Source organism: Vibrio lentus, assembly GCF_002875945.1.
Lineage (GTDB): Bacteria > Pseudomonadota > Gammaproteobacteria > Enterobacterales > Vibrionaceae > Vibrio > Vibrio apostichopi.
In genome coordinates, this window is sequence record NZ_MCZK01000172.1 from 1 (window position 1) to 57671 (window position 57671).

At 45.5% G+C, this 57671-nt stretch carries 44 protein-coding genes and 2 pseudogenes (1 of these 46 running past the window's edge); 17 read left to right on the plus strand and 29 right to left on the minus strand.

Annotated features, from left to right (window positions below; genetic code table 11):
• Positions 1 to 281: 281 nt before the first annotated feature.
• The 8 genes from secE to rpoC all read left to right on the plus strand — a co-directional run bounded on the left by secE (position 282) and on the right by rpoC (position 12297).
• On the plus strand, positions 282 to 659 hold the full coding sequence (gene secE, locus BCT49_RS22745; protein ID WP_017096511.1) for a preprotein translocase subunit SecE: 378 nt from the start codon (positions 282 to 284) through the stop codon (positions 657 to 659).
• Between the two features lie 13 nt (positions 660 to 672).
• A complete protein-coding gene (nusG, locus tag BCT49_RS22750; protein ID WP_012605006.1) occupies positions 673 to 1221 on the plus strand; it encodes a transcription termination/antitermination protein NusG in 549 nt (182 codons plus the stop codon).
• A gap of 213 nt (positions 1222 to 1434) precedes the next feature.
• The gene (gene rplK, locus BCT49_RS22755; RefSeq protein WP_010435555.1) at positions 1435 to 1863 is read left to right on the plus strand and encodes a 50S ribosomal protein L11; all 429 of its coding nucleotides are present in this window, start codon (positions 1435 to 1437) and stop codon (positions 1861 to 1863) included.
• A gap of 4 nt (positions 1864 to 1867) precedes the next feature.
• Complete coding sequence (gene rplA, locus BCT49_RS22760; RefSeq protein ID WP_017104577.1) at positions 1868 to 2572, plus strand: 50S ribosomal protein L1; 705 nt, start codon at positions 1868 to 1870, stop codon at positions 2570 to 2572.
• Positions 2573 to 2823: 251 nt separating this feature from the next.
• A complete protein-coding gene (rplJ, locus tag BCT49_RS22765) occupies positions 2824 to 3318 on the plus strand; it encodes a 50S ribosomal protein L10 (RefSeq protein WP_010435550.1) in 495 nt (164 codons plus the stop codon).
• Between the two features lie 57 nt (positions 3319 to 3375).
• A complete protein-coding gene (gene rplL, locus BCT49_RS22770; protein ID WP_004729770.1) occupies positions 3376 to 3741 on the plus strand; it encodes a 50S ribosomal protein L7/L12 in 366 nt (121 codons plus the stop codon).
• 234 nt (positions 3742 to 3975) lie between these two features.
• Positions 3976 to 8004 (plus strand): DNA-directed RNA polymerase subunit beta, encoded by a 4029-nt coding sequence (gene rpoB / locus BCT49_RS22775; protein WP_017104578.1) that lies wholly within the window; start codon positions 3976 to 3978, stop codon positions 8002 to 8004.
• A gap of 90 nt (positions 8005 to 8094) precedes the next feature.
• Positions 8095 to 12297: a DNA-directed RNA polymerase subunit beta' gene (gene rpoC / locus BCT49_RS22780; protein WP_102438409.1), complete on the plus strand. Its 4203-nt coding sequence runs from the start codon at positions 8095 to 8097 to the stop codon at positions 12295 to 12297.
• Between the two features lie 362 nt (positions 12298 to 12659).
• Here the strand turns inward: rpoC and BCT49_RS22785 are convergent, their stop codons facing one another.
• Entirely contained in the window at positions 12660 to 13157 is a 498-nt protein-coding gene (locus BCT49_RS22785) for an Rsd/AlgQ family anti-sigma factor (protein WP_017104580.1), read from the minus strand.
• A gap of 165 nt (positions 13158 to 13322) precedes the next feature.
• Between BCT49_RS22785 and nudC the strand changes: the two genes are divergently transcribed.
• Together nudC and hemE are read left to right on the plus strand one after the other, a co-directional pair.
• Positions 13323 to 14132, plus strand: coding sequence for an NAD(+) diphosphatase (gene nudC, locus BCT49_RS22790; RefSeq protein ID WP_102438411.1), 810 nt, complete (start codon positions 13323 to 13325; stop codon positions 14130 to 14132).
• Between the two features lie 299 nt (positions 14133 to 14431).
• Positions 14432 to 15499 carry a uroporphyrinogen decarboxylase gene (hemE, locus tag BCT49_RS22795; protein ID WP_102438413.1) on the plus strand — a complete coding sequence of 356 codons (1068 nt, stop codon included), beginning with the start codon at positions 14432 to 14434 and terminating at the stop codon, positions 15497 to 15499.
• A 108-nt stretch (positions 15500 to 15607) separates the two neighbouring features.
• Here the strand turns inward: hemE and BCT49_RS22800 are convergent, their stop codons facing one another.
• On the minus strand, positions 15608 to 16201 hold the full coding sequence (locus BCT49_RS22800) for a uracil-DNA glycosylase family protein (protein ID WP_102438415.1): 594 nt from the start codon (positions 16199 to 16201) through the stop codon (positions 15608 to 15610).
• The gene (locus BCT49_RS22805) at positions 16201 to 17127 is read right to left on the minus strand and encodes a D-2-hydroxyacid dehydrogenase (RefSeq protein WP_102438417.1); all 927 of its coding nucleotides are present in this window, start codon (positions 17125 to 17127) and stop codon (positions 16201 to 16203) included. Before BCT49_RS22805 ends, BCT49_RS22800 begins: the two co-directional genes overlap by 1 nt.
• A gap of 71 nt (positions 17128 to 17198) precedes the next feature.
• On the opposite strand from BCT49_RS22805, the gene BCT49_RS22810 reads away from it, so the two are divergent.
• Complete coding sequence (locus BCT49_RS22810) at positions 17199 to 17786, plus strand: YjaG family protein (protein WP_029223215.1); 588 nt, start codon at positions 17199 to 17201, stop codon at positions 17784 to 17786.
• 116 nt (positions 17787 to 17902) lie between these two features.
• Here the strand turns inward: BCT49_RS22810 and BCT49_RS22815 are convergent, their stop codons facing one another.
• Complete coding sequence (locus BCT49_RS22815) at positions 17903 to 19066, minus strand: CNNM domain-containing protein (RefSeq protein ID WP_102438419.1); 1164 nt, start codon at positions 19064 to 19066, stop codon at positions 17903 to 17905.
• A 270-nt stretch (positions 19067 to 19336) separates the two neighbouring features.
• On the opposite strand from BCT49_RS22815, the gene hupA reads away from it, so the two are divergent.
• Positions 19337 to 19609 (plus strand): nucleoid-associated protein HU-alpha, encoded by a 273-nt coding sequence (gene hupA, locus BCT49_RS22820; RefSeq protein ID WP_017108607.1) that lies wholly within the window; start codon positions 19337 to 19339, stop codon positions 19607 to 19609.
• Between the two features lie 47 nt (positions 19610 to 19656).
• Positions 19657 to 20355 (plus strand): DUF1481 domain-containing protein, encoded by a 699-nt coding sequence (locus tag BCT49_RS22825; protein ID WP_102438421.1) that lies wholly within the window; start codon positions 19657 to 19659, stop codon positions 20353 to 20355.
• A gap of 135 nt (positions 20356 to 20490) precedes the next feature.
• Here the strand turns inward: BCT49_RS22825 and purD are convergent, their stop codons facing one another.
• The gene (gene purD, locus BCT49_RS22830; protein ID WP_012604991.1) at positions 20491 to 21780 is read right to left on the minus strand and encodes a phosphoribosylamine--glycine ligase; all 1290 of its coding nucleotides are present in this window, start codon (positions 21778 to 21780) and stop codon (positions 20491 to 20493) included.
• A gap of 182 nt (positions 21781 to 21962) precedes the next feature.
• Complete coding sequence (gene purH, locus BCT49_RS22840) at positions 21963 to 23555, minus strand: bifunctional phosphoribosylaminoimidazolecarboxamide formyltransferase/IMP cyclohydrolase (protein ID WP_065104159.1); 1593 nt, start codon at positions 23553 to 23555, stop codon at positions 21963 to 21965.
• Between the two features lie 323 nt (positions 23556 to 23878).
• On the opposite strand from purH, the gene zntR reads away from it, so the two are divergent.
• Complete coding sequence (gene zntR / locus BCT49_RS22845; RefSeq protein WP_029223214.1) at positions 23879 to 24310, plus strand: Zn(2+)-responsive transcriptional regulator; 432 nt, start codon at positions 23879 to 23881, stop codon at positions 24308 to 24310.
• 190 nt (positions 24311 to 24500) lie between these two features.
• Here the strand turns inward: zntR and fis are convergent, their stop codons facing one another.
• From fis to BCT49_RS22890, 9 genes are all read right to left on the minus strand, one after another.
• Positions 24501 to 24797: a DNA-binding transcriptional regulator Fis gene (gene fis / locus BCT49_RS22850; protein WP_004729744.1), complete on the minus strand. Its 297-nt coding sequence runs from the start codon at positions 24795 to 24797 to the stop codon at positions 24501 to 24503.
• 23 nt (positions 24798 to 24820) lie between these two features.
• Entirely contained in the window at positions 24821 to 25789 is a 969-nt protein-coding gene (gene dusB, locus BCT49_RS22855; RefSeq protein WP_017104592.1) for a tRNA dihydrouridine synthase DusB, read from the minus strand.
• A gap of 141 nt (positions 25790 to 25930) precedes the next feature.
• Positions 25931 to 26818, minus strand: a complete 888-nt coding sequence (gene prmA, locus BCT49_RS22860) for a 50S ribosomal protein L11 methyltransferase (RefSeq protein WP_102438425.1) — start codon at positions 26816 to 26818, stop codon at positions 25931 to 25933.
• Positions 26819 to 27024: 206 nt separating this feature from the next.
• Positions 27025 to 28368, minus strand: a complete 1344-nt coding sequence (gene accC / locus BCT49_RS22865) for an acetyl-CoA carboxylase biotin carboxylase subunit (RefSeq protein ID WP_065104157.1) — start codon at positions 28366 to 28368, stop codon at positions 27025 to 27027.
• A gap of 15 nt (positions 28369 to 28383) precedes the next feature.
• Positions 28384 to 28836 (minus strand): acetyl-CoA carboxylase biotin carboxyl carrier protein, encoded by a 453-nt coding sequence (gene accB, locus BCT49_RS22870; protein ID WP_004729736.1) that lies wholly within the window; start codon positions 28834 to 28836, stop codon positions 28384 to 28386.
• A 74-nt stretch (positions 28837 to 28910) separates the two neighbouring features.
• Positions 28911 to 29360 (minus strand): type II 3-dehydroquinate dehydratase, encoded by a 450-nt coding sequence (gene aroQ, locus BCT49_RS22875; protein WP_004729735.1) that lies wholly within the window; start codon positions 29358 to 29360, stop codon positions 28911 to 28913.
• 322 nt (positions 29361 to 29682) lie between these two features.
• Positions 29683 to 31632, minus strand: a complete 1950-nt coding sequence (gene acs, locus BCT49_RS22880; RefSeq protein ID WP_102438427.1) for an acetate--CoA ligase — start codon at positions 31630 to 31632, stop codon at positions 29683 to 29685.
• A 218-nt stretch (positions 31633 to 31850) separates the two neighbouring features.
• Positions 31851 to 32483, minus strand: a complete 633-nt coding sequence (locus tag BCT49_RS22885; RefSeq protein WP_102438429.1) for a 3'-5' exonuclease — start codon at positions 32481 to 32483, stop codon at positions 31851 to 31853.
• An 11-nt stretch (positions 32484 to 32494) separates the two neighbouring features.
• Positions 32495 to 34327, minus strand: coding sequence for a DUF294 nucleotidyltransferase-like domain-containing protein (locus BCT49_RS22890; protein WP_102438431.1), 1833 nt, complete (start codon positions 34325 to 34327; stop codon positions 32495 to 32497).
• Positions 34328 to 34557: 230 nt separating this feature from the next.
• Here BCT49_RS22890 and BCT49_RS22895 point away from each other — a divergent pair, with 230 nt between their 5' ends.
• A complete protein-coding gene (locus BCT49_RS22895; protein ID WP_102438433.1) occupies positions 34558 to 35748 on the plus strand; it encodes a 3-phenylpropionate MFS transporter in 1191 nt (396 codons plus the stop codon).
• 111 nt (positions 35749 to 35859) lie between these two features.
• Positions 35860 to 39291, plus strand: a complete 3432-nt coding sequence (locus BCT49_RS22900; RefSeq protein WP_102438517.1) for a hybrid sensor histidine kinase/response regulator — start codon at positions 35860 to 35862, stop codon at positions 39289 to 39291.
• 115 nt (positions 39292 to 39406) lie between these two features.
• On the opposite strand, the gene BCT49_RS22905 is transcribed toward BCT49_RS22900, so the two are convergent.
• The 4 genes from BCT49_RS22905 to BCT49_RS22920 form a co-directional block, all read right to left on the minus strand.
• Positions 39407 to 40792 (minus strand): class II fumarate hydratase, encoded by a 1386-nt coding sequence (locus tag BCT49_RS22905; protein ID WP_102438435.1) that lies wholly within the window; start codon positions 40790 to 40792, stop codon positions 39407 to 39409.
• 12 nt (positions 40793 to 40804) lie between these two features.
• Positions 40805 to 41188, minus strand: a complete 384-nt coding sequence (locus BCT49_RS22910; RefSeq protein ID WP_102438436.1) for a hypothetical protein — start codon at positions 41186 to 41188, stop codon at positions 40805 to 40807.
• A 211-nt stretch (positions 41189 to 41399) separates the two neighbouring features.
• Positions 41400 to 43103, minus strand: a complete 1704-nt coding sequence (locus BCT49_RS22915) for a sodium:solute symporter family protein (protein WP_102438438.1) — start codon at positions 43101 to 43103, stop codon at positions 41400 to 41402.
• A gap of 10 nt (positions 43104 to 43113) precedes the next feature.
• Positions 43114 to 43380 (minus strand): DUF4212 domain-containing protein, encoded by a 267-nt coding sequence (locus BCT49_RS22920; protein ID WP_004729726.1) that lies wholly within the window; start codon positions 43378 to 43380, stop codon positions 43114 to 43116.
• A gap of 448 nt (positions 43381 to 43828) precedes the next feature.
• Between BCT49_RS22920 and BCT49_RS22925 the strand changes: the two are divergent.
• A pseudogene (locus BCT49_RS22925) lies at positions 43829 to 45589 on the plus strand (potassium/proton antiporter).
• On the opposite strand, the gene BCT49_RS22930 reads toward BCT49_RS22925, so the two are convergent.
• From BCT49_RS22930 to BCT49_RS22985, 10 genes and pseudogenes are all read right to left on the minus strand, one after another.
• Positions 45586 to 46215 carry a response regulator transcription factor gene (locus BCT49_RS22930; protein ID WP_012604978.1) on the minus strand — a complete coding sequence of 210 codons (630 nt, stop codon included), beginning with the start codon at positions 46213 to 46215 and terminating at the stop codon, positions 45586 to 45588. The pseudogene BCT49_RS22925 and the gene BCT49_RS22930 overlap by 4 nt on opposite strands.
• 212 nt (positions 46216 to 46427) lie before the next feature.
• Positions 46428 to 48287, minus strand: coding sequence for a protein-disulfide reductase DsbD (locus tag BCT49_RS22935; RefSeq protein ID WP_102438440.1), 1860 nt, complete (start codon positions 48285 to 48287; stop codon positions 46428 to 46430).
• Positions 48288 to 48462: 175 nt separating this feature from the next.
• A complete protein-coding gene (locus BCT49_RS22940; protein ID WP_102438442.1) occupies positions 48463 to 48951 on the minus strand; it encodes an arginine repressor in 489 nt (162 codons plus the stop codon).
• 327 nt (positions 48952 to 49278) lie between these two features.
• On the minus strand, positions 49279 to 49743 hold the full coding sequence (gene pyrI, locus BCT49_RS22950) for an aspartate carbamoyltransferase regulatory subunit (protein WP_004729721.1): 465 nt from the start codon (positions 49741 to 49743) through the stop codon (positions 49279 to 49281).
• 15 nt (positions 49744 to 49758) lie between these two features.
• Positions 49759 to 50688 carry an aspartate carbamoyltransferase gene (gene pyrB, locus BCT49_RS22955; protein ID WP_017062721.1) on the minus strand — a complete coding sequence of 310 codons (930 nt, stop codon included), beginning with the start codon at positions 50686 to 50688 and terminating at the stop codon, positions 49759 to 49761.
• Between the two features lie 496 nt (positions 50689 to 51184).
• The gene (locus BCT49_RS22965; RefSeq protein ID WP_004729719.1) at positions 51185 to 52195 is read right to left on the minus strand and encodes an ornithine carbamoyltransferase; all 1011 of its coding nucleotides are present in this window, start codon (positions 52193 to 52195) and stop codon (positions 51185 to 51187) included.
• 152 nt (positions 52196 to 52347) lie between these two features.
• The gene (gene arcC / locus BCT49_RS22970; RefSeq protein WP_102438446.1) at positions 52348 to 53259 is read right to left on the minus strand and encodes a carbamate kinase; all 912 of its coding nucleotides are present in this window, start codon (positions 53257 to 53259) and stop codon (positions 52348 to 52350) included.
• 72 nt (positions 53260 to 53331) lie between these two features.
• Positions 53332 to 54555, minus strand: a complete 1224-nt coding sequence (arcA, locus tag BCT49_RS22975; RefSeq protein WP_102363468.1) for an arginine deiminase — start codon at positions 54553 to 54555, stop codon at positions 53332 to 53334.
• 811 nt (positions 54556 to 55366) lie between these two features.
• Entirely contained in the window at positions 55367 to 56815 is a 1449-nt protein-coding gene (locus BCT49_RS22980; RefSeq protein WP_004729715.1) for a YfcC family protein, read from the minus strand.
• Positions 56816 to 57323: 508 nt separating this feature from the next.
• Positions 57324 to 57671 (minus strand): annotated as a pseudogene (locus BCT49_RS22985) (anaerobic C4-dicarboxylate transporter); it runs 959 nt beyond the window's last position.

A 57671-nucleotide genomic window follows, 5' to 3' on the forward strand; every position in this document is an offset into this window, starting at 1 on the left:
AATCCGCGAAGGTGGCCGTACTGTTGGTGCTGGTGTTGTAGCTAAAATCTTTGCATAAGATTTGACGAACCACTAGTAAAAAGGGCATCATTTGATGCCCTTTTTCTGCGCTGAAAAAAGAGTTGGGTGTTTTGGCATCAATTTTAGCTCTTAGCAAAGAATTAAACGGTCTTTTTGACTAAAATGACTGTTAGATGTGTTGTTTTGCAACGCAAAGGAATGTGCCCTGCAACAGCGGGGTTATTGTCGTCTATATTTAAGACTTATCACAGGTTGGTTTTATGAAAGCAAACGCTGAAACTCCTGATAGCTCAGGTGCAGCAGATACAATGAAGTGGGTAGTCGCTTTTGTACTGTTGGCTGCTGCTGTTGTGGGTAATTACCTGTATGGTGAATTGTCTGTTGTAATTCGCGCTGCAGGTGTAGTTGTGCTGATTGCTGCCGCACTAGGCGTTGCAGCAACAACAACTAAAGGTAAAGCTGCGATCGATTTTGCAAAAGAATCTCGTATGGAGATTCGTAAAGTTGTTTGGCCTACTCGCCAAGAAACTATGCAAACTACATTGATCGTTTTAGCTGTATGTATTGTTATGTCTCTAGTGCTTTGGGGAATTGACGGCATTATGGTCCGTTTAGTTTCTCTAGCGACTGGGGTGTAGAGGGTTCTGATTCATGAGTGAAGCTCCAAAAAAACGTTGGTATGTAGTTCAAGCCTTTTCAGGCTATGAAGGTCGTGTATCTCAATCGTTACGCGAACATATTAAAATGCACGACATGGAAGAATTCTTTGGTGACGTTTTAGTACCTACTGAAGAAGTAGTGGAAATGCGTGCAGGTCAACGCCGTAAAAGCGAACGTAAGTTCTTCCCTGGCTACGTATTAGTGCAAATGATCATGAATGATGAATCATGGCACTTAGTACGCAGCATTCCTCGTGTTATGGGCTTCATTGGTGGTACCTCTGATCGTCCTGCACCAATCACTGACAAAGAAGCTGATGCTATCTTGAACCGTCTAGAGAAAGCGAGCGAGTCTCCACGTCCTAAGACAATGTTCGAAGCGGGTGAAGTGGTTCGTGTGAACGATGGTCCATTTGCTGACTTTAACGGTACCGTTGAAGAAGTGGATTACGAGAAGAGCCGCATTAAGGTATCTGTATCGATCTTTGGTCGTGCAACGCCTGTTGAGCTTGAATTCGGTCAGGTTGAAAAACTAGACTAAGACTCGGTTAGTTTGAGTAAGCTGTTGATAACTATTTAACAAGCTGTTCAAAATGAAAGAGTATAAAAAATCACCTTTTTAGGGTTGTTAAAGGCGCGAATTATGATTATAATTTCGCGCCTTTTTACTTCTTAGGAAGTGAAAAGTAATTAATGAAATTAAGGGGAGCTCGCCTAAAGGCTAGCGCACGTACCCAAATATTTAGGAAATATCATGGCTAAGAAAGTTGAAGCTTATATCAAACTGCAAGTTGCAGCTGGTATGGCAAACCCAAGTCCACCGGTTGGTCCTGCTCTAGGTCAACACGGCGTGAACATCATGGAATTCTGTAAAGCGTTCAACGCAAAAACAGAATCTGTTGAGAAAGGTCTACCTACTCCAGTAGTTATTACTGTATACAACGACCGTTCTTTCACGTTCGTAACTAAGACTCCACCTGCTGCTGTTCTTCTTAAGAAAGCTGCTGGCGTTAAGTCTGGTTCTGGTCGTCCAAACACTGAAAAAGTGGGCACAGTAACTGACGCTCAAGTACAGGAAATCGCAGAAACTAAAGCTGCTGATATGACTGGTGCTGACATCGAAGCAATGAAGCGTTCTATTGCTGGTACTGCTCGTTCAATGGGCCTAGTGGTAGAGGGATAAGATCATGGCAAAACTTACTAAGCGTATGCGCGTAATCCGCGACAAAGTTGAAGTAACTAAAGAATACGAAATCAACGAAGCTATTGCTCTTCTTAAAGAACTAGCAACTGCTAAATTCGTTGAGTCTGTAGATGTTGCTGTTAACTTAGGCATCGATGCTCGTAAATCTGACCAAAACGTACGTGGCGCAACTGTGCTACCTCACGGTACTGGCCGTGAAATCCGCGTTGCTGTGTTCACTCAAGGTGCAAACGCAGAAGCAGCTAAAGAAGCTGGCGCAGATATCGTTGGTATGGAAGATCTTGCTGAGCAAGTGAAAAAAGGCGTAATGGACTTTGACGTTGTTGTTGCTTCTCCAGATGCAATGCGCGTTGTTGGTCAACTAGGTACAATCCTAGGTCCACGCGGTCTAATGCCAAACCCTAAAGTTGGTACTGTAACTCCTAACGTTGCTGAAGCAGTTAAAAATGCTAAAGCTGGTCAGGTTCGTTACCGTAACGACAAGAACGGCATCATCCACACTACTATCGGTAAAGCAACTTTCGAAGCTAACCAGCTTCAAGAGAACCTAGAAGCACTTCTAGTTGCTCTTAAGAAAGCTAAGCCTTCTTCAGCGAAAGGTACTTTCCTGAAGAAAGTAAGCATCTCTACTACGATGGGTGCTGGTGTTGCTGTTGATCAAGCTAGTCTTGACACACAAGCAAACTAATTTGCTTGGGCGCAGATTTAGTGTATACTTCTGCGCCTAATATTTGTGGTTGGGTGATTTTTGAAGCAATTCATAATCGTCTATCCCAAGACCGTAGGCGCTGTCGATTTTCTTTAGATTATTGATGGCTTAATAAAACCTACGTAGGCGATGTTGTGGTTTGAAGTGAATTTATTCATTTTTAAATAACATCGTAAACGCTCAATACATTTTGTATTGAGTGCTGTAATCACAACCAGAGGTTAATCCAAATGGCTTTAAATCTTCAAGACAAAAAAGCAATTGTTGCTGAAGTCAACGAAGCTGCCAGTGGTGCACTTTCTGCAGTTGTAGCTGATTCTCGTGGCGTTGAAGTTGGCGCAATGACTTCTCTACGTAAACAAGCTCGCGAAGCGGGTGTTTACATGAAAGTTGTTCGTAACACACTAGCACGCCGTGCGGTTCAGGGTACAGACTACGAGTGTCTAGTAGACACTTTCACTGGTCCAACTCTGATCGCATTCTCTAATGAGCACCCTGGTGCTGCTGCGCGTCTTTTCAAAGACTTCGCTAAAGAGAATAAAGATTTCGAGATCAAAGCTGCTGCATTTGAAGGCGCAGTTACTGATGCTGAAGTACTAGCGACACTACCAACTTACGACGAAGCTATCGCACGCCTAATGATGTGCATGAAAGAAGCTTCTGCTGGCAAGCTGGTTCGTACTATCGCTGCTGTTCGCGACCAAAAAGAAGAAGCTGCGGCATAAGCCTTGCTTTTCACTGGTTGCTATTTAAACTTATTGTTGACTTAAAAGAGAATTGTTATGTCTATTACTAACGAGCAAATCCTAGACGCAGTTGCAGAAATGTCTGTAATGCAAGTTGTTGAGCTTATCGAAGCTATGGAAGAAAAATTCGGTGTTACTGCTGCTGCTGCAGTTGTAGCTGGTGGTGCTTCTGCTGAAGCTGCTGCTGAGCAAACTGAATTCGACGTTATCCTTACTGGCGCTGGCGCAAACAAAGTACAAGTTATCAAAGCTGTACGTGGCGCAACTGGCCTAGGTCTTAAAGAAGCTAAAGGTCTTGTAGACTCAGCTCCTGCAGCGCTTAAAGAAGGCGTTGACAAAGCTGAAGCTGAAGCTCTTAAAGCACAGCTAGAAGAAGTTGGCGCTTCTGTTGAAATCAAGTAATTATTACTTAATTTCCTAGCCGCAAGGCTATTGGCTGGTGGTTTATTAACCACCGGCCTTTTTGCGCTGTAGGGCTATGATGAATTTCCCGCTGTTTAAGCGTCATCGTCCGAGCAAAAAAACAGTTATTTCTTCGAAATAATTGTTAACCACAATAAACAGCTGTTAGTCACTGTCCCACTCTAATGAGCGTTTGGACAGTTTGGGTCACTTATCAGCGAGCTGAGGAACCCCATGGTTTACTCTTATACCGAGAAAAAGCGCATCCGTAAGGATTTTGGTACTCGTCCACAAGTTTTGGACATTCCATACCTGTTATCGATCCAGCTTGATTCTTTCGATAAATTCATCGAACAGGATCCAGAAGGTCAATACGGTCTTGAGGCTGCTTTTCGTTCTGTATTTCCAATTCAGAGCTACAACGGCAATTCAGAGCTGCAATACGTTAGCTACCGTCTTGGTGAGCCAGTATTTGATGTTAAAGAATGTCAAATTCGTGGTGTAACTTACTCAAAGCCACTACGCGTTAAACTGCGTCTAGTTATCTTTGATAGAGATGCGCCTGCAGGTACTGTAAAAGACATTAAAGAACAAGAAGTCTACATGGGCGAAATTCCGCTTATGACAGACAATGGTACTTTCGTAATTAATGGTACCGAGAGGGTTATCGTATCCCAGCTGCACCGAAGCCCAGGCGTGTTCTTCGACAGTGATAAGGGTAAGACCCACTCATCTGGTAAAGTTCTTTATAACGCACGTGTAATTCCTTACCGTGGCTCATGGTTAGACTTTGAGTTCGATCCTAAGGATAACTTATTCGTACGTATCGACCGTCGTCGTAAGCTACCAGCATCGATTATCCTTCGTGCACTTGGTAAATCGACAGAAGAGATCCTAGATCTGTTCTTCGACAAAGTGAACTTCGAAGTGAAAGACCAAACTCTACTTATGGAGTTGGTTCCTGATCGTCTACGTGGTGAAACTGCGTCATTCGACATCGAATCAAATGGTAAGACTTACGTTGAGACTGGTCGTCGTGTAACTGCTCGCCATATCCGTCAACTTGAAAAAGATGGCGTTGAGCACATCGAAGTACCTGTAGAGTACATCGTTGAAAAGATTGCTGCGAAAGATTACATCAACGAAGCAACTGGCGAGATCATCGTTGGCGCGAACCAAGAGATCAGCCTAGAGGCACTTGCTAACTTATCTCAAGCAGGTCACAAATCTCTAGAAACTCTGTTCACGAATGACCTAGACCATGGTCCATTCATGTCAGACACTCTACGTGCAGATAGCACAGTAGATCGCATCTCTGCATTGGTAGAAATCTACCGCATGATGCGTCCTGGCGAGCCACCAACAAAAGAAGCTGCAGAATCATTATTCGAAAGCCTATTCTTCTCTGAAGATCGTTACGACCTATCAACTGTAGGCCGTATGAAATTCAACAGCTCTATCGAGCGTGAAGAAGAAGAAGAGCGCGGTACTCTGGACGAATCAGACATCATTGAAGTGATGAAGAAACTGATTGGCATCCGTAACGGTAAAGGCGAAGTGGACGATATCGACCACCTTGGCAACCGTCGTATCCGTTCTGTAGGTGAAATGGCAGAAAACCAATTCCGTGTTGGTCTAGTTCGTGTAGAACGTGCCGTTAAAGAACGTCTAAGCCTTGGTGACCTTGATGCAATCATGCCTCAAGATCTTATCAACGCTAAGCCGATCTCTGCTGCAGTTAAAGAATTCTTTGGCTCTTCACAGCTTTCACAGTTTATGGACCAAAACAACCCATTGTCAGAAGTTACGCACAAACGTCGTATCTCTGCTTTAGGTCCAGGCGGTCTAACTCGTGAACGCGCAGGCTTTGAAGTACGTGATGTTCACGTAACTCACTACGGTCGTCTATGTCCGATCGAAACGCCTGAAGGTCCAAACATCGGTCTGATTAACTCGCTATCTGCGTTTGCGCGTTGTAACGATTACGGTTTCCTAGAAACTCCGTACCGTCGCGTTGTAGATGGTGTAGTAACAGAAGAAGTTGATTACCTGTCTGCAATCCAGGAAGGTCAATTCGTTATCGCACAGGCAAACACGGTTCTTACTGAAGAAGCGACGTTTGCTGATGAGCTAATCACTGCTCGTCAAAAAGGTGAATCTGGTCTTCACCCACGCGATCACGTTGACTACATGGACGTTGCGACAAACCAAGTAGTATCTATCGCTGCTTCGCTTATCCCGTTCCTAGAACACGATGATGCGAACCGTGCATTGATGGGTGCGAACATGCAACGTCAAGCTGTACCAACACTGAGAGCTGATAAGCCTCTAGTAGGTACTGGTATTGAACGTAACATCGCAGTTGACTCTGGTGTTACAGCGGTTGCTAAACGTGGTGGTCAAGTTCAGTCTGTTGACGCTTCTCGTATCGTAGTTAAGGTTAACGAAGATGAATTGGTACCTGGCGAAGCTGGTATCGATATCTACAACCTAACTAAGTACACGCGTTCGAACCAAAACACATGTATTAACCAACGTCCAACTGTACTTCCTGGTGAACCAGTTGCACGCGGCGATGTTCTTGCTGATGGTCCTTCAACTGACCTTGGTGAACTTGCTCTTGGCCAAAACATGCGTATCGCGTTCATGCCTTGGAATGGTTACAACTTCGAAGACTCGATCTTAGTATCTGAGCGCGTAGTTCAAGAAGACCGTTTCACGACAATCCACATCCAAGAACTATCTTGTGTGGCTCGTGATACTAAGCTGGGCTCTGAAGAGATCACAGCTGATATTCCAAACGTAGGTGAGTCTGCTCTGTCTAAACTAGACGAGTCAGGTATCGTTTACATTGGTGCTGAAGTTAAGGGTGGCGACATCCTAGTTGGTAAAGTGACACCTAAAGGTGAAACTCAACTGACTCCTGAAGAGAAGCTACTACGTGCTATCTTCGGTGAGAAAGCATCTGATGTTAAAGATACTTCTCTACGTGTACCAAACTCTGTTTCGGGTACTATCATCGATGTACAAGTCTTCACTCGCGATGGCGTAGAGAAAGACAAACGTGCACTTGAAATCGAACAGATGCAGCTTAAAGAAGCTAAGAAAGACCTTACTGAAGAGTTCCAAATTCTTGAGGGTGGCCTTCTTAACCGCGTTAAAGCTGTACTTCTGTCTGGTGGTTACTCTGAAGCTAAGCTTGATACGATCGGTCGTAAGCAATGGCTAGAGCAAGTTCTAGAAGACGATGCGCTACAAACACAGCTTGAGCAACTTGCTGAGCAGTGGGATGAGCTAAAAGCAGACTTCGATAAGAAGTTTGAAACTAAGCGTCGTAAAATCACTCAAGGTGATGATCTAGCGCCTGGCGTTCTTAAGATTGTTAAAGTTTACCTAGCGGTTAAACGTCGTATCCAGCCTGGCGATAAGATGGCGGGTCGTCACGGTAACAAAGGTGTAATCTCTAAGATTAACCCTGTTGAAGACATGCCATACGATGAAAAAGGTCAGCCTGTAGACATCGTACTTAACCCACTGGGTGTACCATCGCGTATGAACATCGGTCAAATCCTAGAAGTACACTTAGGTTTGGCTGCTAAAGGTATCGGTGACAAGATCAACCAAATGGTTAAGGAACAACAAGAACTGCATAAGTTCCGTGAGTTCCTACAGAAGGTTTATGATCTTGGTGATACTCGTCAGAAAGTTGATATTGCTGAACTGTCTGATGATCAAGTTCGTACACTGATCAAGAACCTACGTGGCGGTCTACCGATTGCTACTCCTGTGTTCGACGGTGCGTCAGAAGCGTTAATCAAAGAACTACTTAAACTGGGTGATCTGCCAGAATCTGGTCAGCTTAAACTGTTTGATGGTCGTACTGGTGATTCGTTTGAGCGTCCTGTAACTGTTGGTTACATGTACATGCTGAAACTGAACCACTTGGTTGATGACAAGATGCATGCTCGTTCAACTGGTTCTTACAGCCTAGTAACTCAGCAACCACTTGGTGGTAAAGCTCAGTTCGGTGGTCAGCGTTTCGGTGAGATGGAAGTATGGGCACTAGAAGCATACGGTGCTGCATATACTCTACAAGAAATGCTAACAGTTAAGTCAGATGACGTTAACGGCCGTACTAAGATGTATAAGAACATCGTAGATGGTAACCATAGCATGGAACCTGGCATGCCAGAGTCGTTCAACGTACTGTTGAAAGAGATTCGCTCGCTAGGTATCAACATCGAGCTAGAAGACGAAGAGTAATCCCTCTTTTTTTAAAAGAAGATTGGATTACTTGGTAAAGGGGGCTCACTTTAGTCGGTGAGCTCCTTTAACTCCTTACAGGAGCTGAACGTGAAAGACTTATTAAACTTTCTAAAAGCACAGCATAAGACCGAAGAATTTGATGCAATCAAAATCGGTCTATCTTCACCAGACACGATCCGTTCGTGGTCTTTTGGTGAAGTTAAAAAGCCAGAAACAATTAACTATCGTACGTTCAAACCTGAACGTGATGGTCTGTTCTGTGCACGTATTTTTGGTCCAGTTAAAGACTACGAATGTCTTTGTGGCAAATACAAGCGCCTGAAGCACCGTGGTGTTATCTGTGAGAAGTGTGGCGTTGAAGTTACACAGACTAAAGTTCGTCGTGACCGTATGGGCCACATCGAGCTAGCTTCACCAGTTGCTCACATCTGGTTCCTAAAATCACTACCGTCTCGTATCGGTCTACTAATGGATATCCCTCTACGTGATATCGAACGTGTTCTTTACTTCGAAATGTACGTAGTAACTGAACCGGGTATGACTGATCTAGAAAAATCTCAGATGCTTACTGAAGAAGAGTATCTGGATCGTCTAGAAGAGTGGGGTGACGAATTCACTGCTAAGATGGGTGCTGAAGCGATCAAAGATCTGCTTTCAACAATGGACCTTCATCAAGAAGTGGAAGAAATGCGCGAAGAGTTAGAAACAACTAACTCAGAAACTAAGCGTAAGAAAGTTACTAAGCGTTTGAAGCTAGTTGAAGCATTCATCTCTTCAGGCAACAAGCCTGAGTGGATGATCTTAACTGTACTTCCAGTGCTACCGCCAGATCTACGTCCTCTAGTTCCACTAGATGGCGGTCGTTTTGCGACTTCAGATCTGAACGACCTTTACCGTCGTGTGATCAACCGTAACAACCGTTTGAAGCGTCTTCTAGAGCTAGCTGCTCCGGACATCATCGTACGTAACGAAAAGCGTATGCTGCAAGAGTCTGTTGATGCACTTCTAGATAACGGTCGTCGCGGTCGTGCGATCACTGGCTCTAACAAGCGTCCTCTGAAATCTCTTGCTGATATGATCAAGGGTAAACAAGGTCGTTTCCGTCAGAACCTTCTAGGTAAACGTGTAGACTACTCTGGCCGTTCTGTAATCACAGTTGGTCCATACCTTCGTCTACATCAGTGTGGTCTTCCTAAGAAGATGGCACTTGAGCTATTTAAACCATTCATCTACAGCAAGTTAGAAACTCGTGGCATGGCTACGACAATCAAAGCTGCTAAGAAAATGGTAGAACGCGAAGAAGCGATCGTTTGGGATATCCTAGACGAAGTTATCCGCGAACACCCAGTACTGCTTAACCGTGCACCTACACTTCACCGTCTAGGTATCCAAGCGTTTGAACCAGTACTAATCGAAGGTAAAGCGATTCAGCTTCACCCACTAGTGTGTGCGGCATACAACGCCGACTTCGATGGTGACCAAATGGCTGTACACGTGCCTCTAACTTTAGAAGCACAACTAGAAGCTCGTACCCTAATGATGTCGACGAATAACATTCTGTCGCCAGCATCAGGTGATCCGATCATCGTTCCTTCGCAGGATGTTGTATTGGGTCTTTACTACATGACACGTGACAAGATCAACGTGAAAGGTGAAGGTATGTACCTTGCTGGCCCTGAAGAGGCTGAAAAGGCATACCGTACTAAGACTGCTGAGCTACACGCTCGCGTTAAAGTACGTATCACTGAAACTGTAGTAGACGAAGACGGCAACAGCACAACGAACACTGGCCTAGTTGATACGACTGTAGGTCGTGCAATGCTTTGGCAGATCGTTCCTAGAGGCCTTCCGTACAGCATCGTTAACCAAAAGTTAGGTAAGAAGCAGATCTCTACTCTTCTTAACGAGTGTTACCGTAAGCTTGGTCTAAAAGACACAGTAGTCTTTGCTGACCAAATCATGTACGCAGGTTTTGCATACGCAGCACTTTCAGGTGTTTCTGTTGGTATCGACGATATGGTTGTTCCAGCGGCTAAGTACACTGAAATTTCTGATGCAGAAGAAGAAGTTCGCGAAATCCAAGAGCAATTCCAATCTGGTCTTGTTACTGCGGGTGAGCGTTACAACAAAGTTATCGATATCTGGGCGTCTACGAACGACCGTGTTGCGAAAGCAATGATGGATAACCTTTCTTCTGAAACAGTTATTAACCGTGACGGCGAAGAAGAACAGCAAGAATCGTTCAACAGCATCTACATGATGGCCGATTCAGGCGCACGTGGTTCTGCAGCTCAGATTCGTCAGCTAGCAGGTATGCGTGGTCTGATGGCGCGTCCAGATGGTTCTATCATCGAAACGCCGATCACTGCGAACTTTAAAGAAGGTCTAAACGTCCTTCAGTACTTTATCTCAACGCACGGTGCTCGTAAGGGTCTTGCGGATACAGCACTGAAAACAGCTAACTCGGGTTACCTAACTCGTCGTCTAGTAGACGTAGCACAAGACGTTGTAGTACACGAACATGACTGTGGCACGCATGAAGGTATCGACATGATGCCTCATATCGAAGGTGGTGACGTTAAAGTTGCACTTTCTGAGCTTGCTCTTGGTCGTGTAGTTGCTGAAGATGTTCTTAAGCCTGGTACTGAAGATGTACTGATTCCACGTAATACTCTGATTGATGAGAAGTGGTGTCAAATCATGGAAGACAACTCTGTAGATAGCATGAAAGTGCGCTCAGTTGTTACCTGTGATGCAGACTTCGGTTGTTGTGCACAGTGTTACGGTCGTGACCTAGCACGTGGCCACCTAGTAAACCAAGGTGAAGCAGTTGGTGTTATCGCTGCACAATCTATCGGTGAACCGGGTACACAGCTTACAATGCGTACGTTCCACATCGGTGGTGCGGCATCTACTGCAGCAGCAGAGAACAGCATCCAAGCTAAGACAACTGGTACTGTGAAACTTCACAATGCTAAGTTTGTAATCAACAAAGATAAGAAACTGGTTATCACTTCTCGTGCATCTGAGATGACGATTATTGATGAATTCGGCCGTACGAAAGAGAAGCACAAACTTCCTTACGGTTCGATGCTAACCAAAGGCGACAACGCAGCAGTAACTGCTGGTGAAGTTGTAGCTAACTGGGAAGCGCATACCATGCCAATCATCACTGAAGTGGCAGGTCGTATCCAATTCGTAGATATGATCGATGGTATTACAGTTTCTCGTCAAACTGACGATCTAACTGGTCTTTCTTCAAGTGAAGTCACAGACGCAGCAGCTCGCCCAGCAGCAGGTAAAGATATGCGTCCAGCTATCAAACTTGTTGATGAGCAAGGTAACGACGTAATGATCCCTGGTACTGATATGCCAGCTCACTACTTCCTACCTGGCAAAGCGATTGTAAACATCGAAGATGGCGCTGAAGTTGGCATTGGTGACACACTATCTCGTATCCCTCAAAAATCGAGCGGAAACAAAGATATCACCGGTGGTCTACCACGCGTAGCTGACCTATTCGAAGCTCGTAAGCCTAAAGAGCCTGCGATCCTTGCTGAGCACACAGGTACTGTGTCGTTTGGTAAAGAAACGAAAGGTAAGCGTCGTCTAGTAATCACTCGTGAAGGCGGTGACGCTTACGAAGAGATGATTCCTAAGCACCGTCAATTGAACGTGTTCGAAGGTGAGAAGATTGAACGTGGTGATGTAATCGCCGACGGTCCTGAAACTCCACACGATATCCTGCGTCTACGTGGTATCCACGCTGTGACTCAGTACATCGCGAACGAAGTTCAAGAAGTTTACCGCTTACAAGGCGTAAAGATTAACGATAAGCACATCGAGACTATCGTTCGTCAAATGCTACGTAAGTGTACAATCACTCATTCTGGTGACTCTCCGTTCCTACCTGGCGAACAAGTTGAGTACCACAATGTTAAGATTGCTAACCGTAAGCTAGAAGCTGAAGGTAAAGAACTAGTACGTTTCGAACGTGATCTACTAGGTATTACTAAAGCATCTCTTGCAACTGAGTCATTCATCTCAGCTGCATCGTTCCAAGAAACGACTCGCGTACTAACAGAAGCTGCGGTTTCTGGTAAGCGTGATGACCTTCGCGGTCTGAAAGAGAACGTAATTGTTGGTCGTCTGATCCCAGCTGGTACTGGTTTCGCATACCACCAAGAGCGTCAAAAGCAACGTGAAGAAGAGCAAGAAGGTCCTTCAGCTGAACAAGCTACTGATAATCTAGCAGCACTTCTAAACGCTGGTTTCTCTTCAGAAGAGTAGTCTCTAAGAGATAAGAAAAAAGGCACCTTCGGGTGCCTTTTTTGTATCTGTCGTTTGGCTTAAATCGGATTAATCTTGCAGGGGCAGACTTGTATCTTTGGTACAAGTTTCAAGTGAGTTATGTGTTTCATTTCTGGAATGGAGTTAATGACGTTGCTTGCCTCTACGGATTTATATAGAGAAACGTAAGCTGGATGGGGAGGTTGCGGACATGCAGGAATGTGTGCGGATAGATAGCGAAAAGAGAGTATCAATACGTTGAATACTATCAAGCCCTAGGCTTCTGGAGGCTGATGATGCTTGTGATTTTTAGACAAAACAAAAAGCTTGCACAGAGGCAAGCTTACAAGATAGTTAGCCAACTATGCTCCTGGCGGAACCGCTAGGCTATCGGCAATTTGCTGTATCAGTTGATCTTCAACCTCAAACCTCGCCTCAATAATCTCACCAATCAAAGATAAATCACTGTCAAAGCTCTCTAATGCATCGCTGGCTTTGATGGCGGCGTACTTATCGGTAAAGTTAAGCAGCGGTTCTGTGGTAAGGACGATATGACCATAAGATTGGTTAATTTCGTCTGTTGCTTTGAAGCCAGTAGACTGCCATTTGTCCATCACCATGTCATAGATTTTGAAATGACCTTCGGAGATGTAATCAACAAGATGTTGGCTGAATTTTTGGAGCGCTTCTGGAGAAGGTAGTTCGGTAATTGCCGTTGCTTTCGACGATGAAGGCTGTAGAGCGGCAAGCTTACAATACTCAACGATTAGAGACTGTCGAGTTTCGAGCCAATGATCGATGACCTCATTAGAGCCACCCCATTGTTCTTGTATTTGTTTGAATTTATTTAGCATGACCATGTCCTCATGATCTGATCACAACCTTGTGATCATGGTAATTGCCTAAGCAAGGTCCGTTTATTGGTAACTACTAAAAGTAATAGCTTGAAATATTCTCTGCTACAACTCTAGTATGAAATTAGATTGCCAGTAAAATGAACGAACTGCAAGCAATGAGGCATAGGGATGTTAAAAAAAAGTGATACAAAAATGACAGAGCAAGCTTACTGGTGCGTCGTTTCTGGTAGTGATATTTGGGTTAATAATGATCAGTTTCCTTATGGCTCGGCTGAAGAGCTAGGGCTGAGTGTTGAACACGCTATCTGTATTGGTCAGCATCAAGGTCGTCAGGTCTATTGGCTCAACGACTGCGATGTCGAGAGTGAACTGACCATGGTCAACTTACGTGAGTTATTGCACTGGTCTGAATCGAATTTTCTTATGGCAAGTAAGGCTATCCAGTACGGCCACATGACTCAAAGTATGCGTTTTTGTCCACAGTGCGGCGGTCGCAATCATTTGAATCACAATCAAGTTGCGATGCAGTGTGGTGACTGTCGAACTCTTCATTACCCTCGTATCTTCCCGTGCATCATTGTCGCTGTGCGAAACGACAACAAGATATTGCTTGCGCAGCACCCAAGACATAAAACAGGCATGTATACCGTGATAGCGGGCTTCCTAGAGGTTGGAGAAACCTTAGAGCAGTGTGTAGCGCGAGAAGTCAAAGAAGAAACGGGTATCGATGTGGGTAATATTCGTTACTTTGGTAGCCAGCCATGGGCGTTTCCATCGAGTATGATGATGGCCTTTCTCGCTGACTATGCTGGTGGAACGCTCAAACCAGATTACAGTGAACTGTCGGATGCCCAATGGTTTGATGTAACAAGCCTGCCGGATGTCGCTCCAGTTGGAACCATTGCGAGACAATTGATTGATAAAACAGTCGATGATGTGATCAAAGATGAAATGACGGAGCAGGCGCTCGAGCACTAATTGGCCTGTGATGGTATTTGGCCTATAGGTGGTCAAAAGCTAAAAAAAACCCTCCACAAGTGGAGGGGGTAAGTAAGATGTCGTTATGAGATGCTGAGTAGTGACTACTCAGATGTTATAATTGTAATTTTCGCTAGCGAACAAATTTTTAACATGCGCCTGCAATTGGGTGCAAATTAAGCATTGATTTAAAAGTTAATAACTTGATCTAGGTTGCAAAGCACACAGCTTTTACCCCTCAATCAGTGTTAGAATACTTGCCATCAAAACTAGACAAGATTGAATTGGAATTGAACGGAATGACCGAATTAAAAAATGATCGCTATTTACGCGCACTTTTAAAGCAGCCTGTTGATTGCACTCCAGTATGGATGATGCGCCAAGCGGGTCGCTATCTTCCTGAATACAAAGCAACGCGTGCAGAAGCAGGCGATTTCATGTCTTTGTGTAAGAACGCGGAACTAGCATCAGAAGTAACACTTCAACCTTTGCGTCGTTTCCCTCTTGATGCGGCAATCTTGTTCTCTGACATCCTAACTATCCCAGATGCGATGGGTTTAGGTTTGTACTTCGAAACAGGTGAAGGCCCTAAATTTGAGCGTCCGATTACTTGTAAAGCTGACGTAGAGAAGATTGGCCTACCTGATCCAGAAGGCGAGCTTCAATACGTAATGAATGCCGTTCGTCAGATCCGTAAAGATCTGAAAGGCGAAGTGCCACTGATTGGTTTCTCTGGTAGCCCTTGGACACTGGCAACTTACATGGTTGAAGGCAGCAGCTCGAAGGCGTTTACTAAGATCAAGAAGATGATGTATGCAGAACCACAAACACTGCACTTACTTCTCGATAAGCTTGCTGACACTGTTATTGAATATCTGAACGCGCAAATTAAAGCGGGTGCACAATCGGTAATGGTATTCGACACATGGGGTGGTGTACTAACTCCGCGTGACTACAACCTGTTCTCACTGCAGTACATGCACAAAATTGTCGATGGCCTAATCCGTGAAAACGAAGGTCGCCGTGTACCGGTTACTCTGTTCACTAAGAACGGTGGCATGTGGCTAGAATCTATCGCAGCGACTGGCTGTGATGCAGTTGGCCTAGACTGGACAATCAATATTGCTGATGCAAAAGCACGTATTGGCGATAAAGTGGCTCTACAAGGCAACATGGATCCATCAGTACTTTACGCACAACCTGAGCGTATTCGTGAAGAAGTCGGTACTATCCTTGAAAGTTTTGGTGACGGCGGTACTGGCCACGTATTCAACCTTGGCCATGGTATTCACCTAGATGTGCCACCAGAAAATGCTGGTGTATTTGTGGACGCAGTTCACGACCTATCTAAGCCATACCATAAGTAATTCAGTATGTGTTTTTAGAAAAAGCGCTGTCGAGAAATCGGCAGCGCTTTTTTATTACCTTTTGCTCCGCATCTAATATCGGCTTAATCATCGTGAATGTGCAGCGAATTAGGTATTTGGATCATGGTAGGCCAAATGCTCTGATACGTGCTTCCTGATATAGGGAATGACTTCATTTTCGAACCATGGGTTCTTTTTGAGCCAGATGTTATTACGTGGTGACGTGTGGGGAAGTGGCAAAAATTCTGGAGCCCAAGCCTGCCAGTTACGCACTGTTTCAGTGAGTGTGCTGGTGGCTTTATCTTTTAGATAATAGTTTTGCGCATACTGACCAATCAGCAAGGTCATTTGAATGTTAGGCAGTGATTGCAGCACTTTTTGGTGCCATAGCGCGGCGCACTCTTTTCGTGGCGGTAGATCGCCACTTTTACCCTTCCCTGGATAACAAAAGCCCATTGGGACAATCGCGACTTTTTGCTCGTCATAAAACGTATCGCTATCCATCCCTAACCATTCTCTTAATCGCTCGCCACTGGCATCATTCCAAGGGATAGATGATTCATGAACCTTGATACCGGGTGCTTGCCCTATGATTAACAAGCGCGCGTTTGGGTGTGCCTGAATCACTGGGTTTGCACCGTGTGATAGATGAGGTTCACAAGCGGTGCATTGTCGTATCTCGGTGAGCAGGGATGAGAACATCAGTAGCCTTTATCAAAATCAATGATGTGATTAAGTGTAAAGCCATCTCGCCATTGTTGGTAATTATTGGCGAAGATCTCCACAACCTGTCTTGGCTCACTCAGAGCCGCAATATGCGGGGTGATGGTGACTTGCGGTAATTTCCAAAACGGGTGTTCTTGCGTGAGAGGTTCGCATTCAAAGACATCCAGGAAAGCGTGTCCAACCCATTTATTCTTAATCGCAAGTAGTAACGCTTTATTGTCTACGCTTTCCCCACGTCCCACATTAAACAGCAATACGTTAGAGCAGTAGCTTAAGGTGGTTTGATTCAGCAGTTGGTAGGTCTCATCCGTTGATGGCAGTGTGTTCACCACAATATCCGCTTGTCTGAGGGTGGCCTCTAATTCATTTATGTGGAAGGTGTCTTTGAAGGTTTCTTGCTTTGATGGGATACCTGTTCGGTTGACTCCAATAGTATGGATACCAAACGCAGAAGCGGTTTTCGCCAAATGGCTGCCAATTGAGCCTGTTCCCAAAATCACCATGGTTTTGTCGGTTAGGCTGGTATAAAGCTGTGGTTGCCAGTTTCGCTGTTGTTGTTGCTGGTGGTAATGAGTGAAGTGTCTAAAGTGGCTGATTGTGTAACCCAATACGTATTCGGCAATGGCCGGGCCGAAGATACCTTTGACGTTGGTCAGCGTGTAATCCTGACGAAGCTCTGTTTGAGTGAGCTTATTGATGCCAGCGTAGGTGCTTTGTACCCAATCCAGATGCTTAAACTCATCAAGACGCTCCGCTATGAGGGGAGGTGAGGCCAAGACGATCTCAGCTAACTCGGGGTTTGTGGTGATTTCTAGGTCAGGTAAATCTCGGTTTACAATCAGTTGCGTGTAAGTATCGTCATGCTCGGTAAGAATATAGAGCTTATTCGTAAAATTGTTCATCGGCTTACCTTTTCCCCCCAGGGTTTATCAAGTACACTTTCGCTGTCTTTTTCTGCAATTATTGAGTGACTATGCTTCAGAATCCATTGCAGGTTCGTCTTGAAAAGTTAGAACCTTGGCAACAAATTACCTTTATGGCGTGTCTATGTGAGCGTATGTATCCTAACTATGCCATGTTTTGTGAGAATACAGAATTTGCGGAAGCTCGAATCTATCGTGATGTTTTGGATAGCATTTGGGAAATCCTAACGGTTAAAACGGCAAAGGTGAACTTTGAGCGTCAACTTGAGAAAGTAGAAGAGCTATTCCCTAGCGGTGATGATTTTGATTTTTATGGTGTTTATCCAGCAATGGACGCATGCCAAGGCTTAGCAACGTTAATACACGGCCTGCTTGATCGTGAACACATGCTTGAATCGGTAATTAAAGTGAGCCAACAGTCGGTTAAGACCGTTGCAGAGCTTGAGTTTGCTCAAGGTGCTGAAGAAGTCACTAACGAAAACCAGAAAGAAAATGAAGCGGTATGTGAAGAGTGGGACGTTCAATGGGCGATCTTCCGACCACTTCGCGAAACGACAGAGCGTGACCTTGAACTGATTAAAGATCTGCGTCATGAACTGCGTGAAGACCCAGTGAGCAACATTGGTGTTGCGTTATAACAGTTGTTGAGTTGTAGCGAATAGAATAAAAAAAACAAAGGCTCCTTAAGGAGCCTTTGTTGTATCTGACGTCATCAAATTTCGATTAAGCGTCTTTTTCTTTTGTTTCTTAGCTTTTAGTTCTGAGCTTTGTCTTTTGATGCATTATCTTTTGCTGCGTCGTCGTCATCCGTTGATTTTGAATCTGAAGCATCGTTGTCTGCTGGAGTTTCTTTCTCTAGCTCGTCCTCTTCATCGCGGTTTTCGATAACACCGTGTGTCTCTTTCCACTTTTCCCAGCGCTGAAACGCAAGTTCTTGCATGTCTGTGGTTTTGTCCGCTTCATCAACGATCTCTTCGCCAACTAAATGCTCAAAAATATCTTCTAGGGTGATGATGCCCTGAATTGTGCCGTATTCATCAACAACCAAAGATAATTGCAGGCGATTGGCCATCATTTGGTCAAAAGCTTTAGCTAGGCCCATGTTGTTTAATAATACGTGGATAGGGCGCATGACTTCGCCTAACGCTTTTTCGCCACAACCCGCTTGTTGCAATCTAAACAGCTCCAGACGGTGAACAAAACCAATGATATTGTCACTTTGCTCGCTGTAGACCAATGGACGTGAGAATGGCGTGTCTTTGTGTTTCTCAAGGAACACATTGACGCTCATCTCTGCATCTACACGGAATACAACAGGGCGCGGCGTCATGACTTGGGTAACAGGCACGTCTTGAATGCCTAATAAGTTGCTTAGGATTTTTGATTCGCCTTCTGCGAACTCGCCACTCTCTTTGGCCAAAATAGCCATCGCTGATAGTTCGTCACGCATCTTCGGTGCTTGGTGACCACGAGCTAGACGTTTAGTAATTTGCTCTGAGAACCAAACAAACGGAGTTAGGAAGAATACCATCCAACGCAGTACCGTTGACGATGCTGGAGCAAGTTGACGCCAGTAGGTCGCACCAATCGTTTTTGGAACAATCTCAGACAATACCAGAATGCCCAGTGTGAGCACGGCAGAGAAAACACCTAGCCATTGGCTACCAAAAACCACAGCGGCTTGTGCACCTGCGGTTGCCGCACCAATGGTATGTGCGATGGTGTTGAGCGTTAAAATTGACGCGAGCGGGCGGTCAATATCTGTTTTCAGTTTGTCTAAAGACGCGGCTGCAGGGTGCCCATTTTGTTTTAGTTGAGCAATGTAGCTCGGACTAATACTCAAAAGTACAGCTTCCAAAACAGAACAAATGAAAGAAACTCCAATAGCAATGGAGACGTAAATAGTTAGCAGCAGCATGTTTGCCCTTAAATTAAATTGTACGCTTTGTCAGCGATTCAAGGTGGATTATAGAGAATAAGTAGTGGCTAGGTCATCATTAATTTCACTCTCAGCCCCTTTTAAACAAGGGCTTACTCAATAAAATCAGTAACAAATTGTGAGTTATTACTCATATTATGGCTAAAACTACGGCATTAGAGCTAAAGATCGACGACAAACCTTTGCCAGATAGGGCATTTATGTTTTAGAGTTAATTGAATTCGAAAATACTAAGAAGGGAAACCTAAAATGAACAAGACTCAATTAATCGACTTTATTGCTGAAAAAGCGGACCTTTCGAAAGCACAAGCTAAAGCGGCTCTAGAAGCAACTCTTGGCGGCGTGACTGAGACTCTTAAAGATGGCGATCAAGTTCAGCTAATTGGTTTTGGTACTTTTAAAGTAAACCACCGTGCAGCTCGCACTGGTCGTAACCCAAAAACTGGTGATGAGATCCAAATCGCTGCTGCAAATGTTCCAGCATTTGTTGCAGGTAAAGCGCTGAAAGATTCAGTGAAATAATCTAAACTGTACCGAGGTAGTTTTACTCTCACCTCGGTACAGGTTTTATGAAAAAAGCATTTCTTCTCGTTTCACTCTTATCTACATTTCTTTTCGGCTGTTCTTCAACAAGCCCCGGCAAAAACCTAGAGCAATTTGAAACCTATACCGGCGGCCAAGTCATGGGCGACGCGACAAGTTTCTTCTGGGTCACCAACAAGCTAACACAACCACACACTTCTGCTGACTACGTCACAATGGGCGACTATGGCTGGTACAAAACCGACTATGCTTGGTCCGATGGTGTACTGCGTGAATTTATTCGTGAAGGTGAGCTACGTGACGATTCACAAGCGTTAGCACCTTATCGTGTTCATGTACGCTTTAATCAGTCTGGCGAGGCCGTGTATCAACAATACCGTATCGGTAGCAAAATCTTGCCACTTCAATCAGAGCAGCTGGAAAACTACCAGAAGCAGGCGCTTTCGGTTCTCGATATCACAGAGAAGCAAAATGATGAAGGATTAGAACTTCTTCAGGGTTACTGGAATGGTGAGATTTTTGAGACGTGTTCAGGCGATAAATTCGAGTACTTTGAGTTTAACAAGACCTTACCAAGAATCGTTGTCAATCGTCTTGCTTCAGTAGAGAGTTATGGTGCCCTTGTTGGCAAGGTATCGTTACGTAAAGTGTCGGTCGCGGAGTTATTGGTATTAGCCGATGAAAACCATCAATGCATTCAAAGGCCATCACTCCTCAGTGAGTAGAGAGCTTTTGACCTGCGGTAGGCCAAATGCTTTGCAAGCGAACATAATGAATTTTAAATATTAAAAAAGGCGCCCTAGGCGCCTTTTTTGATTCAGCTAACTGCAATGAGTTAGAGAGAAGTTGTTCGAGAGAGGTTACTGCTCTTGCTCGCGCGCAATCGCACGGTAACCAATGTCATTGCGATGGAACATACCATTCCAGCTAACTTGCTTAGTTAACGCGTAAGCGCGCTCCTGAGCTTCAGAAACCGTATTGCCCAGTGCGGTTGCACATAGCACGCGGCCACCGTTTGTCACAACGTCGCCAGCTTCGTTATTTGTGGTACCCGCGTGGAAAACCTTTTGGCCTTCAACTTCGCTTGTCGGCAGTGAAATCACATCACCTTTTGCGTAGTCAGCAGGGTAACCGCCAGCCGCAAGAACAACACCGATAGAAGCGCGTGGATCCCACTTAGATTCTGCTTCGTCGAGTTTCTCGTCGATAGCCATTAGGCAAAGCTCAACAAGGTCCGATTCCATACGCATCATAATAGGTTGCGTTTCTGGGTCGCCGAAGCGGCAGTTGTATTCGATAACCTTTGGCGTGCCGTCAGCATCGATCATTAGGCCAGCGTAAAGGAAACCTGTGTAAGGCGCGCCTTCTGCATCCATACCACGTACTGTTGGGTAGATAACTTCTTCAAGGATACGGTTGTGGATTTCTGGAGTTACCACTGGTGCAGGAGAGTAAGCTCCCATGCCGCCTGTGTTAGGGCCTGTATCTTTGTCGCCAACACGTTTGTGATCTTGGCTGGTGGCCATAGGCAGTACGCTAGAACCGTCTACCATTACGATGAAGCTTGCTTCTTCGCCTTCAAGGAATTCTTCGATCACTACGCGGCTACCTGCTTCGCCAAATGCGTTGCCTGCTAGCATGTCTTTGATTGCGTCTTCTGCTTCTTCAAGGGTCATCGCAACGATAACGCCTTTACCTGCGGCAAGGCCGTCAGCTTTTACTACGATTGGAGCGCCTTGCTCGCGAACGTAAGCGATAGCTGGCTCAATCTCAGTGAAGTTTGAGTAGTAACCTGTTGGGATCTCATGACGAGCTAGGAAGTCTTTGGTGAATGCTTTCGAACCTTCAAGCTGTGCTGCCGCTTGAGTTGGGCCAAAGATTGGTAGGCCAACTTCGCGGAATGCATCAACTACACCAATAACCAATGGTGCTTCAGGACCAACGATAGTCAGTTCGATTTTTTTCTCTTGAGCAAACGCCACTAAACCTGCGATGTCTTCAACACCGATGTTTACGTTCTCAAGTTTCGGCTCAAGTGCAGTACCTGCGTTACCTGGAGCGATGAATACCGTTTCAACATTTGGGTTTTGTGCAGCTTTCCAGCCTAGTGCGTGCTCACGACCGCCAGCACCGATGATTAAAACTCGCATTGTAAAATCCTTAATCTCAAATATCTAAATATTCAAAAAACAAAATGATTAATCTTTTATTCAAAATAGTTGGTGCTGTGGCTAGGCAACAATTGAGCCCATCCCCGGGAGCATAGCGTGCTATGTGACTGGGGTGGGCGAAAGCAGTTAACGACGCCACAGTGCCAAATATAAAGAATAAATTAGTGGCGGAAGTGACGCATGCCAGTAAAGATCATCGCCATGCCGTGTTCGTCTGCTGCTGCGATAACTTCGTCATCACGCATAGAGCCGCCCGGTTGGATAACACACTTGATGCCCGCTTCTGCTGCCGCGTCGATACCGTCACGGAATGGGAAGAATGCGTCAGATGCCATCACACAACCTTCAACCTGTAGACCTTCGTCTGCAGCTTTGATGCCTGCGATTTTTGCAGAGTAAACGCGGCTCATTTGGCCAGCGCCAACACCAACCGTCATGTCACCTTTCGAGTAAACGATCGCGTTAGATTTCACGTACTTCGCTACTTTCCAGCAGAATAGCGCATCTTTTAGCTCTTCAGCTGTAGGTTGGCGCTTAGAAACCACTTTTAGGTCGTCTTCAGAAACCATGCCTTGATCGCGGTCTTGAACTAGCAAGCCACCGTTAACGCGTTTCACGTCAAAGCCTGTTGTCTTAGTCGTCCATTCGCCACACTCAAGCAGGCGAAGGTTTTTCTTAGCTGCGACGATTGCTACTGCTTCAGCAGAAACAGAAGGTGCAATGATAACTTCAACGAATTGACGCTCAGTGATAGCCGTTGCCGTAGCTGCGTCTAGTTCACGGTTGAATGCGATGATGCCGCCAAATGCAGACGTTGGGTCTGTTTTGAATGCACGGTCGTAAGCTTCTAGGATGTCTTCACCTAGTGCAACACCACATGGGTTAGCGTGCTTAACAATTACACATGCTGGCTGGTCGAACTCTTTCACACACTCAAGTGCTGCGTCAGTGTCAGCGATGTTGTTGTAAGAAAGTGCTTTGCCTTGGATTTGGCGAGCCGTTGAAACTGATGCTTCTTCAGGGTTTGCTTCAACGTAGAATGCTGCTGCTTGGTGGCTGTTTTCACCGTAGCGCATGTCTTGCTTCTTCTCGAACTGTTGGTTGAACGTGCGAGGGAATTTACTCTCTTCATCACCTTCTTTGTTCTCACCGTAAGATGGAACCATAGTGCCGAAGTAGTTTGCGATCATGCCGTCGTAAGAAGCCGTGTGCTCGAATGCTGCGATAGCGAGGTCGAAGCGAGTCTCTAGTGTTAGAGATTTCTCGTTCGCGTCCATTTCAGCCACAACACGCTCGTAGTCGTGTGCGTTTACAACGATCGTTACGTCTTTGTGGTTTTTAGCAGCAGAGCGAACCATTGTTGGGCCACCGATGTCGATGTTCTCAACAGCGTCAGCAAGGGTACAACCTTCTTTAGCAACGGTTTCTGCGAATGGGTATAGGTTTACAACAACCATATCGATAGGGTTGATACCGTGAGTTTCCATCACGTCATCATCTTGGCCACGACGGCCTAGAACACCACCATGAACTTTTGGGTGCAGAGTCTTAACACGGCCATCCATCATTTCTGGGAAGCCAGTGTAGTCAGATACTTCTGTTACAGAGATGCCTTTTTCAGCAAGCAGGCGAGCAGTGCCACCAGTAGATAAGATATCTACACCACGGTTAGCAAGAGCTTGTGCAAATTCAACGATACCAGTTTTGTCTGATACGCTGATGAGAGCGCGGCGAATTGGACGAGCGTTATTCATGCTTCCATTTCCTCAAATTCATGGGGTTAAAATAAAGATATTTGCCAAAAAAGAACTTGTTTCTATCTTCTCAGCGTGGATTATCTTAGATACCAGTAAGAGATAAAATATTGGCCAGTTTTGGTAAAGACCTTTTGGGTGTTCTTATAATCAAGCTATAAGATAACCAACTCCAAATTTGATGGCGCAGATTCTAACTAATTTATTACAAAAAAGCTCGCGCAATCGTTTGGCATCTCAAAATTAATTATGAAAAGTGCCATTTCAGCCTGAAAAGTAACAACAAGGTTAATAGTGGAATGGATGAAATAATAGGAAAAAGCATGTTTCAGATTGGCGAATTGGCGAAAAGATGCGGTGTGACAGCCGATACCTTGCGTTTTTATGAGAAGAATAACCTGATTGCACCAGCCAGTCGCAGTGAGTCGGGTTATCGTCTGTATGATGAAAATAACCAAAAGCAGGTGACATTTATTCTCAAATCTAAAGAGTTAGGGCTGAGTTTAGATGAAATCAAAGAATTGTTAGAGATTCGTCTTGAAGCGACTCAACACAGTTGCGCTGAAGTGAAGTCGATTACCTCTTCTAAATTAGAGATGATTGATGAAAAGATAACGGAGCTTACTAAGATTCGAACGGCACTCAAAAAGATCAATGATGCCTGCTGTGGCCACATAGATGACGATGCGAGCCATTGTTCGATTTTGGCTGCCTTGGACTCAGCAAACCTTGAGAAGGGGCGTTGTTGTAGCTAAGCAAGCCGATAGCAGCTGATTTGCATTCGTTGGGTATGTTGCCTTGCTGTCTTACAGTCTTATTACTTACTGCCTTACAACCTTGTTACTCAACCAGACAGTCTTGTTCAGCGACATAATCAATAGGCAAAAAAAAGCCAAACTCAATAAATGAGCTTGGCTTTCAATTCAATTAATTACGAAAGAACGATTAGTTCATGCCGTATTTTTTAAGTTTCTTGCGAAGAGTACCGCGGTTAATACCCATCATGGTTGCTGCGCGAGTTTGGTTACCGCGAGTGTACTGCATGATAGTGTCTAGTAGTGGCTGTTCAACTTCAGCTAATACTAATTCGTATAACTCGCTGACTTCTTGACCGTTTAATTGAGCAAGGTAATTTTTCAATGATGCTTTAACTGAGTCACGTAGAGGCTTCTGCGTGATTTGGTCTTGTGATGTAACTGTAGTTACTGTCAATGCTTCTGAAGTCAGATTTTGTTCGAACATATTCGGTCTAGCTCTTCTCGTAATTATGGTGCAACGTTATCAAAAAAACCTTCTAGCGCTTCAAGCTGCAGATCACCTGCTTCGAATGCGTTGAAGGTACGGCGAAACTCACTCGCTTGTTCATGTTCTTTTAGATACCAACCCACATGCTTACGAGCAATACGGGGGCCTAAAAACTCGCCATAAAATTCATGTAGAGCGTTAACATGGCCAAGCATGATGTCTTTCACTTCCGAAGTCGGGAGCGGGTCCATCGTGGTGCCGTTTTCCAAATAGTGTAGGATTTCGTTAAAAATCCAAGGGCGTCCTTGGGCAGGTCGACCTATCATTAAAGCATCAGCGCCAGTGTACTCCAGCACAAACTTAGCTTTTTCCGGGCTATCGATATCACCGTTAGCGATAACCGGAATAGATACTGCTTGTTTTGCTGCTTTAATGTGTTTGTATTCTGCCTCACCTTTGTACATACAAGCGCGAGTTCTCCCGTGAAGGGCAAGAGCTTGTATGCCGCAGTCTTCGGCTATTTTAGCGATTTGGACACAGTTTCTATTGTCTGTATCCCAGCCTGTGCGCGTTTTCAACGTTACTGGAACGTCGACAGCATTTACTACAGCCTTCAGAATATCTTCAATGAGTTCTGGATGCTGAAGTAGGGCTGAGCCCGCAAGCTTCTTATTCACTTTTTTGGCTGGACAACCCATATTGATATCGATGATTTGCGCACCGTTAGCAACATTGAATTGAGCAGCCTCGGCCATAAGCTGTGGATCTGCACCAGCGATTTGTACTGAACGAATGCCCGATTCGCCTTCATGTACCATACGCTGCTGAGACTTTGACGTTTTCCAAACTTTCGGATTGGAGGACATCATTTCACTGACTGCCATCCCCGCACCGTAACGAAGACACAACTCACGGAATGGTCTATCCGTTACGCCAGCCATAGGAGCGACGATTAGATTGTTCTTAAGTTGATAATTTCCGATTTTCAAAAAATGTCATCACAGTTCTGTACCAGCAAGGGCGCGCATTTTACGCATTTTTTCGCTGCGTGAAAAGACTAATATTTGAGCATTTACAATTTGTTTTTGTAATTTGCTTAAAATTCAGTCAATTAGCGCCCAAAGTCTTGTCTAGCCTTGCTTGCGACCAGAGATTCGACACCATTCTTGTTGTTCAATGATTGGATCAATGTGAAGCTCATCACGATAATAAGTCGCAACATCTTCTGCTTGTGTATCCAAAACACCCGACATCGCAAGCACGCCAGTTGGCTTAATTAGGCCTTTGATGATGCCTGAAAGGTCGCGTAATGGACCTGCAAGAATGTTAGCAACAACAACGTCAGCAATCAGACCTTCAGGTTGATCTTGAGGTAGGAACACCTCTAGCTGCTCAGCAACACCATTGCGTTGTGCGTTGTCTTTTGAAGCAAGCAGAGCTTGAGGATCAATGTCGATCCCGATAACTTTTTCAGCGCCAAGTTTGATCGCAGCGATCGCAAGAATGCCTGAACCACAACCGAAATCGATCACGGTTTTGCCTGTAAGGTCTAAGCCTTCAAGCCACTCAAGACACAATGCCGTTGTTGGGTGAGTACCAGTACCAAATGCAAGACCAGGGTCTAACATGACGTTCACAGCGTCAGGTTCTGGGATATCACGCCAGCTCGGACAGATCCAAAGACGCTCACCAAACTTCATTGGGTGGAAGTTATCCATCCATTCACGTTCCCAGTCCTTGTCTTCAATCTGCTCGATTTTATGAGCAAAGTCTGCAGGGAACATGTTGCTTGCTTTAATCTGCGCTAGAACGACACCAGTATCAATCTCAGCGTCGTATAGCGCGAGAATGTCAGTATCACCCCAAAGGCGAGTTTCACCCGGCAGAGGCTCAAATACAGGGGTATCTTGTGCATCCAGGAAAGTTACAGAAAGAGCACCAGTCTCTTCCATTAACATGTCGCCGATTTGTTCGGCATTTTCATTGGTCGCATTAAGCTTGATTTGAATCCAAGGCATGGCTGCATCTTCTATATGAGAAAAATTGGATGGGGAGTCTAGCAGAAAATATGAGCAAATTCACCAAAACACCGCGGATTATAAGAGGGATTATCGATTGATTTTTGCGAGTGTTTAAAAACAAAAATGCCCACCGAAGTGAGCATTTATTACTGTTCTACAGAGAACGTATTACGGAAGGCTAGCTTCTGTTGCAGACCAAGCTTCTATTGCAGACCAAGCTTCTTCTCAAGGTAGTGGATGTTTGCACCACCGTGTTGGAAGTTTTCGTCGTTCATAATCGCTAATTGCAGCTCAGTATTGACGTTGATACCTTCAACAATCATTTCTGCTAGTGCGTTCTTCATACGTGCAATCGCTACGTCACGGTTCTCACCGTAAGTGATCAGCTTGCCGATCATTGAATCGTAATGCGGTGGCACTGTGTAGCCAGTGTAGATATGAGATTCCCAACGAACACCCATGCCGCCTGGTGCATGGAAACGTTCAATCTTACCTGGTGAAGGTAGGAAGCGAACTGGATCTTCAGCATTGATACGACATTCGATTGAGTGGCCGCGCAGCTTGATATCATCCTGTGTGAATGATAGAGGCTGACCAGCAGCAATGCGAAGTTGCTCTTTCACTAGGTCGATACCCGTTACCATTTCAGTAATCGTGTGCTCAACCTGGATACGAGTGTTCATTTCGATGAAGTAGAACTCACCGTTCTCGTATAGGAATTCAAATGTACCTGCGCCGCGGTAACCAATCTCAAGACATGCACGAGTACAACGGTCGCCGATGTATTTACGCATTTCTTCAGTGATACCTGGTGCTGGCGCTTCTTCCACAACTTTTTGGTGACGACGCTGCATTGAACAGTCACGCTCACCTAGGTGGATAGCATTGCCTTGGCCATCTGCAAGCACTTGTACTTCAATGTGACGTGGGTTTTCTAGGAATTTTTCCATGTAAACCATGTCGTTATTGAAACATGCTTTTGCTTCAGCACGCGTCATCGCGATAGCTTCTGTTAGTTCTTTTTCAGTACGAACAACACGCATACCACGACCGCCGCCGCCGCCAGATGCCTTGATGATTACAGGGAAGCCAATGCGCTTAGCGTGCGCTTTGTTTTTTACTTCATCGTCATCAAGAGGACCGTCAGAACCTGGTACACAAGGTACGCCAGCTTTTTTCATTGACGTGATAGCTGACACTTTGTCACCCATCATGCGAATGGTTTCAGCTTTAGGGCCAACGAAGATAAAACCACTGCGCTCTACCTGTTCTGCAAAGTCTGCATTTTCAGATAGGAAGCCGTAGCCTGGGTGAATAGCGACTGCACCAGTAACTTCAGCTGCGCTGATGATACGAGGGATGTTCAGGTAGCTATCGATACCGCGAGCTGGACCAATACAAATGGTTTCGTCAGCAAGAAGTACGTGCTTAAGATCACGGTCAGCAGTTGAGTGAACCGCTACCGTTTTGATGCCAAGCTCTTTACATGCTCGCAGAATACGCAGTGCAATTTCACCACGGTTCGCGATTACTAATTTATCTAACATAATAAGTGCTCTCTATTATTCGATAATTACTAGAGCTTGGTCGAATTCTACTGGTTGACCGTCTTCAACTAGGATTGCTGTTACAACACCAGACTTATCAGCTTCGATTTGGTTCATCATTTTCATTGCTTCAACGATACATAGAGTTTCGCCAGCAGTTACAGATTGACCAACTTTAACGAATGGTTTTGCATCTGGGCTTGGAGCGCCGTAGAAAGTACCAACCATTGGAGAAAGAACTTGGTGACCAGCTGGAACCGCAGGAGCTGCTGCTTCCGCTGCTACAGGTGCCGCCGCAGGTGCTGCTGCCGCTACAGGAGCTGGAGCCGCTGCATATTGAATAGGCGCTGCAGATACAGGGCTGTTACGACTGATTCGTACTGACTCTTCACCTTCAGAGATCTCTAGCTCAGAAATGCCAGACTCTTCAACCAATTCGATTAGCTTTTTGATTTTGCGAATATCCATTGTTTCTTTCTCTTTATCTGTTGATTGAACTTACTCTTTGACTGAGTAGGTTAGTAATAGTTCGTTGTTTTTATTTACTTTGCGTTGAGCTTGTTGAGCGCAGCCGTCAAAGCAAATTGATAACCTTGGGCACCTAAGCCACAAATCACACCTTCTGCTTTATCAGATAGGTAAGAGTGGTGACGGAATGGTTCACGTGCGTGAACATTCGATAGATGAACCTCAATAAATGGGATAGCAACACCAAGTAGTGCATCACGCAACGCCACACTGGTATGTGTAAAGGCCGCTGGGTTGATAATAATAAAATCAACATTTTGATAAGCACTATGGATAGCTTCAATCAGTTCATACTCACGATTTGACTGTAAGTGAGACAGCTCAACATCTTGTGTTTTCGCTTGCTCGGTCAAAGAGCTAATAATCTGGTCAAGTGTTTGAGAACCGTAGTGTGCAGGCTCTCTAAGGCCTAACAGGTTAAGGTTTGGGCCATTTAAAACTAGAATGCGAAACTTTGTAGACATTGTGGGGCTATCTTCCTTTATCGTGTTTACGAATGTGAATGTTGCCATTTTATTGAAAATTTGGGGTTAATTTCCAGTAAGAAAAACCCAAATTTAAAAATTAGAACCAGATTATAGCTAATTCAGCGCAAATCGCAGCAATTTACTGGTCTAATCTCCTATAAGTACGGCATGGAATTGTTATCAACTTAACAAAAAACCGCGATTGCCTTAATTTTATCGAAGATATTTGAGATCAAGATCGGCCATAAAAAAACCGCCACATAGGTGACGGTTTATTAATGGCTGTTTTAAACAGTGATTAGCTAATGTGACGAGTTGCTTATGCCAATTCTGCTTTCTCAGCAATCAGCTTATCGACCACGCTCGGGTCGGCCAGTGTCGACGTATCGCCTAGGTTGCCAGTATCGCCTGTGGCAATCTTACGTAGGATACGACGCATGATTTTACCTGAACGAGTTTTTGGCAGAGAGTCTGTCCAATGCAGTACATCTGGTGTTGCGATTGGGCCAATCTCTTTACGTACCCAGTCTTTCACTTCTTTATGAAGCTCTGCGGTTGGGAATTCACTATCATTTAGTGTGATGTAAGCGTAAATTGCTTGGCCTTTAATATCATGAGGAATGCCCACAATCGCTGCCTCTGCAATCTTATCGAACGCCACTAGCGCCGATTCAATCTCAGCGGTACCCATACGGTGACCTGACACGTTAAGCACGTCATCCACACGACCCGTAATCCAGTAGTAACCGTCTTCATCACGACGAGCGCCATCACTGGTAAAGTACATGCCTTTAAAGGTAGAGAAGTAAGTCTGCTCAAAACGGTCATGATCGCCGTGAACGGTACGCATTTGGCCCGGCCAAGAGTCAAGAATCACTAGGTTTCCGTCAGTCGCGCCTTCAATGATGTTGCCCATGTTGTCGACAAGCGCGGGTTGCACACCGAAGAAGGGACGAGTTGCTGAACCCGGTTTTAGGTCGGTTGCGCCCGGTAGTGGTGCGATTAAGATGCCGCCTGTTTCTGTTTGCCACCATGTATCGACAATCGGAGACTGCTCATTACCAATCGTTTTGTAGTACCACTCCCACGCTTCAGGGTTGATAGGTTCACCTACCGAGCCCATGACTCTTAGGCTGTCACGAGAAGTCCCTTCAACCGCTTCATTGCCTTTTGCCATTAGGGCACGAATCGCCGTTGGTGCAGTATAAAGAATATTAACTTGATGCTTATCGACCACTTCACTCATGCGGCTTGTGTTCGGGTAATTCGGCACGCCTTCAAACAGAATGGTTTTTGCACCATTAGCTAGCGGCCCGTATACAAGGTAAGTGTGACCGGTAATCCAACCCACATCCGCAGTACACCAGAAGGTTTCGCCTTCTTGGTAATCGAATACGTATTTGAAGGTCATGGCTGCATAAACAAGGTAACCACCTGTGGTGTGCATTACACCCTTAGGTTTGCCTGTTGAGCCTGATGTATAAAGAATGAATAGTGGATCTTCCGCATTCATCTCTTCAGGTGGGCAATCAGCTGATACGTTTGCGATAGCATCATGCCACCACACATCACGGTGTTCGTGCCAAGCAACATCACCGCCAGTGCGTTTGAATACCACAACCTTCTCGATGTTCTTCACTTCAGGGTTAGTGAGTGCTTCATCGACATTCTTCTTCAGTGGAACAGCGCGGCCGCCACGCACGCCTTCATCGGCAGTGATAACGACTTTAGAGTTTGAATCGATAATACGACCAGACAGTGCTTCAGGTGAGAAACCACCGAATACCACTGTGTGAACCGCACCGATACGGGTACATGCCAGCATCGCAACTGCAGCTTCTGGAACCATTGGCATGTATAAACAAACCACATCACCTTTACGTACGCCTTGCTCTTTCAGAGCATTTGAAAACAGGCACACTTCTTTGTGCAGTTCGTTAAAGGTTAGGGTTTTATCATCAGCAGGGTCATCGCCTTCCCAGATGATAGCGACTTCATCACCGCGCTCAGCAAGGTGGCGGTCGATACAGTTAGCCGAAACGTTAAGCGTGCCATCTTCAAACCAGCGAATATCAATGTGGCCAGGGTCGAAAGAGGTATTTTTTACTTGTGTGAAAGGCTTAATCCAATCAACGATTTTTCCGTGTTCACCCCAAAAGCCTTCAGGGTCAGAAACAGATTGTTGGTACATGGCTAGGTAAGTGTCATTATCCGCGTGTGTGGTTGATTTAATACTTTCTTTTACCGGATAAACGTGGGCTTCACTCATTGCATCTCTCCTTGTGCCTACATTCTTAATGAACTGGCAACTTCCTTTGTGTTCAGTTTCTAAGTCTATTACAGGACCGTCGTTGTGCTATCACTCTCGGCTAGGACGGCGATTTCCACAATTAGACTTTAGGATGAGACGGCGCTTTTCACTTACAAAATAGCGAGTTAAGTTCATTTTTGCGATATTGCTCTCTATGTAGAAAGGCAATGGTTGAATTAAGAATAAGAAGAGTTGAAACGAGGTAAATCACCGTGTTTAAGGCGAACAAAGATCAGCGCAGCGGAGATAGCATCTTGTAATGCATCATGTTTATTTACTGGGATAGGCAAATCCAGCTGGCGGCAGATGGCGTCCATACTGAGATCGAAGTAGGCATTGGGAAGCTGCCTTTCGAGTTTGTCTTGATAGAGCAGGCTCACTTCGACTAATCGGTTAGGCAGTGGGAATCCGAGTTGTTTTAAACAGGCGCGGTCGAGAATTTTCTTGTCATAGCGGATGTGATAACCGACTAAAGGACGATTACCAATGAAGTCGAGCAGTTCGATTAAGGCCTGTTTTTCTTCAATACCGTGTTTTAGATCTTGATGGCGAATGCGATGAATTTTGATTGAATTGCCATCGAGAGATTGAGGAGCACGCAGCCGAACTTCAAAAGGCTGGCTGGTAATGATTCGGTTACCGATGATCTTAGTCGCGGCAATGGTGACCAATTCGGCCTGATTGGGATCGAGGCTGGTGGTTTCACAATCAAGAGATACGTATTCGTGATCAACAGGCGCCGCAAACAGAGGCTGATAAAGAGAGCCTTTGAGTTTGTGATGCCAGTAATAGCGAACCAACCTATTCATCGTTCAGTCGTCTAATCTCTTATCTGATAATGGTAGCCAAGCCATTGCTTGAATTTCTTGACCACATGTAGGCTATGACGAAGTAAGTCTCGGTCAGCCCGTTCCATCAGTTTGACGTCGATTTTATTGCTGCTGTGTTGCTGAGAAAGCCTTTGCGCCAAACGCCATTTAAAGAACTGTTTGAGTGCTTCATTGAGGTTGTCCGCGGTACTTTGCTCTAACACCTTCTTGCTAACCAGCTGTTCAATACGTTCAAAGGTGTTGTTCACCGTGACACCATGCTCAAGGCAAAGTGCTCTCACGCCGTGCACAATCGGGAAAATACCACCTTGTTTGATATCGAGCCCTGACTTGGATTTTTTTACATTACCAAACAGGGTGAGGGGAACTGAAAAGTTAAGAGCAGGGCGGCAGAATTCAGTCAGAATCAATTCTTGTCCTAGCATCAAATCACTCAGGTGCTGCTTAACCGGATTTAATAGTTCTCTGTTACCCGCAACGGCATGTGCATCCGCCATGATAGCAATATCCATCACGGTGTCTGGCGTTGCTTTTTTTACCCAACGGGTGAGCGTTTGTTTCCACTCTTGTTGTGAGTGAACCCATTTCGGGTTGTTGACCATCACGTTGCCCGGGCAGAGTGGGTAGCCTAATTGCTGCAATGTATGAGTTAGGTCGTTCATTGCACTTTGGCATTGGTGCCACTCCAAGCCATCCTGAATAATCAGCGCATTATCTTGATCGGTTTTAAGGATTTGCTCTCCGCGACCTTCAGACCCTAATACGATCAGGCAGCAGTGGTTCTGCAATGCTGATGGAATAACCAACTCAAAAGCCTTCTCTATGATCTGTTCATTAACGGCTGAAATTAGCTCCATGATGAAGCGTGTGCGAATGCCGTTGCTGAGTAGGCTTTCGACCAGTTGACGTTGTTTATTGGAGGCTAATGCCAGCTCTTCAATGCTGGTGGCTCGCGCAATACGCAAAGTAAGAACGTGAGAATGAGTAGAGAATGCACTCAAAATCTGCGTCATATCCACCATACCAACAGCATTTGGACCATCACAAACCATCAGCCTTTTTACGCGATTTCGGGTCATGGTGATCATGGCGTTAAACAAGAAGTCCCCTTGATTAACGTGCAGTACCGGGAACGTTGCTATCTCGCCAACCGCGGTATCGAGCGGATGATTATCGAGCATCACCGCGTGCAATAAATTGGTTCTTGTGACGATTCCATACGGAAAGGAACATGATGATCCAAAAGCTTTTGGATCATCATGTTCTAAATGAACCAAGGCCGAGTCCAACCCTTGTTCTTTAAGGGTTTGAGTAACTTGGTTGATAGGTTGGCCGGGTTCCAGTATCAGTGGCGGGTGATAGATCGACTCGTCCACTTTGGTCAGTATGAACTCGGCAAGATTCTGTTGCTGTTGAGCGGCTTCTATCAGCGCTTTTCGTGTCGAAAGGTTGCTATCAAAGTAAGCGGCAAACTGGCCATTGGCGTGGTAAAGATCGAGAAAGATATCGGTTGGCAGTAGATAACTTAACGTATCTTCAAGCGCGATATATTGGTGTTTGGTGTGAGGCTCAAACTGACTGCGTACATCGAATATATCGTCATTGGCATAGTGTGCGTAGATCTCTCCATCGCTGCTCGCGCGCTCTTCAACAGCGCCTTTAATCAGAATATGCAGATGGCGACTTGGGCGGTCTGCCTCCAATATCACCTCGTGTGCTCGGTAATAAACCACATCCAATGAAGAGCGCAGTGTTAACTGCTCCGTGTCGGACAGGCTATCGAAGGGCGGGTGCTGCATATTAAATTTATCAGGCATAAGCATCGAAAGAAGTAGGAGTCTCTTTTCAGTCTGACAAATTACTAGCGAAGCTCCAGACGACTTTAGTCTAAATGCGATCGTGGGTGTTGGTGAGCGCCGGATACCTCAGTTAAATGGGATATCGATATTCATTGAATACAGGAATGCTATCTCCTCAATAATTCCCTTTTTCATCGTATACGACGTAGGCATAATTGGTTCTGCCTTTTTCTGCACATTTTTATAGGTCGCCTATGTTTAGTCCTTCCCCTTATGGCTGGATATCCCAGTATTTTCTTGGTTTCTTTTTTGCTTATGGCGTTTATTTGCCATTCTGGGCGCTGTGGTTTGAAGACCAAGGCGTTTCTGCGGGTGACATTGGTGTCTTAATTGGTATTGGTTTTGCGACGCGCTGTGTTGCTAACCTCGTGATTACGCCACGTATCCATAAAGTTGAGCATTTAATGCCGGCTTTGCGTTGCTTGAGTTTCGCGGCACTGCTGTTTGTTGGCTTCCATTTCTTCACTGGCGGCAGCTTCATATTGATGTTGCTGGCAACGGTTTTGTTTAACCTCTGTTATGGGCCAATCATTCCACTTTCGGATGCAATGGCTAACCACTACAGCCGTCTTAATATGCTCGACTACGGACGTACTCGTTTATGGGGTTCGATTGCCTTTATTGCCGGTTCGACTGTGGTTGGTTATTTGGTCGCGCAATTCGGGACTGACATGATTTTGTATACGGCGTTTGCTGGTGTGCTGATGTCATTAGTGTTGGCGATGAGAAACCCTAACGTGATGCCGGTGACACACTCCGAGCAACAGGCAGTACGACCAAAATTAGGTGAGTTACTAAGAGAGTCGTCAGTGGTTAAGTTTTTAGCCTTGATGGCGCTGCTGCAAGGTAGCCATGCAGCTTATTACAGCTTTAGTGCGATTTATTGGAAAGAGGCGGGTCACTCTGAAGCGATTATTGGTTACTTGTGGAGTCTAGGTGTTGTCGCAGAAGTGGCTGTGTTTGCTTTGAGCAAGCGACTGTTTTCTGGAATCACGTTACGTACTCTGTTCGTGATAGCAGCATTAGGTGTGATGGCTCGCTGGGGTATAACCGCATCGACCACCGCGATCGCGGCTTTGATTCTTGTGCAATTGCTTCACGGCGTGACATTCGCCATGGCGCACATCGCTGCGATTCAATACATCCAATCTGAAGAACAGAACAAGATGGTTGCCCTGCAAGCTCTGTACAACGCAATCCCACTGGGTGCCTTTATCGCGCTAATGACGACCTTAAGTGGTTGGGGCTATGAGCTTTGGGGTGCGAATATTTTCTGGGGGATGGCTGCGATGGGTGGATTGGCATTGTTCATTAAACTGGATGAAAGAAGTTCAGTCGTTGAAGTCAATCAAACTGCCTCAGCTCAATCTGATGCTCAGAATTAAAGCCCAAAGCACAGAATTTAAGCGATGCGATTGAGTTAAACGCACTTCCCTAGTTAAATGAAACCTCTCCCTTATGGAGAGGTTTTTTTATGGATGAAAAAAGGGTTTTCAATGCAAGGATGGGTAGTAATTCCAGTCTCTTTAGCTTACTTGGGCGTGTTATTTCTGATCGCGTGGTATGGAGACAGGCAAGTTCGTTGGCTATCACGCTGGCGTCCATGGATATATAGCCTTTCTATTGCGGTGTATTGTACCTCTTGGACCTTCTATGGAACGGTCGGGCAGGCCAGTAACAATCCTTGGTCATTCTTACCCATTTATCTTGCCCCTATTTTGGTTTTCACGTTGGGGTGGCGGATCTTAGCTCGGCTGATCCTCATCGCGAAGCGTGAACACATCACCTCTATTGCCGATTTTATCGCAGCTCGTTATGGAAAATCTCAGGGCTTGGCTGTTGCCGTCACTGTGATTGCCGTGGTCGGTATTCTTCCTTATATCGCGCTACAGTTGCGTGGTATCACTATGGGCTTGGAGATTGTGGCGCCCGATCTCGCGGAAGATTTTGGATATCAGAATTATCACGTCTCTTGGTTTGTGGTCGGTGCATTAGCGATCTTTACGATGCTGTTTGGTACCCGTCATATCGACAACACGGAGCATCACCGTGGCATGATGATGGCGGTGGCGTTTGAGTCGATTGTTAAGCTGGCCGCCTTCTTGATTGTTGGTCTGTTTATCATTTACCTCGCAATGAGCAGCGATAAAATCGACTTGCTTGATGTCGCGGCTTCCACTTATGAATCGCCTAATATTCCCACGTTAGTGATTCACACCATTCTCACGATGTTGGCGATTGTCTGTTTGCCGCGTCAGTTTCACACCATGGTCGTAGAAAACGAACGACCTCAGGATTTACACACCGCTCGTTGGTTATTTCCTCTTTATCTCATTCTAATGGGGCTGTTTGTTCTACCGATTGCGTGGGCTGGTCAGGGATTACTTACGGGTATGCCGGCGGATACCTATGTGATCAGCGTACCGATGGCAGAAGGGGCCAATCATATTGCTTTACTGGCTTTTCTTGGTGGCACCTCGGCGGCGAGTGGCATGGTGATTGTCTCGACCATTGCATTGGCGATCATGGTATCGAATGATCTGGTGATGCCACTGTTGCTGCGCCGTATGCGCTTGACGCAAAGAACGCATAAACATTTTTCTGGTTTGTTATTGGTGATTCGTCGTGGACTGATCCTATTACTGCTGCTGGGTGCTTGGGCATTTTATCAGGCGCTCGATACCATTCATTCTCTGTCGGCGATCGGCTTTCTCTCCTTTGCGGCGATTGCACAGTTTGCCCCCGCCTTGATCGGTGGTTTGTATTGGCGTCTTGGCAATAGAAAGGGTGTTTATGTTGGCTTATTGGTCGGCTCAGTGATTTGGCTGATCACCCTGATGAGCCAAACCAGTATGTTGGCGGGCGATAGCGACAGTAATTTACTGCTGTGGATTATTACGCCGCCAGAGCTGCTTAATAGTTGGGATGTCAGCAGTTCAAACTGGGGTATCGTGATGAGTATCTTACTCAATACCCTGTGTTATGTGGTGGTCTCGATGACGACACGACCAAGCCTAAGTGAGCGCTTACAATCAGCGGCATTCGTTGGTACGCCTCTGCCTGAAAATGAAAACATCAGTCTTTATCAGAATCGAGTTACGGTGGCTGAATTAGAGATGCTCGCCTCGCGTTTTGTAGGTCGTAAGCGAGCGAAAAGTGCCTTACACAGCTATTGGCAACAACACGGACAACCGCTGCTTCCCAATCAACAAGCGCCCGCAAGTTTGATTCGACACGCAGAGCGCGTACTTGCAGGGGTGTTCGGTGCCTCTTCCGCTAAGTTAGTACTCACTTCGGCTTTGCAGGGCAGAAATATGCAGCTTGAGGAAGTGGCGACTATCGTTGATGAAGCCTCGGAACTGTATGATTTCAGCCGTGGTTTACTGCAAGGTGCGATTGAACACATAGGACAAGGCATTGCAGTAATAGACAAACAAATGAGGCTGGTGGCGTGGAATCAACGTTACTTAGAACTGTTTGAATTCCCTGTTGGCTTGATTCAAGTCGGCCGACCTATTTCAGATGTGATTCGCCACAATGCCCAACAAGGTTTGTGTGGTCCGGGTGACCCAGAAGATCACGTTCGACGTCGTGTTTATCACCTTGAGCAAGGCACACGACACACCTCATCTCGTATTCGTCCTGATGGCCGAGTGATTGAGGTGCAGGGTAATCCAATGCCGAGTGGTGGGTTTGTTATGAGCTTTACCGATATCACGGTATTCAGACAAGCAGAGCAAGCGCTAAAAGATGCCAACGAAAGTTTGGAATCGAGAGTGCATGAGCGAACTCAAGAGCTCGAAAAGCTCAACCAACGCTTAGTTAAAGCCACTCAAATCTCTGACCAAGAATCTCAATCTAAGAGTCGTTTTCTTGCGGCGGTAAGTCACGATTTGATGCAGCCGCTCAATGCCGCGCGTCTATTTGCTTCGTCGCTGTCTGAGGTGGCGAAAGAACAAGAGGAGAAGCAGCTTTCTTCTCATATCGAAAGTGCGTTGGGTGCGGCTGAGGACCTGATTGGCGACCTGCTTGATATCTCTCGATTGGAGTCAGGAAAATTAGAAACCAACATTCACGCGATTGCCGTGCATGATGTTCTGACCAACTTGAATGCTGAATTTAGTGCTTTAGCAACGCAGCAGAAGATCCAATTCCAGATGATCCCTTCGTCACTGTTTATTCATTCTGATCCTAAATTATTGAGACGCGTGATTCAGAACTTTTTGACTAATGCGTTCCGCTATAACCCTGAAGGAAAAGTGGTCCTCGGTGCGAGACGAGTGAATGGTCAGGTTCGAATTGATGTGTGGGATAACGGAACCGGTATCGATGAAGACAAGCAACAAGAGATCTTCGAAGAGTTTACGCGTGGTAGCCAAGTCCGTGCTGATCAAGGTTTGGGGTTAGGGTTAGCGATCTCGAAAGGTATTGCCCATGTTCTCGGTCATCAAATATCGATGCGTTCATGGCCAGGGCAAGGCAGCGTCTTTTCCATCACCTTAGCGAGAGCAGAGCAGGTGGCTCCGGTTGTGCAAGCTTCGGCGCCAATGGCGACCAGCGACATCGAGCATCTGAAAATACTGTGTGTCGACAATGAACGAGAAATCTTAGTTGGTATGGAAAACTTGATTGGACGTTGGGGCTGTGAGGTTAAGACGGCGGTTGATTTGGTCGAAAGCTTGAAGTGTCTCGATGACGACTGGCAGCCGGATGTGATTTTCTCGGATTACCGTCTCGATAATGGTCGAACGGGACTTGAGGTGTTGCAACAGTGTCGCTTGCGTCTTGGAGATTCTTTTGAGGGTGTCATCATCAGTGCTGATAGAACCGATGACATGCTGGCAGCGATAAAGGCCAACAGCTTCAGCTTTATTGCTAAGCCAGTGAAGCCACTCAAGTTAAGAGCGGTTTTGAATCGAGTGAGCTAACTTGAATTAACAGGTTCGGATTAGCACGTTCGGATTTGTGAGTGGATAGTGAAAAGGCCTCGGATGAGGCCTTTTTTGTTTCGGTAAGGAGCGTTAATTCTTGTTCGCTGATTCACTAACCTGCGATTCCACCCTGCGTCAGTGTGGTTGGATCAAGCAGCTTACTGAGTTCTTCTCGGCTGAGATCAGTTTCTCTTTCTGCAACATCAAGAATCGGTAAGCCTTCTTTATAAGCTTTCTTGGCAATATCTGCCGCTTTTAGGTAGCCAATCACAGGGTTGAGTGCAGTCACCAGAATTGGATTCTTTGAAAGCGCTAAATCAAGATTGTCTTGGCGCACGGTGAAGGTAGCAATCGCTTTATCAGCCAATGCAACTGAACTGTTGGCTAACAGTTCTATGCTTTCTAACACGTTATGAGCAATCACAGGCAGCATCACATTCAATTGGAAGTTGCCAGACTGCCCAGCCACCGTAATGGTGGTGTCATTACCAATCACTTGCGCTGCCGCCATTGCAGCTGCTTCTGGAATTACAGGGTTCACTTTGCCAGGCATGATCGATGAACCCGGTTGTAGAGCCTGCAACTCAATCTCTCCTAGGCCAGCTAATGGTCCTGAATTCATCCAGCGAAGATCGTTTGAGATCTTCATGATCGCAACTGCTGCAGTTTTGAGCTGACCAGACAGTGCAACGATCGCGTCTTGGCTACTGAGGTTAAAAAAGAAGTTTTCACTCGAGGTAAAACTGATCTTTGTTGATTGAGACAGGTTACTTGCAAACTTATCGGCAAAGCGTGGGTCGGCATTGATCCCCGTACCTACCGCTGTACCACCTTGAGCAAGCGCCTTGATTGCTGGCAAGCTGCTTTCTATCGCTTGCTTGGCATGTTCAATCTGAAATTTCCAACCACCAAGCTCTTGAGCAAAGGTAATCGGCATCGCATCCATTAGGTGAGTACGCCCAGTTTTGACTACTTTAGCCAGCTCATGTTGTTTTACGGTAAGCGCTGCAGAAAGATGGGTTAACGCTGGCAACAACTTGTTTTCTGCCATCAGAGCGACACTGACTTGAATTGCTGTTGGCACTACATCGTTACTGCTTTGCCCCATGTTTACGTGATCGTTTGGGTTGATATCTCCTTGCAGGCTTCTTGAGGCGAGTGTCGCAATCACTTCGTTAGCATTCATGTTAGAGCTGGTGCCAGAGCCCGTCTGAAAGACATCAATCGGGAATTGCTCGAGGTATTTGCCATCGATGATCTCTTGGCTGGCTTCAGCGATCGCGTTGGCAATATCACCTTCCAGCAAACCTAGCTGAGCATTAGTATCGGCGGCGGCAAGCTTAATTAACGCCAGTGCTTGAATGAAGCTGGTTGGCATCTTGTGTGAACTGAACGCGAAGTTATCTGCGGCACGTTGAGTTTGTGCTTGGTAAAGCGCATCGGCAGGCACTTTCACTTCGCCCATGCTGTCTTTTTCAATCCGAAATTGTAGGGTCATGTTCTATCCTTGTTAGCCAAGTGGGGCTTGGACTTGTTGTAGTGTTTGGCTGAGATTCAAAAAACGCGCTTGGCCTTGTGGTTGCTGGCAGTAGTGGCGTTTCAAATAAAATAGTGGAGAGTGAATAGAGTCTAGGCAGATATGACGAAAGGTGAAACTGCGGTCAGGAGACTCAATAGCTTCAATTAAATGGAAGAAAACTTGGCGCAGGTACAACTCACACAACAAGATATTCTCTTGGGCGGCATGCTTTTCATAATAAGCCGAAAGCGTTAGGCCACATTGAATATAGTCTCGGATGATATTAGGTTCGTTGCCTTGAACTTGTTCTATTGAAGCAAAGCGATCCTGTGCCTTATAAAACCTTGAATAGATAACCTGCTGCTCTTTCATCATTATTTGCATCTCTTTATTGGATGTTAATGATAATTATTATCAAATGAAGATTTAAACACAACCCTTATTTTGTCTTTTTATAAAATGCGAGGGCAAAAGAAAAAGCCGATACAAAATGTATCGGCTTTCTTAGAATCAGTACCTAATCCCTACAATGTAAGTACTGATTTATCTTATTGTGTCGCAACTCTTATGAGTGGCTTTTTGTTGCTTAGTGGTCGTGAGCTTCACCAGCACCTTTAGGGTAACGGATAGATTCAACCATCTCTTGTACGTCTTGTGGTACTTCAGCTGTCACTTTATTCACTGCAATTGATACTACGAAGTTTAGACACATACCTAGCGTACCGATGCCTTCTGGGCTGATACCAAACCACCAGTTTTCCGGTGTGCTTGCTGTTGGGTTAATGAACTTGAAGTAGATGATGTAGCTTGCTGTGAAGGCAATACCTGACAACATACCTGCAATTGCGCCTTCCTTGTTCATCTTCTTGTAGAAGATACCTAGGATGATGGCAGGGAAGAAGGATGCTGCGGCTAAGCCGAAGGCAAACGCTACTACCTGAGCTACGAAGCCTGGTGGATTAATGCCTAGGTAACCAGCACCGACAATCGCGACCATAGCGGCCAAACGAGCGGCTAATAGCTCCTGCTTGTCGGTCATGTTTGGTCTGAAGCCTTTCTTCAACAAGTCATGTGAAATCGACGTTGAGATTACCAATAGTAGACCTGCGGCTGTTGATAGAGCGGCTGCTAGGCCACCGGCTGCAAGTAGTGCTACAACCCAGTTTGGTAGTTTTGCTAGCTCTGGAGAAGCCAGTACGATGATGTCACGGTTAATCTTCATCTCGTTGCGCTCATCGCCCGAGTAGAACATTTTGCCATCGCCGTTCTTATCTTCCCAACCGACTAGGCCAGTGCTTTCCCAGTTTTTGTACCAGCTTGGTGCGTCTGCTGCTGCGACACCTTGCATGTCTGGGCCGTTGATTGTTTCGATCATGTTTACACGAGCGAACGCTGCAACGCCTGGTGCTGTTGTGTATAGCAATGAGATGAACAGTAGTGCCCAACCCGCTGAGATACGAGCATCACGTACTTTTGGTACCGTGAAGAAACGAATGATTACGTGTGGAAGACCGGCAGTACCTACCATTAGAGCTGCACAGATGAAGAATACATCTACCATGCTCTTGTTACCTTCGGTATAGGCGGTAAATCCGAGTTCTTCTGTTAGTCCATCCAGTTTATCAAGTAGGTATACATCGGTACCTGATAGAGTCGAGCCCATACCAACTTGTGGAAGTGGGTTACCCGTCATCATGATTGAGGTAAAGATTGCTGGAACAAGGAAGGCGAAAATGAGGACACAGAATTGAGCTACCTGCGTATAAGTGATGCCTTTCATGCCACCAAGTACTGCGTAGAAGAACACAATACCCATACCAATGATGATGCCTAGGTTAATATCAACTTCTAGGAAACGAGAGAATACAACGCCAACACCACGCATCTGGCCTGCAACGTACGTAAATGATACGAAGATTGCACAGAATACCGCTACCATACGTGCTGTTTTCGAGTAGTAACGCTCACCGATGAAATCAGGAACCGTAAACTGACCGAACTTACGTAGGTAAGGTGCTAAACATAGCGCAAGTAGTACATAACCACCTGTCCAACCCATTAGGTAAACCGCACCGTCGTAACCAACGAATGAGATGATACCTGCCATTGAGATGAATGATGCTGCCGACATCCAGTCAGCGGCTGTTGCCATGCCGTTTGCTACTGGGTGTACGCCGCCGCCAGCAACGTAGAATTCACTGGTTGTTCCAGCGCGAGCCCAGATTGCGATGCCGATATATACTGCGAAAGTAATACCGACGAGAATAAACGTCCAAGTTTGAATATCCATGTTCTAGCCTCTAGTCTTCCTGTACGTTGTATTTTTTGTCCAGCTTATTCATGCGAACAACGTAAATAAATATCAACGCCACGAAGGTATAAATTGAACCTTGTTGAGCGAACCAAAAACCTAGCTTAAATCCGCCAAATTGAATGGTATTTAGGACATCCACAAATAAGATGCCAGCGCCATAAGACACCACAAACCATATTGCGAGTAGTGTTCCCATTATTCCCAAGTTTTCCTTCCAGTAGGCTTGAGCATGTTCCGTAGATTCGAACGCCATTGCCTTCTCCTTTATTCCGTTTTCGTAGAAACCGTTTTGTGAAACCGTTTTTGTAAAATAGCGTGTTAATGTAATGTTACGATTTAGAATGTAGCAAGGATAAGTCAAGGGATCTGTGCAACTTTAGTCGGGACGGTATTCGCGCTAATGTACTGAAATATGGGAGCTAGGAGACAGAACCATAGAAAAACGTGATGTTGCAATGATGTTAAATTAGCCAAAGGTCTAACAAAAAGGGATGAATTAGAGTGCGAGTCATAAAATTTAACAACTAAATGACCGAGAAACTGTATTTAGTCCTGCCTATGACACGATGCGAAACATAAGTTTGTTATAGTAACAGTGGTACTTTCTTCGGCCGTGCCTTGCTTAACGGCAGAAGATCAACAAGCTAGTTGCAAAAGATCAACAGGCTTAAAGCTCGGGTTTTATTCTTTGGGGGAACGAATTGGACGCAATAACCATTAATCACTTATTTCTGACTGGTGCCGTACTGATCGCCATCAGTGTGCTTTTCTCGCAAGTGTCTTCGCGATTGGGCGTTCCGATTCTTTTGATCTTTTTGTTCGTTGGTATGCTGGCGGGCGAAGATGGCCCTGGTGGTATTAATTTCGATGATTACTCGCTGACCTACTTGGTGAGTAACCTTGCGCTTGCTGTGATCTTGCTTGATGGCGGTATGCGAACCAAGGTAGCAAGCTTCAAAGTCGCTTTCTGGCCGTCGCTCTCACTAGCAACGATAGGCGTGGCATGTACCGCGACCTTAACCGGACTCATGGCCGCTTGGCTGTTCGATCTGTCACTGATGCAAGGCATCTTGGTTGGCGCGATTGTTGGTTCGACCGATGCGGCTGCGGTATTTTCTTTGTTGAAAGGGCAGAGCCTCAATGAACGTGTTGGCTCAACCCTAGAGATCGAATCTGGTACTAATGACCCAATGGCTGTCTTCCTGACGGTCACTTTAATCGCGCTGCTGGGTAATCCTGACGCCGAAATGGGAATGAACTTCCTATTGCAAAGCTTCGCGATGCAGTTTGGTATCGGTACCCTTGTTGGTATCGGTGGCGGTTGGGTTCTATGGAGCCTAATCAATCGAGTGTAGCTGGCTGATGGCCTGTATTCGATTCTGGTGCTCAGTGGTGGCGTGGCTCTGTTTGCGTTCTCTAACATGCTTGGCGGCAGTGGTATCTTATCGATTTACCTAGTGGGTTTGTTCATTGGTAATCGTCCGACACGCTCTCGACACTCTATTCTTAATGTTCTTAATGTTCTTGATGGCATGACGTGGCTAAGCCAGATCGTGATGTTCTTGGTACTTGGTTTATTGGTTACACCATCGACATTGATGGACATTGCACTTCCTGCGTTGGCATTGGCCTTCGGCATGATTTTGTTTGCTCGTCCATTGTCTGTTTGGTTGGGTTTACTGCCGTTCAGAAGTTTTACCACCAAGGAGCGTTGGTTTGTTTCTTGGGTGGGTTTACGTGGCGCGGTGCCGATCATTCTGGCGGTATTCCCGATGATGGCTGGCCTGCCTAATGCTCAGTTGTACTTCAATATCGCCTTCTTCGTGGTTATGGTTTCGCTGATTGTTCAGGGCGGCAGCTTAATGAAAGTCGCGAGACTCGCTAAAGTGACTTTACCGCCAACGCCGACACCGATTTCTCGTACCGGCATTGAGATTTACCCTACCAGTGAGTGGGAGATGTTTGTCTATAAGTTGAAAGAAGAAAAGTGGTGTATTGGCGAACCGCTTAAGCGCTTGTCTATGCCTGAAGGAACGCGAATTACCGCACTGTTTAGAAAAGATGCCTTGCTCCACCCATCGGGCAGTACCGTGTTAGAGGCGAACGATATTCTCTGTGTGCTTGGGCAAGATAAAGACCTAGATAGCTTAAGTGAGCTATTCAGTGAAGCTCCTTTAGCAGAAGACGCAGCTCGATTCTTTGGTGATTTCTTCCTTGAGGTTGGGTTATCAATTGCAGCCGTTAGTGACTGCTATGGTATTGAACTTGGCTCGGAAGAAGAGCGCGACATGACCCTAAAACAATTGGCTGAACGAGAGCTCGGCGCGCACCCAGTACTGGGCGATAGCTTCGAGTGGCATGACATTAATTGGGTGGTTGCTGAGATAGATGATCATAAAGTCGTCAAGCTGGGTTTATGTTTGCCTAAGACGACTTTAGAAGAGGAGATAAGCGAAGCTTAGTTGTGGACTTCTTGTAGCAAGATAACTGCCTGAGTTCGGTTTTTCACATCCAGTTTACGGAAGATGGCTGTCATATGTGCCTTGATGGTCGCTTCCGAAACATTCAATTCATAGGCGATTTGCTTGTTCAGCAGGCCGTCTGAAAGCATCCCTAACACCTTGTATTGCTGAGGCGTCAGTGTGGAAAGCTTTTCCGCAAGGTCGCTACAGGCTGCATTGTTGGTGATAAGCCCTTCAGGGAAGAACGGGTCGCCATTCAGCACTTGATTCAGTGCACTGACCAATTCACGCATATCACTCGACTTAGGAATAAAGCCAAAGGCACCGTGGCTCTTCACTTGAGTAACAACGCTGGCATCCTCGCTGGCTGAGATCACCACAATCGGTAAATCTGGATATTCAGCACGTAGTTGAATTAAGCCTGACATCCCGTTTGCTCCCGGCATTTTAAGGTCGAGCAGCAACAAGTCAGGTTCATCTTCTTTTTTTAGTAGAGTCAGTAAGGCATCGAGAGAATCAGCCTCAAGCAGGTTCGCACCGCTGATCGCCATATGAACTGACTGAAACAGGGCGTTGCGAAAGAGAGGGTGGTCATCAGCAATGATGATGGTATAGGTCGAGTCCATGACGTTCATACTTTTAACAATTTAGTTAATATTTATTATCATCCTGATTGAGTATGTGGACAATATCTATGCATTAAAAGTCTGAACCATATCGACTTTTATCCCCGTAATAAGAAAGCGTTACTCTGAATAGCAAAAAAGCCGCACTGCCATCTCGTTACGGAGGGGCAGTGCGGCTTTCGTTAGTGCTTGTATTTAGACGAATGTCGTCGTTATAGCTGGTGGTCTTGCATGTGTTTTAAGAATACATCTGCAGGCATAAAACCGGTGACACGAGCATTTGGAACATGGTTACCCTTGCCGTCCCAGAACTCAATGGTTGGTAAGCCAAGCACCTGCAATTGTTTAAGCAGTTCAATATCTTGAGGCATGTTTCTCGTCACGTCAGCCTGTAGCAGTACAAAGTCAGAAAGTTTGTTCTCGACATCAGCCTGATGGAAGGTGTACTTCTCAAACTCTTTACATGCCACACACCAATCGGCGTAGAAATCGAGCATCACTGGCTTGCCGAGTTTCTTCGCTTCGATGAGCTGAATTTCTAACTCTTCAACCGTGTTGACGCGCGCAAATTGGATATGCTGTTGCTCTACCGTTACGCTCTTTTCTGCAAACCAGTAATTTAATGCAGGTTGCGCTGAAGCGAACAGGCCGAGCATCGCGATGATGCCCACTGCGCTCTGTTTCCAGCCGCCGAATGGCAGTGCATTCTTGCTATGGTAAAGCCAACCAAAGGCGATGAAGCCAAGGCCAGACCAAAGCACAGTTGCCCACAACTCTGGGATAATACGCTCTAGCAGGAAGATAGGTGCTGCCAGCAAGATAAAGCCAAATACGATCTTCACTTTATCCATCCAGCTGCCTGCTTTCGGCAGTAGCTTATTACCAAATACCGCTACCAAAATCAGTGGAATACCCATACCCATCGCCAATGCATACAGAGCGATTGCACCAGTAAACAGGTCACCACTTTGAGCGACATACAGCAGCGCACCAGATAGTGGCGCTGTGGTACAAGGCGAACACACCAAGCCAGATATAGCACCCATCGCGAACACGCCCAAGGTATTGCCACCTTGTTGCTTGTTACTTTGATTGTTAAGCCAAGTTTGGATGCTACTTGGAAGTTGTAGGTTATAAACGCCAAACATCGACATGGCTAACGCCACGAACAGAACGCTCAACGCAATTAATACATAAGGATGTTGCATGGCTGCTTGGAACTGCATACCCGCAGAGGCAACCACTAAACCCAATAAGGTGTAGGTTAACGCCATGCCTTGCACATAGATGAAGGACAGCATCAGTGCTCGACCTTGGCTGAGCTTGCCACCACCTAATACGATACCGGTTAGGATTGGGTACATTGGCAGAACACACGGGGTAAAGGCCAAGCCAACACCGAGAGCTAAGAATAATAATGGAGTCCACCAACTGTCACCGAGCTTATCGGCTAGGCTCGCTTCTTTTGAAACGGGTGCACTTGATTGTGGAGTGGTGTTAGTTGCAACGTCAGCTTTCGGAGAGGTTTGTTGCGTTGAAACATCGGTCTCATTGTTTGCAGCCGATGAGCCTTGCGATGCTGCATTAGCTTGAGAGTCGCTTGAACCTGAACCTGAACCTGTAAATGGTTCAATGTCGATCACGCGAGTTTCAGGTGGATAGCAGAAACCCGCATCCGCACAGCCTTGATACTTAACGATCAGCTGTGAGCCATCTTGGTAACTCTGTAGCGGAACTTGCACGAATAACGGCTGGGTATAAATACTCACCTCACCAAAGAACTCATCTTGGTGTGGTTGGCCGTCTTCCATTTCAACATTGCCGATCGCGAGGTTTTGACCGCTGAAAGAGAGGCTATGTTGATAAAGGTAGTAGCCCTCTTTTACTTGCCAGTCGAGAAGCACCTTGCCGTCTTGCTGGTAGTAATTGAAAGGGAAAGCTTGGTCTACAGGGACAAAACCGTTGTTATTGCCTCCGAAGCTTGGCTCGGCGTTGTCATTTCCAAAAAGCGCCCACGCAGGCTGGGTGAATAGGGAAATACAAACAAAAAGTAATGTGGCAAGTCGTCGCATACTATTTAGTCATCAAAATGGAGTTAAAGGTATCTTAACTCAATCAGACCGTAATAGTTTGTGATTAGTTTCATTAGCAAACAAATATCCCCTAGGGCGGGTGAGCAATTTTCTGGGGCAGTCGAGAGAGTGTCAGCAGCTCAACATGAGTTGTCAGCCTTTGCCAAAGAGACATTTAGGCAACGCCCAAGCGTGCTTTGACCACTTGTTCGCAAGCATCAATGTTGGTTGTGTCTTTCGGAATAATTAACACGGTGTCGTTGCCGCCAACGGTACCGATAATCTCGGTATGTGGGTCGATATCAACCAATCTTGCGACCAACTGTGCACAACCTGGGTGAGTCTTGACTATCACCATCGCTTGGTTATGGGTAATTAATTCGATTTGCGATGAGATGGACGCATCGACACGAACTGGCGCGCTTTCAACGGTGATGCAGTACACCTTTTTACCACAGGCGTTCTGGATTTTGACAACGCCAAGCTGTGACAAAATGCGAGATACGGTCGATTGGCTAATGCCTGTATAACCAATGTCGACGAGTTTCTCTCGCAGTTGATTCTGGGTCGAGAAGCTTTGTTGTTGTAGTAAGCGTTTGCACGCGGCAGTCAGTGTTTTATCTTCAGCTGAATACAAGCAACCGTGCTCAGTGATTTCGTTCATGAACAACTCCTTAAGGTCAAACTGTGGATATCGCTTGTCCATAGCGCCGAGCGCACTCCCAAAGCCGTAGAGTACGATTATTAATTAGGCTTACCGATGAATCCCGAAGTAGAGAAGGAAGGGTATGCGAGATGTATGATCATCTATGCATTGAGTCTACCACTAAAGGATAGTTATCTTTTTGAAGGCGATCACCAAACAAAATTCTGGTTAATTGCTTTTATTGTGGAGTTTTATTCTTTGGTTAAATGGATATTTATTCCGTGTTGGGAATAAATATCCATAAATAATTAAAGGTTTTTATTGCGGAGGTAATAGCGCTAAGGGTTAGCGAATTTCACTCATGATCTCGCGAGAGAATACTTTTTCACAATAGTGACATTTTAGCTGTACGTTTTCGTGTTTTAGCTGCACTTTAAAGCTACTTTCGACCGGTTCACCGTGTGAAATACAATTGCTATTTGGGCAAGCGAACACACTGTTGATTTGTTCTGGCAGCACAAGGGTTAGTTTGTTGACTACTTTGTACTCTTCAATTTGGTTGACCGTGGCTTGCGGTGCATACAGAGCCAATTGGTTGGCTTGTTCCTTGGTCAGAAAGATGTTCTCAATCTTGATCAGGTCTTTGTTGCCGAGCGCTGATGATGGCAGGTTTAACCCCATCGTGATGCGTTGTTCTGTTTTGTGCAGCTTAAACAGTTTAAGGATTTTGATACCAAGGTGAGCAGGGATGTGGTCAATCACGCTGCCGTTACGGATCGCTTCTACTTGTAGCTGAGTTTGTTTAACCATGACTGTTTCTCCTGCTTATAAAGTGTCGTTAAGAACTAGGGCTAATAGGGCTTCGCGAGCGTATACACCGTTTTCAGCTTGTTCGAAGTAGTAAGCGTGTGGCGTTTTATCAACGTCGGTGGTGATTTCGTCGACACGTGGTAGTGGGTGAAGGACCTTCATGTTTTGGCGTGCGTCTTTCAATGTATCGGCGGTGAGAATGTAAGCCGATTTCATGTGTGCGTATTCCGACGCATCAAAGCGCTCTTTCTGTACGCGAGTCATGTACAGAACATCCAGTTCAGGCACCACTTCTTCAATGCTGCTGTGTGTGCTGTATTGGATACCCATCTCTTCTAATTCTTCACAGATATAATCTGGCATCTCTAATACTTCTGGCGCGATAAAGAAGAAACGCACGTTATTGAATTTCGACAGCGCTTGCGTCAATGAGTGCACGGTACGGCCATATTTTAGGTCGCCGACGAACGCCACATTGAGATTATCGAGCGTGCCTTGCGTTTCGTAAATCGAGAACAGATCCAACAAGGTTTGAGTCGGGTGTTGGTTCGCACCATCGCCACCATTTACCACTGGAACACCGTTTGAAAATTCAGAGGCCAAACGTGCTGCGCCTTCTTGTGGGTGACGCATCACAAAGGCATCGACGTAAGAAGAAATAACCTGCACTGAATCGGCAAGCGTTTCGCCTTTCTTCGCTAACGATGTGTTGCCGCCATTATCAAAACCGATGACGGTGCCACCAAGACGCTGAACCGCGGTTTCAAATGAAAGGCGAGTTCGAGTTGAAGGCTCAAAGAAGCAGCTCGCAACGACTTTATTTTTCAGCAACTCTGGGTTTGGCTCAGCCTTGAGCCTTGCTGCGGTGTCGACGATGAGCTCCAGTTCATTACGAGTGAGTTCAGGTATGGAGATGATGTGCTTGTTAAATAACGAATGCGCCATAACGGGTCTTCCTTCTATGCATACAGTCAAATTGCGGACAAAAAAAAGCCTCCTAAAAATAGGAGGCTTCGAAACGATCAATAGAGCAAAATAAAAATGACACCAACGCCACTCTCGGACGTGTAGTTTGACAATCATGTGCGACAAAATTGCAGTTCATTTTTTGCTCTCTTAAGACAAATTGCGGAGGATTATACTCAGATAAAAACGCCATGCAATACTTTCTGTAAAGTATTCATTTAATGGATTTTTATGCGAAATAACGTCCGTTTTCAACTTCCATTTAAGCCTTTGTTGAAACTGAAAAACTTGTGCTTTTTAGGGCAATAATCTCTTCAATTGAATGAAAAAAAATGCGGGCTTTATCCAAGGGTTAAACCCAAGTATGCCACCCGCATTTCCCTGCTACTGCACTTTACTTGTCAATGTCTTGCGAACAAGTGAGTGCTTAACTATTTAGATTATTAGTTATCTAGATACTCAGTTGTTTAGCTTATTAACTGCCTAATGTCGCAACCATTACTGCTTTGATGGTGTGCATGCGGTTTTCTGCTTCATCGAACACGATAGAGTATTCAGACTCAACCACTTCATCTGTTACTTCAACGCCGTCTTTTAGTTGCGGATATTCAGCAGCAAGCTGTTTGCCAACAGTGGTGTCTTCACCGTGGAAAGCCGGTAGGCAGTGCATAAATTTCACATGTGGGTTGCCCGTCGCTTTGATCATGTCCATGTTGACTTGGTAAGGCATCATTAGGTTGATGCGCTCAGCCCATGCTTCTTTCGCTTCGCCCATGGATACCCAAACGTCGGTGTACAGGAAGTCACAACCTTGCACGCCTTCTTGAACATCTTCTGTTAGCGTGATTTTGCCGCCCGTGTGTTCTGCAATTTCACGACATTGAGCTAATAGCTCTTCTTGTGGCCAGAATTGTTTTGGAGCAACAAGGCGAATGTCCATGCCCATTTTCGCAGCACCAACCATCAAAGAGTTGCCCATGTTGTTGCGAGCATCACCTAGGTAAGCAAAGCTGATTTCATGCAGTTGTTTACCACGGCCGTATTCCGTCATAGTTAGGAAGTCAGCCAGGATTTGTGTTGGGTGGAATTCGTCAGTCAGACCGTTCCATACTGGCACGCCAGCGTAAGCGCCTAGCTCTTCAACGATTTCTTGACCGAAGCCGCGGTATTCGATGCCATCGTACATACGGCCAAGAACGCGAGCTGTATCTTTCATTGATTCTTTGTGGCCAATTTGAGAGCCAGATGGGCCTAAGTAAGAAACTCGAGCACCTTGGTCGAATGCAGCAACTTCAAATGCGCAGCGAGTACGAGTAGAGGTTTTCTCAAAGATAAGCGCAATGTTTTTGCCAGTCAGTGTTGGCTGTTCGTAACCGTTGTACTTCGCTTTTTTTAGCTCCATAGAAAGATCTAACAAGTGTTGAATTTCGCGTGGAGTGAAATCTAGTAGTTTTAGGAAGTTACGATTGCGTAGGTTAAAAGCCATGATGTATTCCTTTTTAGATTTAGGCGCTTCCTTGTTACAGGGAAAGAAAATTCAAGAAAGCGCGATTCAATATTTAGTTAAATTTGTTCGGTTCTGTTTGTTCGTTTAATTCTGTTTTCACAAGGTTTAAAAGCTCTCAAGCTTTAAGCTCGTTAACCTCTGGTGATATTGGTGCCCGCTTGGCCTTGCAGGATTTGCAAACCATCTTCGAGTGCGCCGATACCCACTACTTTGCCGCCTTGCTTAATGAATTCGCACGATGCTTCAATTTTTGGCCCCATTGAGCCCGCATCAAATGTGAACTTCGCCAATTCGCTTGGTGTTGTGCTGCGCAGCGCGTGTTGAGTTGGTTTGCCCCAATCAAGGTACACAGCCTCAGCATCAGTCAGAATAAGCAGAGCATCTGCATCCAATTGTTTTGCTAAGAAAGCCGCTGACATGTCTTTGTCGATAACCGCTTCAACACCGACTAATTTGCCATTCTCTTTTTTCACTGGGATGCCACCACCGCCAGTACAAATCACAAGGTGACCCGCATCGATAAGCTGGGTGATCGCTTCGTGTTCAACAATGCCGGTAGGGCGTGGGCTTGGTACTACGCGACGGAAATGTTGACCGTCGGGTTTTACGATCCAGTGGAATTTCTCTGCTAACTCACGCGCTTCAGCTTCTTCGTAGATCGGGCCAATCGGCTTAGTTGGATCCGCAAAGGCAGGATCGTTTGGATCAACCGTCATTTGGGTCAACATGCATGAGATGTTGCGATCAGGCAGATAGTTCTTGAATTCTTGCATCAGCATGTAGCCGATCATGCCTTGAGTTTCACTGCCCAACACATCCAGTGGATACGGATTTACTTTTTTGTATTCCAAACCTTGCAGAGCAAGTAGGCCAACTTGTGGGCCATTACCGTGCACTAACACCACGTTGTACACTTTTGCGATTTCAGAGATGGTTTTAACCGCAGTTTCAATATTACGGCGTTGAACGTCGGCTTCTAACGGCTCACCGCGACGAAGTAGGGCATTACCGCCGAGTGCAACAACAACAGTTTGCTTAGTCATAATTGTGTTCTCTCATTTTGGCCAAGTTGAGAGTATTCAAGATTGTTCAACTTGGCCGTTTCGTCTTAGTGATTAGATACCATCACGCTCAATTGGGCAGCTCATGCAGCGTGCACCACCGCGACCACGGCCAAGTTCATCGCCTGGAATCGGAAGAACCGTAATGCCTGCTTTGTCGTATTTTTCGTTGGTGTAGGTGTTGCCTTCGTAGCCAACCACAACACCTGGTTTAACGGTCAGCACGTTGTTCGCGTCGTTCCACTGTTCACGTTCTGCATGGAAGTTGTCACCACCAGTTGTGATTAGGTTTAGCTTGTCTACGCCAAGTGCTTTCTCGATAGCCGTCACGAAGTAGCCTTCTTCTTTCACTTTCACAGCGCCTGATTCATCGCCAGTTAGGTTCCAGCACTGCACATCTTTACTCACCACTTCAGGGTAAACAGAGAAGGTATCTTCGCTCATGTGCGTCATAACGGTGTCTAAGTGCATGCAAGAGCGGTGTTTTGGTAGCTGCATTGCGATAACTTGCTTCGCTTGACCGTGTTTGAATAGGCTAGATGCTAAGTGCTCAACACCTTGTGCTGTTGTACGCTCAGACATACCGATAAGCACCGCGCCACGACCGAGTACAAGTACGTCACCACCTTCAATGGTTGAGTTGTCGTAGTTGATTTTTTCTTCATCGCCGAAGTATTTAATGAAGTCTTGGCCTGCGAATGTTGGGTGCCAGCGGTAAATAGCGCGAACGTGGTTGGTTTCACGTTGACGAGCAGGTTTTGCCATTGGGTTGATAGAAACACCGCCGTATACCCAGCAAGATGTGTCGCGAGTAAATAGGTGGTTTGGTAGAGGCTCGATAATGAAGTCGGTTGGTGCGTGCATGCCTTGCATCATTGAAGATGATTTCATTGGCATTTCAGCGTAAGACAAACCGCCCGTAAGAATTTTTGCTAGCTCTAAGTTTGGTAAGTCGCCCAAGTAGCAGCGCACATCATTGGCAAATGTTTTACCCAAACGGTAATCAGATACTTGGCAGCTTAGTAGCCAATCTTTCGCTTCTGGCACAGCTAGTGTATCGGCTAGCAAGTCAGTAAGAAGAAGAACTTCAACACCTTGATCACGTAGCGTTTGAGTAAATGCGTCATGCTCTTTACCTGCACGCTCAACAGCCAGTACGTCATCAAACAGCAAATCGTGACAGTTAGAGGGTGTTAGGTGAGTCAGTGCGCGTCTTGGGCGGTGAACTAGAACGCGGCGTAATTGACCTATTTCAGAACCTACATAGAACTTACTCATGATCGTCTCTCTCTTATATATTTGAATTACTTTTATCGCTAAGAGTAATTATTTATTTTAAGTTGAGAAGAATGAATTATTTTATTCATATCTCTTGTCTGGAATTAATATTACGCCTGCTAGTCAGGTATTCTTAGAGATCTATCACAAATCGTTTTTTATCCCGCAGCCCTTTAAAATCAAGGGTTTTAACAAATTTTATGCACTTTCAACTATTGTCAGTCCTTTCTAAATAGTTAACTCTTCGGGAATATTATGCATGCTTTTTTCATTCATCTAGCTAGAATCTAATTTGTGAGGGATTATATGCAAAATATTTTTATTGATAAGAATGAGCTTAGATTGGAAGTATGCAATGTTAGTATTTAGATATTTAATTTTATACGTGGAATTAATTATTCTTTAACAATTTAAATGCGAATAAAGCTATTGTGGTCACACTTTATAATTGGGTTTTTTAAGCCGATTTCCTATAAAAATTACTACTATTTCTCCTTTGGCGATTATGGAGTGAATTACTTAAAATATAATTAACGCTAATAAATGACTAAATATTTGTATAAATATAATAACGAAGAGTAGTTGGCGTTTTATTAGCCTTAACCTTGATGTTTAAACGTTGGCTTATTCTTTGTCTCAGGTGGTTTTTGCTCGTTTAAGCTTTGCTACTGAGTAGGTAATAGAGAAGCTTTAGATGAGGCGTGCACAGCTCGTGAGGCTGTTTCGGAGAGCGGAGTTGGAGTTAGATTCGATAGCGATAAAAAAAGCCGCTAGAAAGCGGCTTTGAGTGAGAAAGTGAGGTGTGTTGGTTTTAGATAAGCGCACCAATACTCAGTACAACGATGCAGAACACCATCAAGATACCGATTAATGGCATTACCCATTTCACCCAGCGTACGTAAGGGACGCGAGCTATCGCCAAGCCACCCATTACTACCGCAGAGGTCGGTGTGATTAAGTTGACCAAGCCTGATGCAGATTGGTAAGCGGTGATAACAAGGTCACGACCTACGCCTGCAAAGTCAGCTAACGGGGCCATGATTGGCATAGTCAGTACCGCTAATCCAGAGGTCGAAGGTACCAAGAATGACAGTAGAATCTCTAGGAAGAACATCACGTTAATAAAGATAACCGAAGATAGCCCGGTCACCATTTGTTCTGCAGAGAAGAGAATGGTGTCGGTGATCATACCGCGGTCCATTACGACAACGATACCACGTGCGATACCTATGATAAGCGCAACGCCCAGTAGATCTCGAGCACCGTCAATGAAGCTAGTGGTAAACTCTTCCTCGCTCATGCGAGACACAATTCCGACGATGATTGTCGCCGCTAAGAACATCGCGGAGATCTCAGCCATCCACCATCCAGCAACGGATACGCCGTAAATCATTACCGCGAAAGAGCCACCGAAAATAGTCAGAATCAGTTTACGAGTTGCGGTGAATTCAAGTTTTTCACCACTCGCGTTACCAAGGAAGTGCGCTTTGTTCTCTTCGTATTTGTCGTAGACAATCGATGTTGTCGGGTCTGCTTGAACCATTCTTGCGTAACGCATAACGTAAGCGACACAAATACCCCAGCCAATAATCAGCATACCAACACGCAGCGCGATGCCGTCGGTAAATGGAATACCAGAGGCGTTGGCAGCAATAACGGTCGCGAATGGGTTAATGGTAGAACCTAGCACCCCAATCCCTGCGCCAAGCAGTACCGTCGCAGCAGCCACCAGAGGGTCAAAGCGAGCGGCCATCATTACAGGTACTAGCAGCGTATAGAATGGCAGTGATTCTTCCGCCATGCCGTAGACGGTACCGCCCGCAGCAAACAATGCCATCAGTATCGGTATCATCAACTCTTCTCGCCCTTCTAGGCGGGCGGTGACACGTTCGATACCAGCATCAATAGCGCCAGTTTTGGTTACTAGCCCTAAGAAGCCACCAATGATTAAGATGAACAGTGAAACGTCGATGGCCGCAGCTTCATAGCTATTGTGGTCGTAAAAGCCGTCAATAGGTGCGAGTAGTACATCAATCACGCCTTGAGGGTTACCTTCTACCGCTTGATAGGTTCCGGTTACGGGTACTTCTCGACCGAGTTCTTCATTCATGGCTCGGTCGTATTGGCCTGCTGGAACAACCCAGGTAAGGAGCGCTACGAACGCAATAAGAATAAATAAAATGGTGTAGGCAGAAGGGAATTTAAAATTGGCAAAGAAGCCGCCCTTTTTTTTCTCGCTTGGTATCGTTTGAGTTGTCATGGCTATCTCCTTACATCATCTTAAATAAAAGTGATGTGAATTAGCGACTAATGATTTATAGATTGTAAATACACTTACATTTATAAAGTACCCAACGATATAAAGTTGCTGACTTTAAATTAAAGTTATTTTTATATTTACCAATCCGAATGAATAGATTTAATTTAGCTGCGGTTATTTTATTCCTTACTTGGTTATTTAAGTTTGTTGCTGTTCACAAAAATAGTGGCCAATGAGAGGGCTTAAAAATGGCATAAAAACAGCAAGGTTTTTTGGTTAGTTAGCTTGGATTAATATTCGGTGTGGAAGAGGGAAAAGCAAAAGGAGATTGATTGGGTAGGCATTCCTAATTAATCGCGTGGATAATCTTGGAATTTTATTCAAACTTTATTTTTGAGCGTTTTTTTAATTTTATAATGGTTATTTGACGTGTATCAAATAACACATTGAGTAGAAAACAAAAAAGGAAGCCGAAGCTTCCTTTTAAAGTTTTGAACATCAGCGAATGTTAGATGAACAGACCGCCGAATGCGAAGCCTAGTGCAACCGAAGTACTGATTGTTACCACACCTGGAATGAAGAATGGGTGGTTGAATACATAGTTACCGATACGCGTTGAGCCTGTGTCATCCATCTCAACCGCTGCCAGTAGCGTAGGGTAAGTTGGAAGTACGAACAGCGCACTTACCGCAGCAAAAGAAGCCACGGCTGTAAGTGGTGCTACGCCAATCGCTAGAGCTGCAGGCATCAGTGCAACCGTTGTTGCGCCTTGAGAGTAAAGCAGCATAGAAGCGAAGAACAGAACAAGAGCCAGCATCCATGGGTAGTCAGCCAGTAGAGCGCCTGCTACGTCTTT

Coding starts and splice junctions, on each gene's coding strand:
- secE (WP_017096511.1), top strand. CDS start 282: ATGAAAGCAAACGCTGAAACTCCTGATAGCTCAGGTGCAGCAGATACA.
- nusG (WP_012605006.1), top strand. CDS start 673: ATGAGTGAAGCTCCAAAAAAACGTTGGTATGTAGTTCAAGCCTTTTCA.
- rplK (WP_010435555.1), top strand. CDS start 1,435: ATGGCTAAGAAAGTTGAAGCTTATATCAAACTGCAAGTTGCAGCTGGT.
- rplA (WP_017104577.1), top strand. CDS start 1,868: ATGGCAAAACTTACTAAGCGTATGCGCGTAATCCGCGACAAAGTTGAA.
- rplJ (WP_010435550.1), top strand. CDS start 2,824: ATGGCTTTAAATCTTCAAGACAAAAAAGCAATTGTTGCTGAAGTCAAC.
- rplL (WP_004729770.1), top strand. CDS start 3,376: ATGTCTATTACTAACGAGCAAATCCTAGACGCAGTTGCAGAAATGTCT.
- rpoB (WP_017104578.1), top strand. CDS start 3,976: ATGGTTTACTCTTATACCGAGAAAAAGCGCATCCGTAAGGATTTTGGT.
- BCT49_RS22785 (WP_017104580.1), bottom strand. CDS start 13,157: ATGGTCATGCTAAATAAATTCAAACAAATACAAGAACAATGGGGTGGC.
- nudC (WP_102438411.1), top strand. CDS start 13,323: ATGTTAAAAAAAAGTGATACAAAAATGACAGAGCAAGCTTACTGGTGC.
- hemE (WP_102438413.1), top strand. CDS start 14,432: ATGACCGAATTAAAAAATGATCGCTATTTACGCGCACTTTTAAAGCAG.
- BCT49_RS22800 (WP_102438415.1), bottom strand. CDS start 16,201: ATGTTCTCATCCCTGCTCACCGAGATACGACAATGCACCGCTTGTGAA.
- BCT49_RS22805 (WP_102438417.1), bottom strand. CDS start 17,127: ATGAACAATTTTACGAATAAGCTCTATATTCTTACCGAGCATGACGAT.
- BCT49_RS22810 (WP_029223215.1), top strand. CDS start 17,199: ATGCTTCAGAATCCATTGCAGGTTCGTCTTGAAAAGTTAGAACCTTGG.
- BCT49_RS22815 (WP_102438419.1), bottom strand. CDS start 19,066: ATGCTGCTGCTAACTATTTACGTCTCCATTGCTATTGGAGTTTCTTTC.
- hupA (WP_017108607.1), top strand. CDS start 19,337: ATGAACAAGACTCAATTAATCGACTTTATTGCTGAAAAAGCGGACCTT.
- BCT49_RS22825 (WP_102438421.1), top strand. CDS start 19,657: ATGAAAAAAGCATTTCTTCTCGTTTCACTCTTATCTACATTTCTTTTC.
- purD (WP_012604991.1), bottom strand. CDS start 21,780: ATGCGAGTTTTAATCATCGGTGCTGGCGGTCGTGAGCACGCACTAGGC.
- purH (WP_065104159.1), bottom strand. CDS start 23,555: ATGAATAACGCTCGTCCAATTCGCCGCGCTCTCATCAGCGTATCAGAC.
- zntR (WP_029223214.1), top strand. CDS start 23,879: ATGTTTCAGATTGGCGAATTGGCGAAAAGATGCGGTGTGACAGCCGAT.
- fis (WP_004729744.1), bottom strand. CDS start 24,797: ATGTTCGAACAAAATCTGACTTCAGAAGCATTGACAGTAACTACAGTT.
- prmA (WP_102438425.1), bottom strand. CDS start 26,818: ATGCCTTGGATTCAAATCAAGCTTAATGCGACCAATGAAAATGCCGAA.
- accC (WP_065104157.1), bottom strand. CDS start 28,368: ATGTTAGATAAATTAGTAATCGCGAACCGTGGTGAAATTGCACTGCGT.
- accB (WP_004729736.1), bottom strand. CDS start 28,836: ATGGATATTCGCAAAATCAAAAAGCTAATCGAATTGGTTGAAGAGTCT.
- aroQ (WP_004729735.1), bottom strand. CDS start 29,360: ATGTCTACAAAGTTTCGCATTCTAGTTTTAAATGGCCCAAACCTTAAC.
- acs (WP_102438427.1), bottom strand. CDS start 31,632: ATGAGTGAAGCCCACGTTTATCCGGTAAAAGAAAGTATTAAATCAACC.
- BCT49_RS22885 (WP_102438429.1), bottom strand. CDS start 32,483: ATGAATAGGTTGGTTCGCTATTACTGGCATCACAAACTCAAAGGCTCT.
- BCT49_RS22890 (WP_102438431.1), bottom strand. CDS start 34,327: ATGCTTATGCCTGATAAATTTAATATGCAGCACCCGCCCTTCGATAGC.
- BCT49_RS22895 (WP_102438433.1), top strand. CDS start 34,558: ATGTTTAGTCCTTCCCCTTATGGCTGGATATCCCAGTATTTTCTTGGT.
- BCT49_RS22900 (WP_102438517.1), top strand. CDS start 35,860: ATGCAAGGATGGGTAGTAATTCCAGTCTCTTTAGCTTACTTGGGCGTG.
- BCT49_RS22905 (WP_102438435.1), bottom strand. CDS start 40,792: ATGACCCTACAATTTCGGATTGAAAAAGACAGCATGGGCGAAGTGAAA.
- BCT49_RS22910 (WP_102438436.1), bottom strand. CDS start 41,188: ATGATGAAAGAGCAGCAGGTTATCTATTCAAGGTTTTATAAGGCACAG.
- BCT49_RS22915 (WP_102438438.1), bottom strand. CDS start 43,103: ATGGATATTCAAACTTGGACGTTTATTCTCGTCGGTATTACTTTCGCA.
- BCT49_RS22920 (WP_004729726.1), bottom strand. CDS start 43,380: ATGGCGTTCGAATCTACGGAACATGCTCAAGCCTACTGGAAGGAAAAC.
- BCT49_RS22930 (WP_012604978.1), bottom strand. CDS start 46,215: ATGGACTCGACCTATACCATCATCATTGCTGATGACCACCCTCTCTTT.
- BCT49_RS22935 (WP_102438440.1), bottom strand. CDS start 48,287: ATGCGACGACTTGCCACATTACTTTTTGTTTGTATTTCCCTATTCACC.
- BCT49_RS22940 (WP_102438442.1), bottom strand. CDS start 48,951: ATGAACGAAATCACTGAGCACGGTTGCTTGTATTCAGCTGAAGATAAA.
- pyrI (WP_004729721.1), bottom strand. CDS start 49,743: ATGGTTAAACAAACTCAGCTACAAGTAGAAGCGATCCGTAACGGCAGC.
- pyrB (WP_017062721.1), bottom strand. CDS start 50,688: ATGGCGCATTCGTTATTTAACAAGCACATCATCTCCATACCTGAACTC.
- BCT49_RS22965 (WP_004729719.1), bottom strand. CDS start 52,195: ATGGCTTTTAACCTACGCAATCGTAACTTCCTAAAACTACTAGATTTC.
- arcC (WP_102438446.1), bottom strand. CDS start 53,259: ATGACTAAGCAAACTGTTGTTGTTGCACTCGGCGGTAATGCCCTACTT.
- arcA (WP_102363468.1), bottom strand. CDS start 54,555: ATGAGTAAGTTCTATGTAGGTTCTGAAATAGGTCAATTACGCCGCGTT.
- BCT49_RS22980 (WP_004729715.1), bottom strand. CDS start 56,815: ATGACAACTCAAACGATACCAAGCGAGAAAAAAAAGGGCGGCTTCTTT.